The sequence below is a fragment of the Nonomuraea sp. NPDC050022 genome (assembly GCF_044460705.1).
GTDB lineage: Bacteria > Actinomycetota > Actinomycetes > Streptosporangiales > Streptosporangiaceae > Nonomuraea.
In genome coordinates, this window is record NZ_JBITKE010000002.1 from 57,672 (window position 1) to 115,342 (window position 57,671).

The 57,671-nt window shown below is 70.5% G+C and carries 49 protein-coding genes (1 of these 49 only partly in view); 11 read left to right on the top strand and 38 right to left on the bottom strand.

What is annotated here, in order from left to right:
- The 5 genes from pyk to gltB form a co-directional block, all read right to left on the bottom strand.
- On the bottom strand, nt 1–1,315 hold the 5' portion of the coding sequence (gene pyk, locus ACIBO2_RS06800) for a pyruvate kinase (protein WP_225291721.1). It extends 113 nt beyond the left edge of the window; the window shows 1,315 of its 1,428 coding nt (coding positions 1–1,315); it begins with the start codon at nt 1,313–1,315; the stop codon falls past the left edge of the window.
- 35 nt (nt 1,316–1,350) lie between these two features.
- Nucleotides 1,351–1,701: a DUF2784 domain-containing protein gene (locus ACIBO2_RS06805; RefSeq protein ID WP_358538094.1), complete on the bottom strand. Its 351-nt coding sequence runs from the start codon at nt 1,699–1,701 to the stop codon at nt 1,351–1,353.
- Nucleotides 1,702–1,837: 136 nt separating this feature from the next.
- On the bottom strand, nt 1,838–3,472 hold the full coding sequence (locus ACIBO2_RS06810) for a S8 family serine peptidase (protein ID WP_358538097.1): 1,635 nt from the start codon (nt 3,470–3,472) through the stop codon (nt 1,838–1,840).
- Nucleotides 3,473–3,925: 453 nt separating this feature from the next.
- Nucleotides 3,926–5,404: a glutamate synthase subunit beta gene (locus tag ACIBO2_RS06815; RefSeq protein ID WP_358538100.1), complete on the bottom strand. Its 1,479-nt coding sequence runs from the start codon at nt 5,402–5,404 to the stop codon at nt 3,926–3,928.
- A gap of 14 nt (nt 5,405–5,418) precedes the next feature.
- Nucleotides 5,419–9,927 carry a glutamate synthase large subunit gene (gltB, locus tag ACIBO2_RS06820; protein WP_397295766.1) on the bottom strand — a complete coding sequence of 1,503 codons (4,509 nt, stop codon included), beginning with the start codon at nt 9,925–9,927 and terminating at the stop codon, nt 5,419–5,421.
- Between the two features lie 211 nt (nt 9,928–10,138).
- Here gltB and ACIBO2_RS06825 point away from each other — a divergent pair, with 211 nt between their 5' ends.
- Nucleotides 10,139–11,674 (top strand): bis-aminopropyl spermidine synthase family protein, encoded by a 1,536-nt coding sequence (locus ACIBO2_RS06825; RefSeq protein ID WP_358538105.1) that lies wholly within the window; start codon nt 10,139–10,141, stop codon nt 11,672–11,674.
- Nucleotides 11,675–11,792: 118 nt separating this feature from the next.
- Here the strand turns inward: ACIBO2_RS06825 and ACIBO2_RS06830 are convergent, their stop codons facing one another.
- The 16 genes from ACIBO2_RS06830 to ACIBO2_RS06905 all read right to left on the bottom strand — a co-directional run bounded on the left by ACIBO2_RS06830 (nt 11,793) and on the right by ACIBO2_RS06905 (nt 27,936).
- Entirely contained in the window at nt 11,793–12,389 is a 597-nt protein-coding gene (locus ACIBO2_RS06830) for a hypothetical protein (protein ID WP_358538107.1), read from the bottom strand.
- The gene (locus ACIBO2_RS06835) at nt 12,386–13,201 is read right to left on the bottom strand and encodes a hypothetical protein (RefSeq protein ID WP_358538109.1); all 816 of its coding nucleotides are present in this window, start codon (nt 13,199–13,201) and stop codon (nt 12,386–12,388) included. Before ACIBO2_RS06835 ends, ACIBO2_RS06830 begins: the two co-directional genes overlap by 4 nt.
- Nucleotides 13,201–13,905, bottom strand: coding sequence for a VIT1/CCC1 transporter family protein (locus ACIBO2_RS06840; protein WP_358538111.1), 705 nt, complete (start codon nt 13,903–13,905; stop codon nt 13,201–13,203). Before ACIBO2_RS06840 ends, ACIBO2_RS06835 begins: the two co-directional genes overlap by 1 nt.
- Nucleotides 13,902–15,107, bottom strand: a complete 1,206-nt coding sequence (lgt, locus tag ACIBO2_RS06845) for a prolipoprotein diacylglyceryl transferase (protein WP_397295769.1) — start codon at nt 15,105–15,107, stop codon at nt 13,902–13,904. Before lgt ends, ACIBO2_RS06840 begins: the two co-directional genes overlap by 4 nt.
- Nucleotides 15,108–15,133: 26 nt before the next feature.
- Entirely contained in the window at nt 15,134–15,886 is a 753-nt protein-coding gene (locus ACIBO2_RS06850) for a thioredoxin domain-containing protein (RefSeq protein ID WP_358538115.1), read from the bottom strand.
- Nucleotides 15,883–16,368, bottom strand: a complete 486-nt coding sequence (locus ACIBO2_RS06855; RefSeq protein ID WP_358538117.1) for a MauE/DoxX family redox-associated membrane protein — start codon at nt 16,366–16,368, stop codon at nt 15,883–15,885. The genes ACIBO2_RS06850 and ACIBO2_RS06855 overlap by 4 nt, the downstream gene beginning before the upstream one ends.
- Nucleotides 16,369–16,706: 338 nt before the next feature.
- A complete protein-coding gene (locus ACIBO2_RS06860; protein ID WP_397295772.1) occupies nt 16,707–20,681 on the bottom strand; it encodes an endo-alpha-N-acetylgalactosaminidase family protein in 3,975 nt (1,324 codons plus the stop codon).
- A 139-nt stretch (nt 20,682–20,820) separates the two neighbouring features.
- Nucleotides 20,821–21,621: a tryptophan synthase subunit alpha gene (gene trpA, locus ACIBO2_RS06865; RefSeq protein ID WP_357945518.1), complete on the bottom strand. Its 801-nt coding sequence runs from the start codon at nt 21,619–21,621 to the stop codon at nt 20,821–20,823.
- A 112-nt stretch (nt 21,622–21,733) separates the two neighbouring features.
- Nucleotides 21,734–22,939: a tryptophan synthase subunit beta gene (gene trpB / locus ACIBO2_RS06870; RefSeq protein WP_358538839.1), complete on the bottom strand. Its 1,206-nt coding sequence runs from the start codon at nt 22,937–22,939 to the stop codon at nt 21,734–21,736.
- Between the two features lie 38 nt (nt 22,940–22,977).
- Entirely contained in the window at nt 22,978–23,817 is an 840-nt protein-coding gene (trpC, locus tag ACIBO2_RS06875; RefSeq protein ID WP_225291735.1) for an indole-3-glycerol phosphate synthase TrpC, read from the bottom strand.
- 119 nt (nt 23,818–23,936) lie between these two features.
- Nucleotides 23,937–24,368, bottom strand: a complete 432-nt coding sequence (locus ACIBO2_RS06880) for a DUF2752 domain-containing protein (RefSeq protein ID WP_357945515.1) — start codon at nt 24,366–24,368, stop codon at nt 23,937–23,939.
- Nucleotides 24,368–24,991, bottom strand: coding sequence for a CD225/dispanin family protein (locus tag ACIBO2_RS06885; RefSeq protein ID WP_397295775.1), 624 nt, complete (start codon nt 24,989–24,991; stop codon nt 24,368–24,370). The genes ACIBO2_RS06880 and ACIBO2_RS06885 overlap by 1 nt, the downstream gene beginning before the upstream one ends.
- A gap of 117 nt (nt 24,992–25,108) precedes the next feature.
- Nucleotides 25,109–25,699: a DUF4190 domain-containing protein gene (locus ACIBO2_RS06890; RefSeq protein WP_397295777.1), complete on the bottom strand. Its 591-nt coding sequence runs from the start codon at nt 25,697–25,699 to the stop codon at nt 25,109–25,111.
- A gap of 130 nt (nt 25,700–25,829) precedes the next feature.
- Nucleotides 25,830–26,693 (bottom strand): Trp biosynthesis-associated membrane protein, encoded by an 864-nt coding sequence (locus ACIBO2_RS06895; RefSeq protein WP_397295779.1) that lies wholly within the window; start codon nt 26,691–26,693, stop codon nt 25,830–25,832.
- 161 nt (nt 26,694–26,854) lie between these two features.
- Nucleotides 26,855–27,205, bottom strand: coding sequence for a phosphoribosyl-AMP cyclohydrolase (gene hisI, locus ACIBO2_RS06900; protein ID WP_358538129.1), 351 nt, complete (start codon nt 27,203–27,205; stop codon nt 26,855–26,857).
- 395 nt (nt 27,206–27,600) lie between these two features.
- Nucleotides 27,601–27,936, bottom strand: coding sequence for an STAS domain-containing protein (locus ACIBO2_RS06905; protein ID WP_358538132.1), 336 nt, complete (start codon nt 27,934–27,936; stop codon nt 27,601–27,603).
- Between the two features lie 164 nt (nt 27,937–28,100).
- Between ACIBO2_RS06905 and ACIBO2_RS06910 the strand changes: the two genes are divergently transcribed.
- Together ACIBO2_RS06910 and ACIBO2_RS06915 are read left to right on the top strand one after the other, a co-directional pair.
- Nucleotides 28,101–28,928 (top strand): MEDS domain-containing protein, encoded by an 828-nt coding sequence (locus ACIBO2_RS06910; protein WP_358538134.1) that lies wholly within the window; start codon nt 28,101–28,103, stop codon nt 28,926–28,928.
- Nucleotides 28,921–29,310 carry an ATP-binding protein gene (locus ACIBO2_RS06915; RefSeq protein ID WP_358538136.1) on the top strand — a complete coding sequence of 130 codons (390 nt, stop codon included), beginning with the start codon at nt 28,921–28,923 and terminating at the stop codon, nt 29,308–29,310. The genes ACIBO2_RS06910 and ACIBO2_RS06915 overlap by 8 nt, the downstream gene beginning before the upstream one ends.
- A 73-nt stretch (nt 29,311–29,383) precedes the next feature.
- Here ACIBO2_RS06915 and ACIBO2_RS06920 read toward each other — a convergent pair whose 3' ends face one another.
- Together ACIBO2_RS06920 and ACIBO2_RS06925 are read right to left on the bottom strand one after the other, a co-directional pair.
- Nucleotides 29,384–31,168, bottom strand: coding sequence for an ABC transporter ATP-binding protein (locus ACIBO2_RS06920; RefSeq protein ID WP_358538138.1), 1,785 nt, complete (start codon nt 31,166–31,168; stop codon nt 29,384–29,386).
- 46 nt (nt 31,169–31,214) lie between these two features.
- Complete coding sequence (locus ACIBO2_RS06925) at nt 31,215–33,038, bottom strand: ABC transporter ATP-binding protein (RefSeq protein ID WP_397295783.1); 1,824 nt, start codon at nt 33,036–33,038, stop codon at nt 31,215–31,217.
- Between the two features lie 87 nt (nt 33,039–33,125).
- Between ACIBO2_RS06925 and ACIBO2_RS06930 the strand changes: the two genes are divergently transcribed.
- The 3 genes from ACIBO2_RS06930 (at nt 33,126) to ACIBO2_RS06940 (ending at nt 35,510) form a co-directional block, all read left to right on the top strand.
- On the top strand, nt 33,126–33,755 hold the full coding sequence (locus tag ACIBO2_RS06930) for a TIGR03085 family metal-binding protein (protein WP_358538140.1): 630 nt from the start codon (nt 33,126–33,128) through the stop codon (nt 33,753–33,755).
- Nucleotides 33,756–33,925: 170 nt separating this feature from the next.
- The gene (locus ACIBO2_RS06935; RefSeq protein WP_214637633.1) at nt 33,926–34,087 is read left to right on the top strand and encodes a hypothetical protein; all 162 of its coding nucleotides are present in this window, start codon (nt 33,926–33,928) and stop codon (nt 34,085–34,087) included.
- A gap of 61 nt (nt 34,088–34,148) precedes the next feature.
- Complete coding sequence (locus ACIBO2_RS06940; RefSeq protein ID WP_397295785.1) at nt 34,149–35,510, top strand: glutamine synthetase family protein; 1,362 nt, start codon at nt 34,149–34,151, stop codon at nt 35,508–35,510.
- A gap of 93 nt (nt 35,511–35,603) precedes the next feature.
- Here the strand turns inward: ACIBO2_RS06940 and hisF are convergent, their stop codons facing one another.
- Genes hisF through hisD form a run of 9 tightly spaced genes read right to left on the bottom strand, consistent with a single transcriptional unit; the run spans nt 35,604 to nt 41,680 of the window.
- A complete protein-coding gene (hisF, locus tag ACIBO2_RS06945) occupies nt 35,604–36,365 on the bottom strand; it encodes an imidazole glycerol phosphate synthase subunit HisF (RefSeq protein WP_357945485.1) in 762 nt (253 codons plus the stop codon).
- Nucleotides 36,362–36,757: a Rid family hydrolase gene (locus ACIBO2_RS06950; protein WP_358438859.1), complete on the bottom strand. Its 396-nt coding sequence runs from the start codon at nt 36,755–36,757 to the stop codon at nt 36,362–36,364. Before ACIBO2_RS06950 ends, hisF begins: the two co-directional genes overlap by 4 nt.
- A gap of 28 nt (nt 36,758–36,785) precedes the next feature.
- Nucleotides 36,786–37,508: a bifunctional 1-(5-phosphoribosyl)-5-((5-phosphoribosylamino)methylideneamino)imidazole-4-carboxamide isomerase/phosphoribosylanthranilate isomerase PriA gene (gene priA / locus ACIBO2_RS06955; RefSeq protein WP_358538145.1), complete on the bottom strand. Its 723-nt coding sequence runs from the start codon at nt 37,506–37,508 to the stop codon at nt 36,786–36,788.
- The gene (locus ACIBO2_RS06960) at nt 37,508–37,837 is read right to left on the bottom strand and encodes a hypothetical protein (RefSeq protein WP_225291749.1); all 330 of its coding nucleotides are present in this window, start codon (nt 37,835–37,837) and stop codon (nt 37,508–37,510) included. The genes priA and ACIBO2_RS06960 overlap by 1 nt, the downstream gene beginning before the upstream one ends.
- Complete coding sequence (hisH, locus tag ACIBO2_RS06965; RefSeq protein WP_357945479.1) at nt 37,830–38,465, bottom strand: imidazole glycerol phosphate synthase subunit HisH; 636 nt, start codon at nt 38,463–38,465, stop codon at nt 37,830–37,832. The genes ACIBO2_RS06960 and hisH overlap by 8 nt, the downstream gene beginning before the upstream one ends.
- Nucleotides 38,459–38,614, bottom strand: a complete 156-nt coding sequence (locus ACIBO2_RS06970) for a hypothetical protein (protein WP_357945477.1) — start codon at nt 38,612–38,614, stop codon at nt 38,459–38,461. The genes hisH and ACIBO2_RS06970 overlap by 7 nt, the downstream gene beginning before the upstream one ends.
- Nucleotides 38,611–39,204, bottom strand: a complete 594-nt coding sequence (hisB, locus tag ACIBO2_RS06975) for an imidazoleglycerol-phosphate dehydratase HisB (RefSeq protein WP_358538150.1) — start codon at nt 39,202–39,204, stop codon at nt 38,611–38,613. The genes ACIBO2_RS06970 and hisB overlap by 4 nt, the downstream gene beginning before the upstream one ends.
- Before the next feature lie 59 nt (nt 39,205–39,263).
- Nucleotides 39,264–40,349 (bottom strand): histidinol-phosphate transaminase, encoded by a 1,086-nt coding sequence (locus ACIBO2_RS06980; RefSeq protein ID WP_397295789.1) that lies wholly within the window; start codon nt 40,347–40,349, stop codon nt 39,264–39,266.
- An 8-nt stretch (nt 40,350–40,357) separates the two neighbouring features.
- A complete protein-coding gene (gene hisD / locus ACIBO2_RS06985) occupies nt 40,358–41,680 on the bottom strand; it encodes a histidinol dehydrogenase (RefSeq protein ID WP_397295791.1) in 1,323 nt (440 codons plus the stop codon).
- A 251-nt stretch (nt 41,681–41,931) separates the two neighbouring features.
- Here hisD and ligD point away from each other — a divergent pair, with 251 nt between their 5' ends.
- Nucleotides 41,932–42,921, top strand: a complete 990-nt coding sequence (gene ligD / locus ACIBO2_RS06990; protein ID WP_358538157.1) for a non-homologous end-joining DNA ligase — start codon at nt 41,932–41,934, stop codon at nt 42,919–42,921.
- Nucleotides 42,922–42,932: 11 nt separating this feature from the next.
- Here the strand turns inward: ligD and ACIBO2_RS06995 are convergent, their stop codons facing one another.
- Nucleotides 42,933–44,084 (bottom strand): MFS transporter, encoded by a 1,152-nt coding sequence (locus ACIBO2_RS06995; protein ID WP_397295794.1) that lies wholly within the window; start codon nt 44,082–44,084, stop codon nt 42,933–42,935.
- Between the two features lie 54 nt (nt 44,085–44,138).
- On the opposite strand from ACIBO2_RS06995, the gene ACIBO2_RS07000 reads away from it, so the two are divergent.
- A complete protein-coding gene (locus ACIBO2_RS07000; protein WP_397295796.1) occupies nt 44,139–44,897 on the top strand; it encodes a helix-turn-helix domain-containing protein in 759 nt (252 codons plus the stop codon).
- Nucleotides 44,898–44,917: 20 nt separating this feature from the next.
- The gene (gene ybaK / locus ACIBO2_RS07005; RefSeq protein WP_358538161.1) at nt 44,918–45,412 is read left to right on the top strand and encodes a Cys-tRNA(Pro) deacylase; all 495 of its coding nucleotides are present in this window, start codon (nt 44,918–44,920) and stop codon (nt 45,410–45,412) included.
- Here the strand turns inward: ybaK and ACIBO2_RS07010 are convergent.
- Nucleotides 45,393–47,792, bottom strand: a complete 2,400-nt coding sequence (locus ACIBO2_RS07010; protein WP_397295798.1) for a transglycosylase domain-containing protein — start codon at nt 47,790–47,792, stop codon at nt 45,393–45,395. The two genes, ybaK and ACIBO2_RS07010, sit on opposite strands and share 20 nt — an antisense overlap.
- 58 nt (nt 47,793–47,850) lie before the next feature.
- A complete protein-coding gene (murA, locus tag ACIBO2_RS07015) occupies nt 47,851–49,161 on the bottom strand; it encodes a UDP-N-acetylglucosamine 1-carboxyvinyltransferase (RefSeq protein WP_357945456.1) in 1,311 nt (436 codons plus the stop codon).
- A 63-nt stretch (nt 49,162–49,224) separates the two neighbouring features.
- Here murA and ACIBO2_RS07020 point away from each other — a divergent pair, with 63 nt between their 5' ends.
- Nucleotides 49,225–49,734, top strand: coding sequence for a hypothetical protein (locus ACIBO2_RS07020; protein WP_358538166.1), 510 nt, complete (start codon nt 49,225–49,227; stop codon nt 49,732–49,734).
- A 134-nt stretch (nt 49,735–49,868) separates the two neighbouring features.
- Here ACIBO2_RS07020 and ACIBO2_RS07025 read toward each other — a convergent pair whose 3' ends face one another.
- Together ACIBO2_RS07025 and dnaE are read right to left on the bottom strand one after the other, a co-directional pair.
- Nucleotides 49,869–51,236, bottom strand: a complete 1,368-nt coding sequence (locus ACIBO2_RS07025; RefSeq protein ID WP_397295801.1) for an amidase — start codon at nt 51,234–51,236, stop codon at nt 49,869–49,871.
- Nucleotides 51,237–51,394: 158 nt separating this feature from the next.
- Complete coding sequence (gene dnaE, locus ACIBO2_RS07030; RefSeq protein WP_358538171.1) at nt 51,395–54,931, bottom strand: DNA polymerase III subunit alpha; 3,537 nt, start codon at nt 54,929–54,931, stop codon at nt 51,395–51,397.
- 154 nt (nt 54,932–55,085) lie between these two features.
- On the opposite strand from dnaE, the gene ACIBO2_RS07035 reads away from it, so the two are divergent.
- Nucleotides 55,086–56,162 carry an SGNH/GDSL hydrolase family protein gene (locus tag ACIBO2_RS07035; RefSeq protein WP_358538173.1) on the top strand — a complete coding sequence of 359 codons (1,077 nt, stop codon included), beginning with the start codon at nt 55,086–55,088 and terminating at the stop codon, nt 56,160–56,162.
- A 402-nt stretch (nt 56,163–56,564) separates the two neighbouring features.
- On the opposite strand, the gene ACIBO2_RS07040 is transcribed toward ACIBO2_RS07035, so the two are convergent.
- A complete protein-coding gene (locus ACIBO2_RS07040) occupies nt 56,565–57,563 on the bottom strand; it encodes a chorismate mutase (protein ID WP_397295804.1) in 999 nt (332 codons plus the stop codon).
- Nucleotides 57,564–57,671 lie beyond the last annotated feature (108 nt).

Consider the following 57,671-nt stretch of genomic DNA (forward strand, 5'->3'; position numbering starts at 1 on the left):
GGCCCAGCGTCAGCAGTGACGCCTCCACCTGGCGCACCATGTCGTCCGTGTGGTGGACGAACGGCACGTGGAACGTCTCCACGCCCCACGTCAGCGACAGCTGCCCCCGCACGTGCGGGGCCGAGGTGAAGGCCAGCAGCGGGATCGGCGAGCGGTAGCGGGCCAGGCGGCGGGCCGTCTCGCCCGACATGGTGAACGCGATCAGCGCCTTCGCGCCGACGATCGCGCCGACCTCGGCGGCGGCGCGGGCGATGGCGCCGCCCGTCGTCTCCGGCAGGCGCTCCAGGGAGTGGGTGGCGTGCAGCGAGTGCTCCTCCGCGGCGCGCGCGATGCGGTCCATGGTGGAGACCGACTCGATGGGATAGTTGCCCACCGAGGTCTCGCCCGAGAGCATGACCGCGTCGGCGCCGTCCATGACCGCGTAGGCGACGTCGGACGCCTCGGCGCGGGTGGGGCGGGGCGCGCTCATCATCGAGTCGAGCATCTGGGTGGCGACGATGACCGGGCGGGCCTTCTCGCGGCAGAGCTCGATGATGCGCCGCTGAACGATCGGCACCTGCTCCAGGGGCAGCTCGACGCCGAGGTCACCACGGGCGACCATGATGCCGTCGAACGCCTCGACGATCTCGGGCAGGCGGTCGACCGCCTGCGGCTTCTCGATCTTGGCGAGCAGCGGGAGGCGGACGGCCTCCTGCTCCATGATGTTGCGCACCACGTCGGCGTCGGACGGGCGGCGGACGAAGGACAGGGCGATCATGTCGAAGCCGGTGCGCAGCGCCCAGCGCAGGTCGGCCTCGTCCTTGTCGGTGAGCGCGGGCGCGCTGACGTTGATGCCCGGCAGGTTGAGGCCCTTGTTGTCGGAGATCATGCCGCCGATGACGACGCGCGTGATGACGCGGTCGCCCTCGACGCTGGTCGCCTCCAGGACGAGGCGGCCGTCGTCGACCAGGATGGTGTCACCGGGGCGTACGTCGCCCGGCAGGCCCTTGTAGGTGGTGGAGACCTGCTCCCGGTCGCCCGGCACGTCCTCGGTGGTGATCGTGAAGACGTCGCCGAAGCCGAGCCGGACCGGGCCTTCCTCGAACCTGCCGACGCGGATCTTGGGGCCCTGCAGGTCGGCGAGCACGCCTACACCGCGGCCGAGGTCGGCCGCCACCTCTCTGACCCGGTCGTATACCTCACGGTGCATGTCATGGTCACCATGGCTGAGGTTGAACCTGGCCACGTCCATGCCGGCGGCGATCAGCTCGCGCAGGCGTTCAGGAGAGGACGTGGCGGGACCTAGAGTGCAGACTATTTTCGCGCGACGAGTCACGAGTCCTACCTTAATTGGTACAGACCACTTGGCTGTCATTGACGACGCAGAACGTACCCGGCGTAGGAGAACAACACGAGAATGGCGACCCCCAGACGGGCCAAGTTCGCGTATTCCTCGGGGTAGATCACGCCTTCGATGTAGTGGTCGATGAAGCCGGTGGGCGGGAGGCCCTGGAGTCCGGCGTTGCGGCGCCCCCAATCCTCCACCACCGTGAGCGGGCATTCGACGCCGGTGGCCAGCGAGATCAGGCCCCAGGTCGTGACCGCGAGATGGACCCAGATCGTGCGCCGCCAGCGCCATGCGACATACCCGCCCACGGCCATGTAGGCCAGGAAGGCGAAGTGCATCACCATCGCGGTGTCCGCGATGAGGCGATACATCATGCTCTGACGGTAGCGCCATTCCAGGACATCATGGTCTGGCGCCGCCGCTCATGCGTGATGGTCGCGGCCTTCCAGGGCGTGATGGTCGCGGCCTTCCAGGGCGTCATGGCCTGACGACTCGGGGCCTTCCGGGAGATCATCGTGCGATGGTCGCGGCCTTCCAGGCGTCGACGATGCCGCGGCCGTAGAAGCCGTTCTTGGACCTGCCGCCCTCGCAGGTCTGCTTGTCGCTCTCGTAGCTGTACGTCCGGGGCGACGGGCACGCCTTGCGATCGGCGGTCTTGTACAGGAGCTCCTCGACGGTGGCGGGAGACAGCGCCACCCCGCCCTTGCCGGGCTTGCCGAAGCGGCTGATCAGGATCGCGGCGACGCCGGTCGCGTGCGGGGCCGCCATCGAGGTGCCGTCCAGATACTGGTAGTAGGAGCAAGGGCTGCTGCTGCAGTCACGGACGACCGCGGAGGTCTTCGGCTTGCCCGACTTGTCCAGCAGGCCGGTACGACGGAGCACAGCCTCGGGGGCGGCCGCCAGGATCGACCTGGTGGTCGAGGCGCCCTTGCCCTCCGTCACGTCGCCGCCGGGCGCGGCCAGGTCGGCCTGCTCGATCCCGTAGTCGCTGTAGCCGGCCTTGCGGCCGGAGGGGCCCACCGAGGCGACCGAGATGACGCCCTTGGATTCGGCGGGCACGTTGATGCAGGAGTTGTCGACCTTGCGGGTCTTCTCGCTGCCGCGCGGGTAGCCGGGACTGGACGTGTCGACCTTGGGCTTGCCGAGGTCGCTGGAGCCGTTGCCGAGCGCGGAGATGAGCGTGACGCCCTTCTTGCGCGCGTAGTCGAGCGCCCGCTGCATACCGGTGATGATCGCGCGCTGCTGCAGCTGCTGCTTCTTGCTGTCGGCCTTGTTGTGGGCACAGTTGAACAGCCACGGGTCGACGTAGTAGCTCATGTTCACCACGTCCACGCCGATGTCGGCGGCGTAGGTGAGCGCGTCGAGGCTGGGCTTGAGGAAGAAGAACCCGGAGTCCTGCCCCGCCCTGATGTTGACGAGCTGCACGCCCGGCGCCACGCCCGCGATGCCGATGTGGTTCAGCGGCGAGCCGATCGTGCTGGCCACGTGGGTGCCGTGGCCCTCGTCGTCCTGGTCGACCGGGTCCTTGCAGCTCGACACCTCACAGGGGCCGTCGAGCGTGTCGCCGTTCTCGTCGTTCGGCTTGTCGGTGACGAAATTGCGGCTGAGGGCGCGGTTGAAGTTCGGGGCGATGTCGGGGTGCTTGCCGTCGATGCCGGTGTCGATGACGCCGACGAGCACCTTCTTGCTGCCGGGCACCTTCTTGTTGGCGCGGTCGGCGCCGATCATCCTCATGTCCCACTGACGGGGGGCGAGGGGCTCGCCCGCCCTGGTCGTGAGGGCCGACGCGTCAGGGAATGCCCGCGCCTCCAGCGCGGCCGTCGTGCCTTGGGCGAGAGGTGTGAGCCCGGCCGCGAAGCCGATTTCGCGGTCGGTCGTGACGCCGACGACGGCCTGGTCCGCGCCGAGGGTGTCGACGAACGCGTCACCGCCGCCCTTGGCCACGACGTAGCCGAGCTTGGTGTCGGTGCTGACGAGGCGGCCACCGGCGCGCTCGACGGCGGAGAGCGCCGCTCCTGCCCGGCCGTCGGCATAGAAGACGAGGTACTCCTGGTCCGGCCCCGCTTTGGGCGCCGCAGGGGTCGCGCAGGCCGCCAGCGAACCGGCCACAGCCAAGGCCATCAGGCCGGCGGCGAATCGCCTCATACTTCCCCCATCCACGGCGTCACACCAGAAACTGCATCTTCCCGACCCCAGTCTCTCGATGCAACTTTGTCGTAAAATTTCGGACTCTAGAGGGCAAAACGGGATCAGATTGCCGGCCCTGGTCAGGCGAAAGGGCAGCCCTGGCCAAGAGTACGCACGTCACGGCGGCCAGCCGGGGAACCGGAGGAGCGTGCCCCTGGACAGAGCCCAGCCCCGTACAGAGGGTGGGGCCGGCCACTGCCGGCCGTAAAGAAAAAACAAAACGCCCGCCCGGGGGACCGGGCGGGCGTTTCGAAACAGCAAGACCGTCAGACGAGTGAACCGTCAGACACACAGACGGTCAGCGCGTCTGACGAGCAGACGCGTCGCTGGCCTCAGACGAGCGGACACGTCGCAGGCGCCAAGCCAGCGAACACATCACGGACGTCAGACCAGCGAACACGTCGCAGACCGTCAGACCAGCGGACGTGCGGTGGGCAGGATCGGGTACGGCAGCGAGGTGTCGCCGGACAGGAACCGGTCCACGCCCGAGGCGGCCGCGCGGCCCTCGGCGATCGCCCAGACGATGAGCGACTGCCCGCGACCCATGTCGCCCGCCACGAAGACCCCGTCGACCTTGGACATGTACGACTTGTCGCGGGAGACGTTCCCACGCGCGTCGTAGAACCCGTCTCCACCGACATCAGCGAGGTCCTGAAGCAGGGCGCCCTTCTCCGGGCCGAGGAAGCCCATCGAGAGCGTGACCAGCTCGGCCGGGATCTCCCGCTCCGTGCCGGGGATCGCCTTGAAGCCATGCTGCGGGCCCTCGACCTCGACCAGCCGCAACGCGCGGATGTTTCCGGCGTCGTCGCCGACGAACTCCGTCGTCGAGACCGCGTACACCCGCTCGCCCCCGCCCTCCGCGAGCTCCTCGTGCGCGCTCTCCATCTTGAACAGGATGGGGAACGTCGGCCACGGCTGGCTGCCGGGCCGGGTGGCGGGTGGCTGCGGCATGATCTCCAGCTGGGTGACCGACTTGGCCCCCTGCCTGATCGCCGTGCCGATGCAGTCGGCCCCGGTGTCGCCGCCGCCGATGACCACGACGTGCTTGTCCTTGGCCGAGATGGGGGGCTCACTGAGGTCGCCCTCCTGCACCTTGTTCGACAGGGGCAGGTATTCCATCGCCTGGTGGACACCACCGAGCTCACGCCCGGTCACCGGCAGGTCGCGCCACAGGGTGGCACCGCCCGCCAGCACCACCGCGTCGAACTCCGCGCGCAGCTGGGCCGCCGTGACGTCGACACCGACGTTCACGCCGGTGCGGAACTCGGTGCCCTCGGCCCGCATCTGGTCCAGACGCCGCTCGATGTGGCGCTTTTCCATCTTGAACTCGGGGATGCCGTAACGCAGCAGGCCGCCGATACGGTCCGCGCGCTCGAACACCACCACATCGTGGCCCGCCCGGGTGAGCTGCTGGGCCGCGGCCAGCCCGGCGGGACCCGAGCCGACGACCGCGACCTTCTTGCCCGTCTTCACCGGCGAGGGCTGCGGGGTCACCCAGCCCTCGGCGAACGCGCGGTCGATGATCTCGACCTCGACCCGCTTGATCGCCACCGGGTCGGAGTTGATGCCGAGCACGCACGCCGCCTCGCACGGAGCCGGGCAGAGCCTGCCGGTGAACTCCGGGAAGTTGTTCGTGGCGTGCAGCCGCTCGATCGCCTCCCGCCAGTCGGTGCGGTGGACCAGGTCGTTCCACTCGGGGATGAGGTTGCCGAGCGGGCAGCCGTTGTGGCAGAACGGGATGCCGCAGTCCATGCAGCGTGATGCCTGCTTGGTCAGCTTGTCCTGGGAGAAGTCCTGGTAGACCTCCCGCCAGTCGCCGATGCGGACGTCGATGGGGCGGCGCGCGGGCAGCTCCCGGTCGTGCGTGAGAAAACCCTTGGGGTCAGCCATCGGTTACGCCTCCCTTAACCCTTGACCGCGGCGGCCATGACCGCCTCGTCGATGTCCCTGCCTTCGATGCGGGCCGCCTCGGCCGCCTCCATGACCCGCTTGTAGTCGGTCGGCATGATCTTGCCGAACCGGGCGAGCGCCGCGTGCCAGTCGGCCAGCAGCTCCTTGGCGACCGGGGAGCCGGTCTCCGCGAAGTGCTTCTCGACCGTCTCGCGCAGGAACTCGCCGTCCTCCTCGGTGAGCTCCTCGATGGCGACCATCTCGCGGTTGACCCGCCCGAGGTTGAGGTCGAGCAGGTAGGCGACGCCGCCGGACATGCCGGCCGCGAAGTTGCGCCCGGTCGGGCCGAGGACGACCGCCTTGCCGCCGGTCATGTACTCGCAGCCGTGGTCGCCGACGCCTTCGACGACCGCGGTGGCGCCGGAGTTGCGGACGCAGAAGCGCTCGCCGACGACGCCGCGGATGAACGCCTCCCCGGACGTGGCGCCATAGAGGGCGACGTTGCCGGAGATGATGTGACCGTCGAGCGGTGCCTCCTCGTGCGGCCGCAGCGTGATGCGCCCGCCCGACAGGCCCTTGCCCAGGTAGTCGTTGGCGTCACCGGTCAGCCGCAGCGTGATGCCGCGCGGCAGGAACGCGCCGAAGGAGTTGCCCGCCGAGCCGGTGAAACTGATGTCGATCGTGTTCTCTGGCAGGCCGGCGCCACCGTAACGCTTGGTGACCTGGTAGCCGAGCATGGTGCCGACGGTCCTGTTCACGTTGCGGATCGGCAGCTCCAGCGTGACCGGGGTGCCGTTGTTCAGGGCGCCTTCGGCCAGCTGGATCAGTGTGTTGTCGAGCGCGTGCTGCAGCCCGTGGTCCTGCTCGACCGTGCGGCGCAGCGGGGTCCCCGCGGGCAGCTCCGGCTGGTGCAGGATCGGCGACAGGTCGAGGCCGTTGGCCTTCCAGTGGTTCTGGGCGGCCGTCATGTCGAGCAGCTCGACGTGCCCGATCGCCTCTTCGAGCGAGCGGAAGCCCAGCTCGGCGAGGTATTCGCGGATCTCCTCGGCGATGAACTCGAAGAAGTTCACCACGAACTCGGGCTTGCCGGTGAAGCGCTTGCGCAGCTCGGGGTTCTGCGTGGCCACGCCCACCGGGCAGGTGTCGAGGTGGCAGACCCGCATCATCACGCAGCCGGACACGACCAGCGGAGCGGTGGCGAAGCCGTACTCCTCCGCGCCGAGCAGCGCGGCGATGACCACGTCGCGGCCGGTCTTGAGCTGGCCGTCCACCTGCACCACGATGCGGTCGCGCAGCCCGTTGAGCAGCAGCGTCTGCTGCGTCTCGGCCAGGCCGAGCTCCCACGGCGCGCCCGCGTGCTTGAGCGAGGTGAGCGGTGAGGCGCCGGTGCCGCCGTCGTGCCCGGAGATGAGCACCACGTCGGCGTGCGCCTTGGACACGCCCGCCGCGACCGTGCCGACCCCGACCTCGGCCACGAGCTTGACGTGCACGCGCGACTCGGGGTTGGAGTTCTTCAGGTCGTGGATGAGCTGGGCGAGGTCCTCGATCGAGTAGATGTCGTGGTGCGGCGGCGGCGAGATGAGGCCGACGCCGGGCGTGGAGTGCCGGGTCTTGGCGATCCACGGGTAGACCTTGTGGCCGGGCAGCTGGCCGCCCTCACCGGGCTTGGCGCCCTGGGCCATCTTGATCTGCAGGTCCGCCGCGTTGACCAGGTATTCGCTCGTCACGCCGAACCGGCCCGACGCCACCTGCTTGATGGCGCTGCGCCGCGTCGCGTCGTACAGGCGCTCCGGGTCCTCGCCGCCCTCGCCGGTGTTGGACTTGCCGCCCAGCTGGTTCATCGCGATGGCGAGCGTCTCGTGCGCCTCCATCGAGATCGAGCCGTACGACATCGCGCCGGTGGAGAACCGCTTGACGATCTCGGAGACCGGCTCCACCTCGTCGATCGAGATCGGGGTCCGGCCCGCCTTCAGCTTGAACAGCCCGCGCAGCGTCATGAGCCGCTCGGCCTGGGAGTCCACCATGCCGGTGTACTCCTTGAAGATCTCGTAGCGGCGCGTGCGGGTGGCATGCTGCAGCTTGAAGACCGTCTCGGGGTTGAACAGGTGCGGCTCGCCCTCGCGCCGCCACTGGTACTCGCCGCCGATCTGGAGCCCGCGGTGCGCGTTCGCGACCCTCGGGTAGGCGTGCGCGTGCCTGCGGGCGGCCTCTTCGGCCAGCACGTCGAAGCCGACGCCGCCGAGCCGCGAGGTGGTGCCGGTGAAGCAAGCGTCGATGACCTCCTGGCTCAGGCCGAGCGCCTCGAAGATCTGCGCGCCGGTGTAGGAGGCGACGGTGGAGACGCCCATCTTCGACATCACCTTGATGACGCCCTTGCCGTAGGCCTTGATCAGGTTCCGTACGGCCTTGTGCTTGTCGATCTGGAGCGCACCGGTGTCGACCAGGTCCTCGACGGTCTCGATGGCCAGGTACGGGTTGACCGCGCCCGCGCCGTAGCCGATGAGCAGCGCCATGTGGTGGCACTCCCGCGCCTCACCGGTCTCGACGACGAGGCCGATCTTGGTGCGGGTCTTCTCCTGGATCAGGTGGTGGTGGACCGCCCCGGTCAGCAGGAGCGCCGGGATCGGCGCCAGCGTGTCGGACGAGCCGCGGTCCGACAGCACGATGATGCGCGCGCCGTTGGCGATCGCCTGCGACGCCTCGGCGCGGATCTCCTCCAGGCGGTGCAGCAGCGCCGCGCCACCGCCCGACACCTCGTAGAGGCCGGAGATCACGTGCGGGTGGAAGCCGGGCAGGTCGTGCTCGTCGTTGATGTGGATGATCTTGGCGATCTCGTCGTTGTCGATCACCGGGTACGGCAGGACCAGCTGGCGGCACGACGAGGGCCCGGGGTCGAGCAGGTTGCCCTCCGGTCCGAGCACGCTGGCCAGCGAGGTCACCAGCTCCTCGCGGATGGCGTCCAGCGGCGGGTTCGTGACCTGCGCGAACAGCTGGGTGAAGTAGTCGAACAGCAGCCTGGGCTTCTCGCTGAGCACCGCGACAGGCGTGTCGGTGCCCATGGAGCCGATCGGCTCGGCACCGTTCTTGGCCATCGGCGACAGGATGATCCGCAGCTCTTCCCCGGTGTAACCGAAGGTCTGCTGCCGCTTGACGAGCGCCTCGTGCGTGGGGATCTCCCGCTGCCGGGCCGGCAGCTCCTCGAAGCGGACCAGTCCGGCGTGCAGCCAGTCCTCGTACGGCAGCGCGGCCGCGAGCTCGGCCTTGATCTCGTCGTCCTCGATGATCTTGCCGCGGGCGGTGTCGATGAGGAACATCCGGCCGGGCTGCAGGCGGCCCTTGCGCACCACGTCTTCGGGCTTGAAGTCGAGCACGCCCGCCTCGGAGGCCAGCACGACCAGCCCGTCGGCGGTCACCCAGAACCGGCCCGGGCGCAGGCCGTTGCGGTCGAGCACGGCTCCGGCCAGCGTGCCGTCGGTGAAGGTGATCGACGCGGGGCCGTCCCACGCCTCCATCATCGAGGAGTGGAACTCGTAGAAGGCCCGCCGCGCGGGGTCCATCTCGGTGTGGTTCTCCCACGCCTCGGGGATCATCATCAGGACGGCGTGGGGCAGGCTCCGACCGCCGATGTGGAGCAGCTCCAGAGCCTCGTCGAAGGATGCGGTGTCGCTGCCATCTGGATCGCAGATCGGGAAAAGTCGCGACATGTCGCCCGGGATCTGGGCGGATTCGAGCATCGCCTCGCGGGCCCGCATCCAGTTGCGGTTGCCCTTGACCGTGTTGATCTCGCCGTTGTGGGCGATGTAACGGTAGGGGTGGGCCAGCGGCCAGCTCGGGAAGGTGTTGGTGGAGAAGCGCGAGTGCACCAGCGCGATCGCGCTCTCGTAGCGCTCGTCCGACAGGTCGGGGAAGAACGGCTCGACCTGGTCGGGGGTGAGCATGCCCTTGTACACGATCGTACGGGCGCTCAGCGAGGGGAAGTAGACATCCACCTCGTGCTCGGCCCGCTTGCGCAGGCAGAACGCCAGCCGGTCCAGCTCCAGCCCCGACTCTCCGTTGGGGCTGGCCACGAACAGCTGCGTGAAGTGCGGCATGACGGCTCTGGCGCTCGGTCCGGGCAGCGCCCGGTCGACCGGCACCTCGCGCCAGCCCAGGACGTTCAGGCCTTCCTCGGCGGCGATCTCCTCGATCATGCGGAAGGCGATGTCGCGCGCCTCACCGTCGAACGGCAGGAAGGCCATGCCGACGGCGTAGTGGCCGGGCTCGGGCAGCGCGAAACTCACGTTCGTACGGAAGAAAGTGTCCGGGATCTGGGTGAGGATCCCGGCTCCGTCGCCTGTGTCAGGCTCGCTACCCTTGGCCCCCCGGTGATCGAGATTGCACAGCGCCGTCAGCGCCTTCACCACGATCCCGTGCCCGCGGCGCCCGGCGACGTCGGCCACCATGGCGACTCCGCAGGCATCATGCTCGTTGGCGGGGTGGTAGAGGCCCTGGGGCTCGGGGAACCCGAGGTGGGCAGCAGGCATTGAATCCCTCCCGTCGTCATCGTCTGTCAAGAACTGCTCTACAGGCGGGGACGACGTTGGCCCTGCTGCGTGTGCGTAGAGGTTACAACACCCTGCCGGAATAGTTCCCGCCTGGTCCACATCGCGAACATTGGCGACAATCCCGACATACGAGCTGCTATGTCCCAAACACCGGACTGGAGGCCCGGAATTCCCTCGATAGGGTTGGACCATGGACCGTGACGGGGTGGAACGCCTGCTCGACGAGGCCGGAGTCGACGGCAGAAGGCTCAGGCACGCCCTGACCCTCCTCTGCGACGGCCAGTGGTGGACCCTGTCCGACCTGGTCAGGGAGGCGGCAACGGCCCGCCGGACGATCGAGGCGCTGCTGCGCGAGGTCCCGCTGGAGCACTCCGGCGACAGGTTCCGGGTGCCTCTCACGCATTCGCCCGATTTCCAGGACCTGCTGGCCGTGGCCCCGCCCCCGGCCGACCCGGTCGCCTATCTGCTCCCCCACTACACACATGTGCTCGACCGCCTGCGCCGCCTCATCGACGAGGCGCCGCGCTCCCGCCACGCGCTGGACCACGTGGCCGCCACCCCCGACACCGTGCTGCGCAGAGCGCTGCTGCTCGGCGCCCGGTTCTGGCTGCGGGGCGCGAAGCTGCTGTTCGTGGGCGACCACGACCTCACCTCGCTGGCCGTCAAACTGGTCCACCCCGAGGCCGAGGTCACGGTGGTCGACGTGGACGAGCGCATTCTGGCCTATCTGGACGCCCAGGATCTCGGCGTACGGACCCGGTGGGCCGATCTGCGGCTGTCGCTGCCGCCGTCGGCCCGTGACCACGACCTGGCCGTCACCGACCCGCCGTACACACCGGAGGGCGTCGGGCTGTTCGTGGCGCGCGCGATCGAGGGGCTCAAGGACGATGGGCGGGTGCTGCTGGCGTACGGGGCGAGCGAGCGTACTCCGATGCTCGCCCTGAAGGTGCAGAACTCCCTCTCCGCCCTCAACCTCGCATATGACGCTATTTACCCAGATTTCAACAGATATTTCGGGGCGGAAGCCATCGGCTCCGCCGCCGACCTCTACGTCCTGCGGCCCACCACCAAGACCCGTCCCGCCGTCACCGCCCGCCTCGACCGCCTGACCACCGCCATCTACACCCAGGGCCCCCAGTCGATCGAGTCCACCGGCTCCTCGGCGGCCGACAGCTCCTCGGCGGCCGACGCTGACCTGCTGGTGGGTGAGTGGCCGAAGGAGCTGTCGCAGCCCCGGGTGAAACTGTCCACATGGCTGGCCAAGCCCTACGCCGCCGCCGTGGAGCGGGTGGCGATCGCACTGCCCGCCGGCCTGGAGGCCGCGCTCCCGCGCCTCCTGCTGGCCACGCGAGCCGCCCACGTGCGGGTCCTGCTGTCCGCGCCGGCCCCTCTCCCGGACGTCCTTGGGTCCGTCTACGAGCTGACGTCCGACGGCGGCGTCCTGGACGCCGTACGACTCCCGCAGCCGATCGGCGACGAGGCCGGGGTGCTGCGGCGGATCCTCGACAACGGGCACGGCAAACTGGCCAACACCTGGCGCGAGGGGCTCATCGCGGTGGCCCGCTCACAGGGCAGCACCCTCACCAAGAACGACGCCCGCGCCCTCATCCGGCAGGCGGCGCCCTGGGCCGAGGCCGTCACCCCGCTGGAGACGCCCCTCCACCGCCTCGCCGACCTCCCCACCACGGTCTCCGCCACGGTCACGGCCTTGTCCAAAACCACCTGACCACGGCCGCGGACGCCGGCCCCACCGACGCTGGAGCCCGTGAACGCCGGGCCTACGTGCGCTGGGCCCGCGAGCGCATGAGGCCATCGGCCCCGTCGATGCCGGGCCCATGGGCGCGTCAGGTCGCGTCGACCACGCGCTTCTGGATGATGTGCCCGAGCCCGTCGAGGGCCACGAGCTGCGACACCAGGTCCCCCGTTTCCCCTGGCCGCACCGGCCCCACCCACGCGACGGTGACGTAATGGCCGAGCGCCCTGGCCTGCGCGCGGCTGCGTACGGCGTCGAAGGGGACCATCTGCCGGACGAACCCGTCCTTGGCCAGCGCCTTCACCAGCGCGTCGGCCGCCCGCCCGTCGGTGAGGTTGAAGATGACGAACTGCCCCGCCCCCAAGTCGCCCGTGTACGTGGCCCGCAGCGCCTGCGTGCAGCCCGCCGCCGAGACGCCCCAAAGGGCGTCGTCGCAGTCCGCGAGCTGCTCGGCCGAGACGCGACGCAACCCGCCGAGCGTCGCCGTGGCGGGGGCGAACACCTCGTCCACGGTCAGCGGAGCCGCGTCGCGCTGCCGGGAGTCGATGAGGGAGTAGAGCGCCGAGGTCGGCTCGCCCCGGAAGGCGGACGGCCGGGCCTCGGGCCGAAGGAACAACAGCCAGCCCGCGACGGCGAGCACCGCCACCAGGGCGATGCCCAGCGGGATCATGACGCGGGCGCGCATCATGACGCCGGCCCGGTGACCGAGACGACCCGGCGGTAGACGGACTTCTCGGCCCCTCGGAGCGTCAGCGAGAGCGAGACGAAGTCGTCCTTGGGCGTCGGGGCGGCGCCGTCGGCCCGGCCGATCCAGACCAGCCCGACGTAGTGGCCCAAGGCGTAGCCCCCTCCCTCGGTGTGAGCTCCCGGCGGGAAGGCGGTCTTGCCGGAGCCGACCGGGCTCGTCCAGCCGCCCCGGTAGAGCGTCTTGAGCGATTCGACCAGCTCACTGGCGGCCTTGCCGTCGCGCAGGTTGAGCAGGGTGTACTGGCCCACGTAGCGGCCGTCCGGGGTGGTGTAGACACCACGGGCCGCCTGGCTGCACTCGGCGCCGGCGACCAGGTCGAGGAGTTCGGGGCCCCAGACGGCGGCCGAGCAGTCGGTGTCGAGCTTGCTGCCGGCCAGCTTGAGAGTGAGTTTCTTCTCACCGGTGAGCGTCTTCTGCCCGAAGACCTCCTTCTCGGTGAGCGGCGTACGGTCCTTGGCCCGGTCGGCGATCGGATCGAACAGCTTGGGCGAGGCCCAGCTGTGGTAGGTCTCCGGCAGCGCCGCGTCGGCCTGCACGATGGCGGCGCCGCGGCGCTGTTCGGGGGTGTACTGGCCCAGCGAGTTGACGAAGGCGACCAGGGCGAACGCCGCGGCCAGCACCCCCACCGCCGACACGATGATCACCAGGAGCTTCTGCTTCTTGGGGTCCATCCCCAGGTCGGTGAGCAGGGGGAACTGCCAGTCGGAGCGCGCGGGGCGCCGCCGCTTGCGGGTCGCCGTTCTGGAGGCCATCACAGCCCACCCGCCCCGATCAGGTTGCCCAGCCCGAATGTGAGCCCGGCCGCCACCACGCCGACGATCAGCTGCCGCAGCCCGGAGTACAGCCAGGAACGCGCGGTCACCGTGGAGACCAGCGCCCCCGCCCCGAACAGCGCCAGGCACGAGATGACCGCCGACACCCACAGGCTCGTCACGCCGATCAGGTACGGCAGGAGCGGCAGGAGCGCGCCCACGCTGAAGGACAGGAACGACGAGCCCGCGGCCACCTTGGGCGAGGGCAGGTCGTGCAGGTCGACGCCGAGCTCGCTCTGGGTGTGGACCTCCAGGGCCTCGGCGGGGTTCTCGGAGATCTGCCTGGCCACCTCGGCGGCCAGGTCCGGCGCCACGCCTCTGGCGATGAATACCTGGGCGAGCTCTTCCTGCTCGGCCTCGGGGTGGCGTTCGAGCTCACGGCGCTCGACGGCGATCTCGGCCAGGGCCAGCTCGCGCTGGCTGGCCACCGAGACGTATTCGCCACCGGCCATCGAGAAGGCACCCGCCGCCAGGCCCGCGATGCCCGCCAGGGCGATGACCTTGGTGTCGCCGGTGCCGCCCGCGACACCGGCGATGAGCGCGAAGTTGGACACCAGGCCGTCCATCGCGCCGAACACCGACGGCCGCAGCCAGCCGCCGGTGACGTCACGGTGCTGGTGGTGCTGCTCCGCGCCCCCGCTCATCTGGAGTTCTTCTCCTGCTGAACGACCTCGGGGGTCTCTCCCTGCTTCGCGGTCGCGTCGCCCTCGCTGGCGTCGCCCTCGCTGGCGTCGCCCTCGCTGGCGGACTCCTCAGGTACGGACTCCTCGCGTACCGACTCCTCGCGTACGGGCTCCTCCTTCGGCGCGACGTCCTCAGCGACCGCCGCGGGGTCCGGAGCATCCGCACGTACGACCTCAGGATCCGGGGTGTCATCCGGCGCCTTGTCCGCTTCCCCGGCCTCTGAAGCGGCCTCTGAAGCGGCCTCTGAATCAGCAGCGGCGTCGCCCGCCGAGTCGGCCTGGTCGACCCCGTGAGCCGGATCCGGGCCGCTCGCAGCGGCCGCCCGCACGTCGGCCGGGAGGATGAACTCCTCGCTGTCCTTGTTGCGGGTCAGCCAGAAGTAGGCCAGCGCCCCGATGAACACCACGATCGACGTCCACTGGTTCAGCCGAAGTCCCAGGAGCGTCACCGCGTGGTCCACCCCGCCGACGGGGTCGATCCGCAGCCCCTCGATCCAGAACCGCCCCAGCGTGTAGCCGGCGACATAGAGGGCGAACAGCCGCCCATGGTGCAGCGCGAACCGCTTGCCCGCCCAGAGCAGGGCGAAGCCCAGCAGGACATCCCAGATCGACTCGTACAGGAACGTCGGGTGGTAGAGCACCCCCGGCTCGCCCCCGTGCAGCTGGTCGATCTCCAGCCCCCACGGCAGCGTGGTCGGCCCGCCGTACAGCTCCTGGTTGAACCAGTTGCCCCAGCGGCCGATCGCCTGAGCGAAGATGATGCCGGGCGCCACCGTGTCGGCCACCGCGCTGAGGGACAGGCCGCGCCTCCGGCAGGCCAGCCAGACGCCGACGCCGCCGAGCGCGACCGCGCCCCAGATGCCCAGCCCGCCTTCCCAGATGAACAGGGCCTGGTAGGGCTTCTTGATCGCGCGGTCGCCGAAGTAGGTCTGCCAGTCGGTGATGACGTGGTAGAGGCGTCCGCCGATGAGGCCGAAGATCACCGCGGGGACGGAGATGTCGATGATCGTGCCCGCCTGGCCGCCGCGGGCGCGCCAGCGGCGCTCGCTCAGCCAGACGGCGAAGATGACGCCGAGCACGATGCACAGGGCATAGGCCCGGATCGGCACGAATCCGAGATACCAGACCCCTTGAGAAGGGCTGGGAATCGAGGCAAGGGGCATGTCAGGTGAGGGTAGCGGAAGCGGGACTACTTGGCCGCCTTCGTGACCGCATCGCGAAGATCCTTTGGCGCGAAGACGACCTTGTTGTCCAGGGCCGTACCGTTGAGCTTGACGGTCGGCGTGCCGCCCAGCTTCTGCTCCTTCATGACCTTGGCGCTGTAGTCGAGCTGGGCCTGCACGTTCTTCTGGCCGGTGATGCAGGTGTCGATGCCCGCCCCCGTGGCCCCGGCCTGCTTGGCCCAGTCCACCATCTGGTCGGTCTTGAAGCCCTCGACCGTCTCACTGGGCTGGTTCTTGTAGAGCAGGTCGTGGAAGGCGATCCATTGCTTGCCGTCGCTCAGGCAGCGGGCGGCGGCACCGGCCCGCAGGGAGTTGGACTTCGTCGGATCGGTACTGAAGATCGTGATGGGGTGGTAGACGACCTTGGCCTTGCCCTCGGCCGCGAGGTTCCTGAACGTGCTGCCGCTCACCTCTTCCATCTGCTTGCAGGCGGGACACTGGAAGTCCTCGAAGATGTCGACGACGGGCTTGGTGACACCGCTCTGGGCCATGGTGACCGAACCGTCGGGGTTCACCGTGGTCGGCGGAAGCTGGCCGCCGGCCTGCTCCGCCTGCGAGGTGCTGGCGGCGTACCAGACGCCGAGCCCGACCGCCGCCACCGCGACCACGCTCACGGTCACGTAGGTGACGGCTTTTCTGCGCCGCTCCCGCACGCGGTCGGCGGCCTGCTGCGCCTTGATCTTCTCCCGCGCGGACTTCGCACGGTCCCCCTTGCTCATTGGTCGATCCCCTCTTGTTCATCGTGTACGCGCTCGCCGCCCGCCAACCCGAGCGCCGAGTCGAGCGCGAAACGTCCCGGTGGGAAGCGCACGATCCAGGCGCCGAGCACCACGAGACCGAAGTCGCGCAGAATGTCGAGCAGGTAGGCCGGCTGCTCCCCCGCCCCGAGCTGTCCGCCGCCCCCGAAGCAGCCGCAGTCGATCCGCAGGCCGTGCGCCCACGCCCAGGCGATGCCGAAGACGAAGGCGAACATGAGCAGCCCACCGATCACCCCGGCCACCCTGGTCAGCAGCCCGACGACCAGCAGCACCCCGACCACGATCTCCAGGATCGGCAGGCCGTAGCCCACGGTCGTGGCGAGCGAGTCGGGCAGCAGCTCGTAAGCCTTGACCGCCACGACGGAGTCGGACGGGTTGCCGATCTTCAGCCACCCGGCCACGATCAGCACCCCGCCCAGGACCAGCCGGGCAACGGTCGTCACCCAGAGTACCGCCGTCCGAGCGTTAAGTGACTGTTTCGACGCGACCACGGATAGGGCTCCTCTTTCTCTGCGCTGGAAAGCGCACAGTATCGGGAACCCATCTGACCACGCCCGGGATAAGACTCGGTTAAGAGGGTTTTCCCGCGCACGGGCCGTACGCGCTGCTCACGGCGTCGCGGCGAGCGACCACGACTCACCGCCCGCCAACCGCGAACGAACCCGACCGACCGCTAACGGCAAAAGCCGCAGAGGCCCCAGACGAACCTGACCGACCCCTACCCGCCGACGAACCCGACACGCCGCTGACCGCAGAGACCGCCGACGAACTCGTCAGACCGCTAGCCGCAGGCGAACTTGGCGGCGCCCCAGTCCGCGTGGTCGTTGCCGTTGCCGTCGCCGCCGTCGCCCGCCACGAGGTCCACGTACCGGGCCCCGGTGAGGTCGGCGGTCAGCTCGTAGGCCGGATCGGCGGCCCGCAGCACCGGGCTGTGTGCCTTGACCGCCCCGTCGACGACCACGCTGTACTCCACGGACCCCCTGGTGGCCTGGACGTCGTCCACGCCGACGGAGGCTGTGAAGGCCGTACACCGGCCGCCGAGGTAGAAACGGACGTCGGCGGGCGCGTGCGTGCCCAGCCCCTTGGTGAACGTCTGGCCGCCGATCACGATCGGCGTGCCGTCGGCCGCGCCGAGATCGCCGTTGGACCGGTCACGCTCGACCGGCCCCCAGCCGTTGGCCGCGCTGACCCACTCCAGGTCGCTCGCCCAAGCCTCCGCCGTGGGTGGCGGCGGCAGCGTCCGTACGGTCGTCACCGCGCCGATCGACTTGGCGGCTCCCGCCGCGGTGTAGGCGGCGTCGGCCTTCAGCTCGTAGGTGTCATAGGGCGCGTCCGCAGGAGGTGTCACCTTCCAGGTGGTCACCAGCTTGCCGCCAGGCTCCACGGTGCGGGACTCCACAGTGCCGGTCTCCACTGAGCCGGACTTCACAGCGCCGGACTTCACAGCGCCGGCCCCGGTGGCGGTCCAGCCCTCGGGTACGGTCAGCGTCACCTTGACGTCCTGGGCCGCCACGTCCTCCAGGTTGACGAACGTGGTGGTGACCTCGGAGGCCGCGCCCTGCTCGAACGCGGGCGTCGCGGGCACCACGTCCAGCGACGCGCACGCCTGGGCCTCGGGGTCCTCCCCCAGGTCCTTGACGGCGAAGTCGTCGAGGACGAAATCGGCCCCGGCCTGCTCGGGCAGCAGCGAGCGGAGCCCGACCCAGACGTCGCCGCAGCCCGCGACCACCCGCTCGGCGAACCTGCCCGTGCTCCGCCGCTCCGGCACCGGCGTCCGCCGGGTCTCCACGCTGGAGGTGCCCTTGTCGTAGCCGGTCACCCAGGCGTAGGCGTCCGCCAGGGCGCTCTGGTAGCCGAAGGACACCTCGTAGGCGTGTCCCGGCTCGAACCGCACGGTCTGCGGCACGGTCCGGTAGACCAGCCCCTGCCGCTCCTCGTGCGCCTTGAGCGACCAGTCGCCGCTGATCACGTCGTCTACGGTCTTGCCGTTCCAGCCGGCCTGCGTGTACGGCTCGTGCCGCTCCGACAGATGCGTACGCGCGTCGAACGCGCCACCGGCGTCACCCTTGACGAACGGGCCCCACCCCGGCTCGGCGGACTCGAACGTCTCGGTCCCACCCGCCGGATCGCTCCGGATGAGCCGTACATCGTCCACCCGCACCGTCGCCGCGCCGGCGGCGGCCGTGATCCGCAGCGTGACGGAGTCGCGCGGCGCGGTGAAGGCGACCTTGACGCGCTGGAAGTAGGTGTCGTGCTTCTCGTCGGAGGCGATGTAGTTCTTGGCGGTCGAGCGCTGGATCGTCGCCTTCCGGCCACCGGCCTCCAGCGTGGTCTGCCTGGCCTGTCCGGGTTCGACCTCGACGAACGCCGAGGCGGTGTAGGTGCGGCCGGGCTGGAGGCCGGTCAGCCGCTGCTCCAGCCGGGCCTGCGGACCGCCGCCGAGCAGGGCCACGCGCTGGCCGCGCTCGTTCTTCTGGACGCTCACCGGGCCGGTGACCCGCCAGTCGCGCAGTCCGTCGCCGTTGAAGCCGGGATCGCGGACGCCGCTCCCCTCGCCCCAGCGGGGCTCTGCCTGGGCGGGCGCCCGGCCGGGGTAGAGCACGTACGGCACACCCGCCTCGGCCCGCAGGGTGATCTTGCCATCGGCCGGAGTGGCGACGCCCACCCGGACCCGGCCCTGGTTGGTGAGCTTGTAGACGGTCATCGGCCGGGCGGCGTCCCAGGTGGTGGTGCCGCCGGCCGGGTTGTAGTGGTAGAACTTGCCCGCCCACGGCAGCAGGTACGTCGTGCCGTCGAGCACCTTGTGACCGCCTGCGAACAGCTGGCGCCGGCCGTCCACCACCTTGCCGCGTACGCCTCCGGTGAAGGCGATTTCGTCGGGGTTCCAGTCGGTGATCTGGTAGTGCTGCAGGAACTTGGCCGGCAGGTTGTGTTCCCAGATGTTGCGGTAGAAGGCGGTGAAGTCGTTCTGCGCGGTCCAGCCCTCGAACTCGACGATGCGGGCGTTGCCCAGGATGGGGTGGGCGTTCCAGACGTCCTTCTCGCCGTTGCGGATGAACCGGATGATCTGCGAGTTCAGGCCCTTGTTGGTGGCTCCGCCGTAGTTGAGGTCGTTGGCCCAGTGCGACCACAGCGACGAGCGCTCCAGCTTGTCGGACCATTCGGTGGCCACCTGCCAGCCCTGCCCGCGCAGCTCGGTGAGCAGGCGGTCGGCCACCCAGCCGTGCGGGCGGTAGACGTCCACGTACAGGAGGGCCAGGTTCCTGTCGGTCTCGGCGCGCAGGCGCTGGAGCCGCTTGGCGAGGGTTCCTCTGGTCAGGTCGCCGCGCTGGTCGATCAGGTACGACTGGTCGAGCCAGTTCCAGCCCTTGGTGTCCTTGTTGACGAGCTGCTCGCTGAAGCTCTTCGCCTCGGGGTAGGACTCGGTGGCGTTGACGTGCACGCCGAACGTCGCGTTCCAGTCCTTGCCGGTTTTGAGCAGCGTGTTGAGGTCGGCCAGGCCGCCGGCGCGCTTGTTGTAGTCGCCGCCGTAGTCGGGGTGGGCCGAGTCGTGGCCCTCCGACTGGTACCCCTTGAGCAGGGCCAGCTGGCCCAGGCCGTCGGTGGCCAGCGAGATCCGCTTGACGTCGTCGAGGGTGCGCAGGAACGGGTGGGTGGCCTGGCTGGAGAAGTTGAACGGGATGTGCGCGATCACCCGGTCCTTGGTCCGGTCCGCGCCGGGCGCCTTGACGCCGATGCTCCTGAACGCGACGGCGCCGTCCTGCCAGTCGAGGCCGCCGTCGCCGTTGGCGTCGGGGGTGACCACGACCTTGGCCCACGGCAGGTCCTCGGTGAAGGGCGCTCCGGTGCCCCGGTAGGTCCACTGACCGCTCCACACGCCGACCCTGATCCGGCCGCCGTCCTCCTGCCTGGCCTGGTGCCAGAAGCGGGCCGCGTCCTTGTCGGTGACGCCTGAGGGGCGGTCGTAGGTGGAGTTCGACTCGACCGCGGCGGCCAGGGCGCCGGTGTTGACGATGGCGTACGAGGCGCCGATCGGGGCGGCGTCGGGCGCCGTCCCCGGAGTGACGGCGGAGAAGACGTCGGCCGTACGGGTGGAGTTGGGGTCGAGCCTGGTGAACGCGGTCGCGGCGCCCGGCTGGTCACTGCTCACCGACACCAGATCGTGTCCTGGCAGGTCGATGGTGTTGACCCGGAACGCCTCGGTGTCGGAGACCGCGTCGATCGCGAAGGTCGTCACCCGGTCCTTGACGCGGATGCTGGCGTCCAGCGTGACGCCCGCCTCGAAGGTCAGCCGGTAGCGGGCGGACGCGCCGTCGGTGCCGCGCAGCGCGACCGTGGCCTCGTACGGTGTGCCGTTCAGCACCACGCCGGGCACGGCGGTGCTGCCGTCGAGTACGGCGCCGCTCGCCTTGTCGGTGTAGCGCAGGATCCTCGGGAAGGCCGGGTCGAGGTCGACGGTCAGCTGCCCGGAGGAGATCCTGACGGGCTCGGCCACAGTGGTGGGCTCGGGGGCCAGGTTCTGCTGCGTGGGGGTCGGGGGCGTGGGGCCGGTGGTCGGCTGGTCGGGCGAGGACAGCTCGTAGGTGGGCGTCGGCTCCGGGTCGGGTTCCGGGGTGGGCTCCACACCTCGCGCGGAAGCCGCGGTGCCTTGTGCGGGAGTCTCCGGTACGCGCGTGGCCTGTGCGGGGGCGGCCAGGGCGACGCCCGATAAGACCAGGAGGGCGGCGGCTACGAGGGTAACGGGACTCCGACGCATATATGTCCTTTCACAGGCATGCGTCGTACTGCGTGGGGCCCCGATACCAACAACCCGCCACCGCAACACGCGCCATGGACCGACGCCAGAAATACTGACACTTGTCCAGTTGCGAGTCGCGGTATTTGACAGAAAACGGTTAGGCGCGGGAGCGGACGCCCGCCGCCATCTCCCGGGCCAGCACGCCGATCGACTCACGGCCGGCCGCCTCGTCGGGCGCGTCGAGCATCCGGCGGATGAACGCCGAGCCCACGATGACGCCGTCGGCGTAGCCGGCCACCTCGGCCGCCTGCTTGCCGGTGCCGACGCCCAGTCCCACGCACACGGGCAGCGCGGTGTGCGCGCGGGTGCGCTTGACCAGGTCCTCGGCCGCCACGTTGACGGTCTCCCTGGCGCCCGTGACGCCCATCAGCGAGGCCGCGTAGACGAACCCGGTGCAGCAGTCGACCACGGCCTTGATGCGCGCCTCGGTGGAACTGGGCGCCACCAGGAACACCGTGTCGATGCCCGCCGCGGCCGAGGCCGCCCGCCACGGCTCCGACTCCTCCGGCGTCAGGTCGGGCGTGATCGTGCCGACGCCGCCCGCGGCGGCCAGGTCACGTGCGAACCGCTCGGCGCCGTAGCGGTCGATCGGGTTCCAGTACGTCATGACCAGCGTCGCCGCGCCGGTGGCGGCGACTCCCTCGACCGTGCGCAGGACGTCGGCGATCCGGGTGCCGTTGACCAGCGACCGGTGCACGGCGTCCTGGATGGTCGGCCCGTCCATCAGCGGGTCGGAGTAGGGCAGCCCGATCTCGATCACGTCGCAGCCGGCCTCGACCAGGGCGGCGGCCGCGGTGATGGCGCCTTCCTTGGACGGGAAGCCCGCGGGCAGGTAGCCGACCAGTGCGGCCCGGTTCTCCGCCTTCGCCGTGGCGAAAACCGTCTGAAGAGTAGTCATGATCGTCCGTTCTCAGTGGTCAGGGGCCGCATCGCCGCCGTCCTTGCCATGGTGCCATCGGCCGCGGTGCTCGGGCATCTTCCAGAGCCGGTGCGGCGCGAACCCCGGGCCGTCAGAGGTTGAAGTACTTCATCGCCGTGCCCATGTCCTTGTCGCCGCGCCCCGAGAGGTTGACCAGGATGGTCGACTCGGGACCCAGCTCACGACCGAGCTCCAGCGCGCCCGCCAGGGCGTGTGACGACTCGATGGCCGGGATGATGCCCTCGGTCCTGGCCAGCAGCGAGAACGCGGCCATCGCCGCGTCGTCGGTCACACCGTGGTAGACCGCCCGCCCGGTGTCCTTGAGCCAGGCGTGCTCGGGCCCGACGCCCGGGTAGTCGAGACCGGCCGAGATCGAGTGCGACTCGATCGTCTGGCCCTCCTCGTCCTGCAGGACGTAGGTGCGCGAGCCGTGCAGCACGCCGACGGAGCCGGCGGTGAGCGTGAGCGCGTGCTCGCCGCTCTCCAGCCCGTGGCCGGCGGCCTCGTAGCCGTGCAGCTGGACGCCCTCGTCACCGATGAAGGCGTGGAAGATGCCGATCGCGTTGCTGCCGCCGCCGACGCAGGCGGCGACCGCGTCGGGCAGCCGGCCGGTCAGCTCCAGCATCTGGCGGCGGGCCTCGACGCCGATGATGCGCGCGAAGTCGCGCACGATCTCGGGGAACGGGTGGGGGCCGGCGATGGTGCCGAACAGATAGTGGGTCGTGTCGACGTTGGTGACCCAGTCGCGGAACGCCTCGTTGATGGCGTCCTTCAGCGTCTGGGAGCCGTTGGTCACCGGCACCACCGTGGCGCCGAGCAGCTTCATCCTGGCCACGTTGAGCGCCTGGCGCTCGCAGTCGACCTGGCCCATGTAGATGACGCACTCCAGGCCGAGCAGGGCCGCCGCGGTGGCGGTGGCCACGCCGTGCTGGCCCGCGCCGGTCTCGGCGATCACTCGCTTCTTGCCGAGCCGCTTGGTCAGCAGCGCCTGGCCGAGCACGTTGTTGATCTTGTGAGCGCCGGTGTGCGTGAGGTCCTCGCGCTTGAGGATGATCCGCGCGCCGCCGGCGTGCTCGGCGAAGCGCGGCACCTCGGTCAGCGTGGTCGGCCTGCCCGCGTACGTGCGCAGCAGGTGATCGAACTCGCGCAGGAACTCGGCGTCGTTCTTGGCCTTCTCGTAGACCGCGGCGACCTCGTCGAGGGCCGGGATGAGCGCCTCGGGAACGTAGCGCCCACCGAAGATGCCGAACTTGCCGTGCACGTCGGGGTCGTTGCCGTAGGCGCCGTTACCTGCCAGGTCGGCGGCGGTGAGAATGGTGCCGTCGTTTGCCACTGCTATCCCTCTGCTCCGTGGTCGGGGCGCGTCGCGGGGTGGGCGCCGGCGGTCACCAGCGCCTCCACGGCCTTGCGTGGATCCTTGCCGGTGACCAGGCTCTCGCCCACCAGGACGGCGTCGGCGCCGACCCGTGCGTAGGCGAGCAGGTCATGCGGACCCCGCACGCCCGACTCCGCGATCTTGATCACATTATCGGGGACCTTCGGCGCCAGCTTGGCGAACACGTCGCGGTCGACCTCGAGTGTCTTCAGATTGCGGGCGTTGATCCCGATGATCCGGGCGCCGGCCGCTACCGCCCGCTCCAGCTCCTCCTCGGTGTGCACCTCGACCAGCGGGGTGAGCCCGATGGACTCGGCCCGCTCGATCAGCGACACCAGGGCCTCCTGCTCCAGGCAGACCACCATCAGCAGCGCCAGGTCGGCGCCGTGGGCCCTGGCCTCCCACAGCTGGTAGGAGGTGAGGATGAAGTCCTTGCGCAGGATCGGGATGTCGACGCGGGCACGGACAGCGGCCAGGTCTTCGAGGCTGCCGCCGAACTTGCGCCGTTCGGTCAGCACACTGATGACGTGGGCGCCGCCCGCCTCGTAGTCGGCGGCCAGCGCGGCCGGGTCGGCGATGGCGGCCAGCGCGCCCTTGGACGGGCTGGAGCGCTTCACCTCGGCGATCACCGAGATCCGGTCGCCGCCGAGCGCGGCGAGCGCGTCTTTGGGCCCCGAAGCCCGCTCGGCCCGCTGCTTGAGCTCGTCAAGCGACACGGCCTGCTGACGGGTGGCGAGGTCGGCGCGCACCCCGTCGAGGATGTCGTCGAGGACGCTCGGCCCTTCGGTCCGCTCACTCACGCGCTTGGGATCCCTCCGGTCGGCAGTTGGGGGCGGCAGAGAGTTCGCATCGCGTCCGCTCCCGGCCTGTCTTGCGATGGTATCGGCCCCGACGTGGTCACCTCACCACAGGCCCCCGACTACGGCGCGAGAAACGCCCCGAATGGCAGGTTTCGGACCACCCAGTACACCAGCACTATGCCGAGAAACGCCCAAAGCCAAGCTGGATGCGCGAGTGTCGTCCGCCGGGGCTTGCCCTGCCAGGCGCGGACCAGCCAGCGCCCCCACCAGAACAGCAGAAACGGGATCATCGCCATGGCGAGCGGGTTGAGGCCGAGCGCGGTCACCGGGTCGAGGTGGGCCAGCGCGTGGATGGTGCGCAACGTACCGCAGCCCGGACAGTAGAGGCCGGTGGCCCACAGGAACGGGCAGGTCGGATAGTGGCCCGGCTGGTTGGGGTCGATCGTGCCGACGACCGCGAACACCGCCCCCGCCGCGGCGGCGACGCCGAGCGGCGCGAGCACGGACCGGAGCCGGTCGGTGCCGCGCCGCTCGAAGTTCGCGATGTCCATCAGTAACCGGACGGGGCGTTCGCGGCGACGATCACGAAGAGCAGGATGTAGCCGATGACGATGAGGATGTTGATGATCGCGCCGAAGATCAGCGCGCGCTTCCACCACGTCTTGGCTTCTTCCGAGGACTGCATCGCGCCCTGGTAGTCACCGGCCTGCCACTTCGAGTTCACCTGCGACGACTTGACAATCGACACGATCCCGAAGGGAAGGCAGCAGAACAGCGTCGTGAGGATGGCCGCGACCAGGTGGTTGTCCGGCGGGCTCTGCGGCGCGCCGTAACCGCCGGGCTGACCGTAACCGCCACCGGGGGGCGGGCCATAGCCGGGAGGCTGGGCGCCGTAGCCGCCACCGCTCGGGGGCTGCTGACCATAGCCACCCCCGCTGGGCGGTTGCTGACCGTAACCGCCACCACCACTCGGGGGCTGCTGACCGTAGCCACCGCCGCCGCTGGGCGGCTGCTGACCATAGCCACCGCCACTGGGCGGCTGCTGACCGTAACCGCCACCTCCGCTGGGCGGCTGCTGACCGTAACCGCCACCTCCGCTGGGCGGCTGCTGACCGTAGCCGCCGCCGGGCGGCTGGGCGCCGTAACCGCCGTCGCCCTGGTTTCCGTAGCTCATGCTGATGACTCCTCAATCTGTGGCGCGTTGCGCGCGGCAGCCTAGCGACAAACCACTATCGACGTGGAATAACGTCCACGTTGCGGACAATTTGTAACCGACTGGATGCCCTGCGGGTCAGTAGCTTCCAGTCGTGGTGGCGGTCGCGAGCCCCACGAAGGTCAGCCAAATACCGCCGAACACGAGCCAGAGAATCGCCCAGAGCACGATCGTGATGTACGAGGTGATCAGGCCGCCCATGGCCATGCCCTGGCCCTCTTCGCCGGTGCGCTTGATGCGGTTGAGGGCGATGTGACCGACGATGGCACCGGGGATGCTGGTCAGGCCGCAGAACAGCAGCCCGACGATGCCCAGGACGAGCGAGGCGACGGCTAGGCCGCTGGTGTTCCTCTGCGGGGCCCCGTACGCGCCGTAGCCAGGTTGCCCGTAGGCGCCCGGCGGCTGCTGACCGTACGCATATTCGCCGGACGGCTGCTGGCCGTAGCCGTAGTCGCCGGACGGCTGCTGGCCGTAATAGCCGCTCGGGGGCTGCTGACCGTAACCCGGAGACTGACCGTAGCCCGGGGATTGGCCGTAGCCCGGAGACTGCCCGTAGGCCGGAGGCTGCCCGTAGGCCGGAGGCTGACTCTGGCCCGGAGGCTGTCCGTAGCCTCCGCCGGGCGGCTGTGCGCCGTAACCCCCGCTGTTGCCCTGATCCCCGTAGCTCATGCCACTGGCACCTCATCCCCTCTTGGCCCGTTGCAGAGGCAGCTTATTGACGAAACGCGCGCCGGTCCGGCAACGGTTCAGACCGTGGACTTTTTGTGATGAGCCCGCGACGGGGAGGGGTCGCGCGCGGCTAGGTCGGGTCGTCGCCGCGGTCCAGGGCGTCCCACATGGAGCGGTCGCCGGTGGTCTCGGGACGCTCGCGGGTGTACTTGGCGGACATACCGGCCCAAGCGCCACCTCGTACGACGGCCACGACGCCACCCGCGACCATCAGCACCGCCCCGAGGCCGCACACCACGGGCCAGAGCGGCACCACGTCCCACTGGATCGCGCCTGTCGCGCGCATGACGTTCCGCTCGCGCAGCCAGCTCAGCACGCCGCTCCCGCCGGCCGCCTGCCACGCGCCGAGCCCGGCGCCCACGCCGCACAGGGCCAGTAGCACTCCGATCACCCGGCGACCGGCTCCCTTGGTGGCCAGCACGGCCACCACCCCGGCCAGCCCGGCCAGGGCCAGGGGCGTCAGAACCGGACTGAGGTCACCGCCGCTCGGCACGGCCAAAGCCCCTGTGCCGGCGCCGCGCACGTTCGTCACCCACGCCCGACCCGCGGCGACCAGCACCAGCACACAGCCGAGCGCCGTCACCACCAGCCAAGCGGTCAACTCCCGCCGCCCCCGCCGAGCCGCTACCTCAGCCGGAGACCCGCCCTGCTCCCCCGCTCCGCCCTGCTCCCCGGCTTCGGACACGTCACCCGTCTGAGACACGTCCGCCGCCCCGCCTGTCCCGGCCACGACCTCCGCCTGGATCTCGGGCTCCCGGCCACCCGACTCGGACCCGGCACCCGACCGCGACTTGGACATGGCCTCCGGCTGAGACGCGCTCTCCCGGCCACCTGTGCCGGACAGGTCACCCGCCCGAGCCCCGGACTCCCGACCGCCCAACTCTGGCATGGCCTCCGGCTGGGACACGGACTCCCGGCCATCCGACCGGGACATGGCACCCGACCGAGACCCGGACTCCGGGCCGCCTGATCGGGGCGCGGCGTCTGGCTCGGGCCGGGCACCTGACTCGGGCCGAGCGACCGACCCGGCTCCAGCGCTCGGCTCAGGTCCGGTGGCCGACCCGGATCCGGTGTCCGGGTCAGGTCCGGTGGCCGTCATGGTGTGATCGTCACCTCAAGCGTGTCGGCGTCGAAGCAGGTGTGGTCGCCCGTGTGGCAGGCCGCCCCCACCTGGTTCACCTTGAGCAGCACCGTGTCACCGTCGCAGTCGAGCGACACCCCCTTGACGTGCTGCACGTGCCCCGATGTATCCCCCTTCACCCAGTACGCCCCCCGGCTGCGCGACCAGTAGGTGGCCCGGCCCGTGGTGAGGGTGCGATGCAGCGCCTCATCGTCCATCCAGGCGAGCATCAGCACTTCGCCTGAGTCGTACTGCTGGACGATCGCGGGCACCAGCCCGTCGCCGTTGCGCTTGAGCCGCGCGGCGATCTTGGGGTCAAGGGACATGTCGTCATTCAACCAGCCGGAGCGGCCGCTCCCCGAATCGACGGTGGCACAGCCGCAGTTCCGGCCTGCCGTCGCCGGCGTGGGGAGGCGGCCGGTCACTGGTCACAGGACCGTCTTGATCCCTGTGACGGTCCGTCGTGGCTGGCGTCCCTTTGGAGGAACACCCCCTCCGAGGGAGTGAAAGAAGCTGCCCGTCCTGGCAGAGGCCCCTAAGGATGGACGTCCCGCCCCTGGGACAGCAGAAGAAGACCGTCCGTCGTGACAGAGGCCACCGACGCCCCTCCAGGAGATCCGACGAAGAAGCCCACCCGCCGTGACGGAAACCCCCACGAAGGACACCCCTCCAGGAGAGCGGAAGAACGGATACCCGGTGAACGGGCACCGCCCCCGAGGATCTAGTCGAGTGCCTGCGACAGCGTCTCGTAGATCGGGAACAGCGGTGCGATGTTGGTCCGGCGCAGGCGCCTCAGGACTTGGCCGTCCGTGGCGACCAGCGCCATGGTGCCGTCGCGATCCCGCAAAGCGGCAAGCTGGCGAACCAGCACCCCCAACCCCGATGTGTCGATGAAGGTCAGGTTGCTCAGGTCGACGACCAGGCGCGGCCCGTGTGTCGCGACCGCCTCGTCGAAACATTTGCGGACCTTTGACACGTTGTCCGCGTCGACCTCGCCCGCGAGGCTGACGACCACGAGCTCGCCATGTCGGCGCCGCGTCATCTCCAGCACATCCACGCCCATGCTCCTCATGACTCCGCCACTAGCGGCCCCCGCGGAAAAGGTACACCGGGACGCGCCGCGTTACCGAGGGTTTTGCGAAGAACGCATTACGTAATGATGCGCGGCGGAGTATTTTCTGTGCGACGCCCGGCAGACGCACGGCAGGGGGAGGGACGATCGTGGTGGACGTCGCGGGTTCCGTCCTCGATCCCGACCTGGGCGATCATGTCTGCCTGCCGTTCCAGGGCGATCGTGAGCGGATGGCCGCGACCAGGGCGTTCACGGCGAACGGGCTGCGCCGCCGGGCCAAAGTGGTGATCATCACCCACACCGACACGCCGGAGCGGACGCGGGAGTGGCTGGCGCCGCTCGTGCCGGGGCTGGCTGTGGCGGAGGCCGCGGGGCGGGTCGAGATCACGGCGTGCGCTGGCGCGGACGGGGCCACGTGGCTGCTGGGCGTGCTGGTCGCGGCCGGCGAGCAGGCCAGGGAGCAGGGGCATCGCGGCGTCTACGCGCTGGTCGACGCGGCTTGGGGGGTGCGGGACCCAGAGGGGCGGGAGGGGTTCGAGGCGGCGGTCAACGCGCTGTTCGGCGAGCGGTGGCTGGCGGCCGTGTGCCAGTACGATCGCGGGCTCTACTCGGCCGCGGCCGTCAACCGGGCGGCGGCCATCCACCCGATCGCGCCGGGGCAGGCGCTGCTGCGGTTCGTCAACATGCGCCCGCAGCCGGGACTGCTGCTGTCGGGTGACATCGACATCACCAACCGGCTGGCGTTCGCCTCGGTGCTGACCCAGCTGGAGGCGGTGGCGGCCGAGGTGGTCATCGACGCGACGGGGCTCGACTTCATCGACGCCGGCTCGGCCCAGTTGCTCGCGCTGACAGCGCTGGCACGCGCCGCCGCCCACCACCATCGCACGGTGGTGGTGTGCCGTGGGACGGTCGCACGCGTGCTGCGGCTGATCAGGGCCGACGAGGTCATCGCCGTCCGCCGGGCCGTCGATGGGTAGACAGGTCCTCTGTACGGGGTTCGCGCAGGGGCGGATCACTGCCCTGCGCAGATTGGTCACCGAGCGCGCGGCCGGGGAGGGTCTGGCGGGCAAGCGGCTGGAGGATTTCGTGCTGGCCGTCAACGAGATCACCACGAACGCCGTGCTGCACGGCGGCGGCAGCGGACGGCTACGGCTGTGGTGGCACGACGACCGGCTCTGGTGCGAGGTGACCGATGAGGGGCCGGGCCTGCCGCCCGGTTGGACCGGCGCCTCTCACACTCCGCCGGGGGACGAGCCGCGCGGGCGCGGGTTGTGGCTGACCAGGCTGCTGTGCGACCAGGTCACGGTCGTCTCCGGCCCGGGCGGCACCAGCGTACGCTTCGCCGCCGCCCAGGAATGAGCCCCGCAATGAGCCCGACCGCCCAGCAATGAGCCCGATCGCACCAAAAGAAGCGCACCAAAAGAGCAACACACTACGAGTGGGCGGCCGACACCCAGGAGGCGTGCAGGTCGGCGTACACGCCCGGCTCCGTCACCAGCTCGGCGTGCGGCCCCCGCTGCACCAGCCGCCCCGCGTCGAAGACGAGCACCTCGTTCGCGTTCTCGGCCGTCGACAGCCGGTGCGCGATCGAGATCGCCGTCCGCCCTCTGGTGACGCCTTCGAGCGCCCGCGCGAGTCGTACCTCCGTCGCCGGGTCGACCGCCGAGGTGGCCTCGTCGAGCAGCAGCAGGTCGGGGTCGGCCAGGTAGGCGCGGGCGAGCGCGACGAGCTGGCGTTCGCCCGCCGAGAGCGACTCGCCGCGCTGGCCCACCGGGGTGTCGAGGCCGGCGGGCAGGCCCTCCAGCCAGTCGGCCAGGCCGAGCTCGGTCATGGCCAGCAGGATCTCCTCGCGCGTGGCGGCGGGCCGGCCGTATCGGACGTTCTGCTCCAGGGTGCCGTCGAACAGGAAGCCGTCCTGCGGCACCATCACGATGCGCTCACGCAGCGAGGAGAAGCGCACGTCGCGCAGGTCGTGGCCGTCGACGGTGACGCGGCCCGCGACCGGGTCCATGAGGCGGGTGAGCAGTTTGGCGAACGTGGTCTTGCCGGAGCCGGTCTCGCCTACGATCGCGATGCGCGAGCGCGGCGGGATGGACAGCGTGACCTCGCGCAGTACGGGGACGCCGCCGGGGTAGCTGAAGTGCACGTCCTCGAAGGCGACGGAGATCGGGCCGCGCGGCAGGTCCACGCCGGAGCCGCCGGGGTCGGCCACGTCGGGCGGGGTGTCGAGGACGCCGAGGATGCGCCGCCAGCCGGCGACCGCGTTCTGGGCCTCGTTCAGCACCTCGGTGGCGGTCTGCAGGGGCGAGACGAACAACGTCACGAGGAACAGGAACGCCACCAGCCGCCCGGCCGTGATCTCGCCCGACAGCCCGAGCCGGACCCCGAGCAGGACGATCCCGGAGATGGCCACGGCGGCCACGATCTCGGTCAGCGGGAAGACGAACCCGACGATCGTCTGCGCCTTGATCTGGGCGGACCTGTTGGCATCGACGGCGGTGTCGATGCGGTCGGAGGTGCGCCGCTCGGAGGCGTACGCCCTGATGGTGGCGGCGCCGACGACGGACTCGCTGACGGCGGCGAGCATGTCGCCGGTCCGCTCGCGGACGGTGGTGTAGGCGCCGGACAGCCAGCGCTGGAAGCGCGGCAGCGCGATCACCAGCGGGATGAAGCAGGCCCAGACCAGCAGGGTGAGCTGCCAGGAATAGATGAACATCAGCACGCTGGCCACGAGCACCTGGCCGAACGCCACGATGATCATCAGCCCGCCCCATTGCATGAACGTGCTGATCTGGTCGATGTCGTTGGTGACGCGGGAGACGAGGGCGCCGCGGCGCTCGGTGTTCTGGGTGAGGACGGACAGGTCGTGCACGTGGCGGAAGCCGCGGACCCGCAGGGTGGCCAGTGAGGACTCGGTCGCCTTGTAGAGGCGAACGTTCATGACATATCCGGCGAGGGCGGTCAGGATCACGGCGGCGGCGCACAGGGCGACGGCCCGCCAGATGTACGGCAGGTCGGGGGTGCCGCCCTTGAGGCCGGTGTCGATGGTCTGCTGCACCGCGATCGGCACGATGATCTTGCCACCAGTGGCGATGACGGCCAGCGCCAGCGTCCCGGCCAGGCCGTTGCGGAACTCCGGCGTGAGCGAGAACCCCTGGCGGATCGTGGCCATCGCCGACCGCTCGGCGTTGCCGCGGATGCCTGTCTCCACGCTCATGCGCTGACTTCCCGCCCGGCGTTGCCGGGGATCCCCTGCCCGACGCTCATGCGCTGACCTCTTCTTCCTCGCTCGATGCTGCCTCGATCGGATCAATCTCTATGGCGGCCCTCTCGGCCTCCTCCCGCTCGTAGGCGGTCACCAGGTTCCGGTAGCCCTCGCAGCGCTCCAGCAGTTCCTCGTGGCCGCCCCGGTCGACGACCCGCCCCCGGTCCAGGTAGACGATCTCGTCGGCCAGCGCGATCGTGGCCATCCGGTAGGCGACGACCACGACGCTCGACGCCGCGTCGCGCAGGCCGTATAGGATCTTGGCCTCGACCTGCGGATCGACGCTGGAGGTGGCGTCGTCGAGAATGAGCAGGCGCGGGCGGCGGACGACCGCGCGAGCCAGCGCGAGGCGCTGACGCTGGCCGCCGGACAGTGACGTGCCGCGTTCGCCGACGCGGGTGTCGAGTCCCGAGGCGAGCTTGGCGACGAACCCGTCGGCCTGGGCCACGCGCAGCGCCGCCCACACGTCCGCGTCGTCGGTGTCCAGCCCGAGCGCGATGTTGCCGCGCACGGTGTCGTCGAACAGGAACGTCTGCTGCGGCACCAGCGCGACGGACTCGGCCAGCCCGCCGTAGGCGAGCCGGCGCACGTCGACGCCGTCGAGCAGCACCTGTCCGGAAGCCGGGTCGACCAGCCTTACGAGCAACTGCACCAGCGTCGACTTGCCGGACCCGGTCGGCCCCACCAGCGCGACGGTGCCGCCGGCCGGTACGTCGAAGGTGACGTCGTGCAGCACCTCGTCGGCGCCGTAGGCGTAGGAGACGTCCGAGACCTCCAGCTTGGCGGGCCGGGCCTCGCTGAGCGCGACCTCGCCGTACTCCATGGAACCCTCGGCCTCCAGTACGGCCTGCACCCGCTGCCAGCCGACGACGCTGCGCGGCAGTTCGGCCAGCACCCAGCCGAGCGCCCGGATGGGGAAGGACAGCAGCGTGAACAGGTAGGCGACCTGCACCAGCTCGCCGGAGTCGATCGAGCTGGTGGACAGCCGCAGCGCGCCGACGCCGAGCACCGCGAGCACGCCGAGCGTGGGCAGGGCCTCCAGCAGGGGGTCGAACAGGCCGCGCACCCGCCCGACGGCGATGTTCGCGTCACGCAGCTCGTGCGCGCGCCGCTGGAAGCGCTCGGTCTCCATCGCCTCCCTGCCGAGCGTCTTGACGACCAGCGCGCCGTCGAAGCTCTCGTGCGCGATCTCGCTGACCTCCGCGCGCAGCTGCTGCGCGCGGGTGGCGAGCGGGCTCAGGCGGCGCTGGTAGATCAGGTTCAGCACGGCGATGGCCGGGAAGATCAGGAAGCCCACCAGGGCGAGCATGGGATCGGTGAGCAGCATCCCGATCGCCGCGGTGAACAGCATGACGATCACGCCGACCGCCATGGGCAGCGGCGCGAGCGGCGCCCAGGCCGCCTCGGCGTCGGCGCTGGCGTTGGACAGCAGCTGCCCGGTCGGGTGCTGGTGGTGCCACGACAGGGGCAGCCGCAGGTACTGCCTGGTGACCGCGCGCCGCGAGCGGGCCTGCATGCGGTACTGCATCAGCCCGGCCAGGATGCGACGGCCCGCCACACCGATGGATTTGAGCAGCGCCGCGCCCATGATGAGCAGCACGCCGATCCAGAGCGCCCCCGCGGCGGTGTCGCCGTGATCGAAGGCGGGGAGCACGACGTTCTGGGTGGCCCAGCCGAGAGCCCACGCGGACGCCACGGTCATGCCACCGTAGAGCGCGCTGGCCAGGACGGCCGCGGCGAACACCGCCTTCTCCGTACGGACGGCCACCCCAAGGACGCGCAGCCCTTGACGCATGACAGCCGAGGTGACCTTGGTCGCCACTCGCAAATTTTCCTTTCCCCGCCCATTTCTACATATGTCACTATCACTGGCGATCAACACGTTATTCCCGCGGGTAGGGTTGGCCGCGTGACTCACGCTCGTAGCGAACGCGCCGCGCTGTGCGACCTGCTCGACCAGCTCGGCCCGGACGCGCCGACGCTCTGCACAGGCTGGAACACCGCTGACCTGGCAGCCCACCTGGTCCTGCGCGAGCGCCGGCCCGACGCCATGGGCGGCATCGCCCTCAAGCCGCTGGCCGGCTACACGGCCTCGGTGCAGGAGGGGCTGAAGGCCAAGCACTCCTACCCCGAGCTGGTCGACCTGGTCCGCAAGCCGGGCGGCGTGTACGGCGTGCTCCCCTTCCTCGACGACGCCGTCAACACCCTGGAGTTCTTCGTCCACCACGAGGACGTGCGCCGCGCGCAGCCGGAGTGGGAGCCGCGCGAGCTGCCCGCCGATCTGGAGCAGATCATGTGGAAGCGGGTGGCCGGCGGCGGACGGATAATGCTGCGCCGATCACCCGTGGGCGTGGTGCTGCACCGCCTGGGCGGCGGCGTGACGCTGGGCGGCGCGCAGCAGGGCCCGAAGGTGGAGGTGACGGGCCGGGCGGGCGAGCTGCTGCTGTTCTGCTTCGGGCGTCAGGAGCACGCCAGGGTCGAACTGGCGGGCGATGCCGACGCCGTCGCCCGGCTCAAGAACGCCAAGCTGGGCATGTGATGGCACACCAACTTCCGGGGCTCCATAGGGGCCTCGGCGATACCTCTTGGCCTTACCATGGCGTGAGAAACAAGCCCCCCGGTTAGGATCAAGGAACGTCTTCACAGAAGATGCCAAGGATCGCCCAGATCCGGGTATATACGGCTGGGAATGGACTGCAGGAGGCCCCCATGCAGGTCAAGAAGGTGGTCACGTACGTTCTAGTGGCGTTCGTGATTTTCTACCTGTTCACCCGGCCGGCCCAGGCCGCATCCGCGGTTAACGGCGTGTTCGACGGGATCGTTCATGGCGCCAACCAGTTGGCTGTCTTCTTTACCAATGTGCTGACCTGACGTGTGGTTCTGTCTGCGCTAGACGCTTCCCCACGATGCCAGATCGTGTTACGCAGGCAGAATGAGAGATCGTCCGAGCGTCACCAAACTCAATCAGCCTGATCCCCACGCCCGGCGCGTCCTCGAACGCGCCGAGATCGAGGGGATCGAGCTGGTCCGCTTCCTGTACGCCGACCACGGAGGCGTCATCCGTGGGAAGGCGGCATCCCGGTCGCGACTCGCCGAGCGGCTCAACACCGGGATCGGGCACACGGTGGCGATGATGGCGATGAACATGCTCGACCAGTTGCAGGAGGTCGAGCACCTGGGTCCGGTGGGCGAGGTGCGCATCGTCCCCGATCCCTCTACCTTCGTCCCGCTCCCCCACGCTCCCGGCGCCGCGGCGATGCTCTCAGATCTCCGCGAGCCGGACGGCTCACCCTGGGCGGCCTGCGCACGCACCTTCCTCAAGGACGCGGTCGGCGCGCTGGCGGACGAGGGCTACACCCTGCTGGCCGCCTTCGAGCCGGAGTTCACGCTCGGCCGGCGTCTGCCCGACCCTACGGGCGGCTTCGACAGACTGGTGCCGCTCGACGACACGCTGTGCTACGCCGCCACCGGCTTCGACACCGCCCACGACTACACGATCAAGCTGATCCGCGCCCTGGAGACGCAGGGCCTGCACGTCGAGCACTACCACCCCGAGCTCGGGCCGGGCCAGCAGGAGCTGTCCGTACGCCACGCGCCCGCGCTACGGGCCGCCGACAACCACGTCCTCTACCGCGAGACCGTGCGCGGGGTCGCGATGCGCATGTCGATGTGGGCGTCACTGGCCCCCAAGCCGCTGGCCGACCAGGCGGGCAACGGGGCCCACCTGCACCTGTCCCTGTGGAACGACACCCAGAACGTCTTCGCCGAGGACGGCGAGCTGCGGGCGGCCTTCATCGGCGGCCTGATCGCCCACCTGCCCGCCCTGACCGCGCTGACCTGCGGCAGCGTCAACGGCTTCCGGCGGCTGGCGCCGCGCACGTGGGCCAGCGCCTACGCCGTCTACGGCCCCGACAACCGGGAGGCCGCGATCCGGGTCTGCTCGCCGCTCGGCGAGAGCGGCGAGCCGAATCTGGAGCTCAAGCCGTCCGACTCCTCGGCCAACCCGTACCTGTCGCTCGGCGCGGTCATCCACGCCGGGCTCGACGGGATCCGGCGCAAGCTGGACCCCGGCGAGGCGGTCGACGTCGACCCCGACACGCGGCCCGGCCGCTACCCGCGCCTGCCCGCCTCACTGGAGGAGGCGCTCGACGCCCTGGAGGCCGACGAGATGCTCATGGAGGCGCTCGGCCCGCTACGGCGTAGCGCGTACCTGGCCGTGAAGCGGTCCGAGGCCGCCGCGTTCGCGGCCAAGGACGCCTCCTATGAGCTGTTCCACCACATGCGGGTGTTCTAGCCGGACCGGGTGGCCGACCGTCCGCTGGTCTGGCAGACCGGATGGCCAACCGTCCGCTGGTCTGGCAGACCAGCTGACCGGCCGTCCGCCGGTCTAGCGGACCGGGTGGCCGGCCATCCGCAGCGTGTCCTTGACCTCGGAGATCTTCAGGGTCCCGAAGTGGAACACACTCGCCGCCAGCACCGCGTCGGCGCCGGCCGCGACCGCCGGAGGGAAGTCCTCCAGCCGCCCGGCGCCACCGCTGGCGATCACCGGCACCCGGACCGCGGCCCTGACCGCGTGCAGCAGCTCGAGGTCGTAACCGTCGAGCGTGCCGTCGCCGTCCATCGAGTTGAGCAGGATCTCGCCGACGCCGAGCTCCTCACCGCGCGCGGCCCACTCGACCGCGTCGATGCCGGTGCCGCGGCGCCCGCCGTGCGTGGTCACCTCGAAGCCGCTCTCGGTGCCCGGCGCCCGCCGCGCGTCGACCGACAGCACCACACACTGCGCGCCGAAGCGCCGCGACGCCTCGGTGAGCAGCTCGGGCCGGGCGATGGCGGCGGTGTTGAACGACACCTTGTCGGCTCCCGCGCGCAGCAGCGTGTTGACGTCGTCGACCGAGCGGATGCCACCGCCCACGGTCAGCGGGATGAACACCTGCTCGGCGGTCCTGCGCACCACGTCGAGCATGGTGTCGCGCTCGCCCGACGAGGCGGTGATGTCGAGGAAGGTCAGCTCGTCGGCCCCCTCGGCGTCGTAGCGCCTGGCCAGTTCGACCGGGTCGCCCGCGTCGCGCAGGTTGGCGAAGTTGACGCCCTTGACCACGCGCCCCGCGTCCACGTCCAGGCACGGGATCACCCGTACGGCTACCGTCATGCCCGAAGCGCCTCTATCTCGATCTCGACCAGCATGTTGGGATCCACCAGCCCGGCGACGCGAACGCCGGTGCAGGCGGGACGCACCCGCCCGAACACCTCGCCGATCGCCCGCCCGACCTGGTCGAAGTGGCCGTGCTCGACCACGTAGTAGCGGACCATGACGACGTCCTCCCTGCTCAGGCCGCCCATCGCGACCGCTTCGAGGGCGATGTCCATGGCCGTCCTGCTCTGCAGGTAGGCGTCACCGTGGTGACGTACCTCGCCGTCGACGGTGGCGGTGCACCCGGACACGATCACCCGGTCACCGACGACCACCGCCCTCGCGTAGCCGTATCTCTCTTCCCAGATGCCTCCGGAGAACACCCTTGGTCCGGTGCTTTCCATACTCATGCTGCCCATCACGCCCCCTCCCGAGGAACTAAGCGCGTACCGCGATCAGCGCGCTCTCCAGCGTGAAAGCTTGAGCGTAAAGGGCCTTGCCCACGATGGCACCCTCCACGCCGTCGGGCACCAGCGAAGCCAGCGCGACCAGGTCGTCAAGAGAGGAGACGCCGCCGCTGGCCACCACCGGCTTGTCGGTGCGCTCGCAGACCGCGCGAAGCAGGTCCAGGTTGGGTCCGCGCAGGGTGCCGTCCTTGGTGACGTCGGTGACCACGTAGCGGGGGCAGCCGTCGGCCTCCAGGCGTTCGAGCACCTCCCACAGGTCGCCGGCCTCCTCGGTCCAGCCGCGGGCGGCCAGCGTCGTGCCGCGTACGTCCAGCCCGACGGCGATCTTGTCACCGTGCTCGGCGATCACCCGGCGGCACCATTCGGGGTTCTCCAGCGCGGCCGTGCCGATGTTGACCCGGCGGCAGCCGGTGGCCAGGGCCGCGGCCAGCGAGGCGTCGTCACGGATGCCGCCCGACAGCTCCACGTTCACGTCGAGCCGGCCGATCAGGTCGGTGAGCAGCTCCCGGTTGGAACCCCGGCCGAAGGCGGCGTCGAGGTCGACCAGGTGGATCCACTCCGCGCCCGCCTCCTGCCAGGCCAGCGCCGCGGCGAGCGGCTCGCCGTAGCCGGTCTCTGTCCCGGCCTCGCCCTGGACGAGGCGTACGGCCTGACCGTCCGCGACGTCCACGGCAGGGAGCAATACGAGCGACATCAGGTCCTCCGGTCGAAAGCGAGAGTCATGACAACAGGTGCCAGCAGCAGGGAAAACACGAACACGGCCAGGCTCAGGAGCGGCGCGCCCCACACCAGCCACGCCACCACCTGGACCAGCACGAACAGCAGCCCCACCACGGCGTTCTGGCCTCGGCGGCGGCGGGCGAGCAGACCGCCCTGGCGGGCGATCCGGACCGGGCGCGGGACCAGCCGGCCGAGTAAGGCGCGGCGGCGCGCGGCTCGCGCCTGCCGTGCCTCGTTGAGCCGGATCGCGCGCGCCCGCTCCGCCTCACGCTCGGCCCGGCGGCGCGCCCGCTCCTTACTCAAGGGTGCCGAGCCAGTTGGACAGCAGCGCTGCCCCGGCGTCGCCGGACTTCTCCGGATGGAACTGGGTGGCCATCAGCGGGCCGTTCTCCACGGCCGCCACGAACGGCACACCGTGCTCCGCCCAGGTGACCAGCGGCTCGGCGAAGCCGTCACCGGGGTGCAGCTCCCACTCGCGCACGCCATAGGAATGCACGAAGTAGAAGCGCGTCGCCTCGTCGATCCCGTCGAACAGCACGCTGCCCGCGGGCGCCTTGACGGTGTTCCAGCCCATGTGCGGCAGGACCGGCGCGTCGAGCCGCTCGACCGTGCCCGGCCACTCGCCGCAGCCCTCGGTCTCGACCCCGTGCTCCACGCCCCTGGCGAACAGGATCTGCATGCCGACGCAGATGCCGAGCACCGGGCGGCCACCGGCCAGGCGCCGGCCGATGATCCGCTCGCCGTACACACTCTTGAGACCGGTCATGCACGCCTCGAACGCGCCGACGCCCGGCACGACCAGGCCGTCGCACTCGAGCGCGGCGGTGAAGTCGGAGGTGACGGTCACGTTGGCGCCCACCCGGGCCAGGGCCCGCTCGGCCGAACGCAGGTTGCCCGACCCGTAGTCGAGCACGACGATGTTCTTCACCACCACATCACCCCCGCGGTGATCGCCAGCGCGGCGCCGACCGCGCAGGCGGCGGCACCGAGCTTGAGCCCCTGCCTGAACAGCGAGAACACGCCGCCGATGAGGAACAGCCCGATGAACACCATGACGATGGCGATCGTGTTGTCGGTCACAGCACGCCCTTGGTGCTCGGCACGCCCGTGGCGCGCGGGTCGAACTCCGACGCCTCGCGCAGCGCCCTGGCCAGCGCCTTGAACTGGGCCTCGACGATGTGATGCGCGTTGCGGCCATAGGGCACGCGTACGTGCAGGCAGATCGCCGCCTGGGCGACGAACGACTCCAGGACGTGGCGCGTCATCGTCGTGTCGTAGTCGGGCCCGATCATCGGCGCCATGCCCTCGGGCTCGGTGTGCACCAGGTAGGGCCGGCCCGACAGGTCGACGGTCACCTCGGCGAGCGACTCGTCCAGCGGGCACGACGCATTACCGAACCGCCTGATGCCCGACTTGTCGCCCAGGGCCTCGCGGAACGCGGCGCCCAGCGCGAGCGCCGTGTCCTCGATCGTGTGGTGCGAGTCGATGTGCAGGTCGCCCTCGGTCTTGACGGTCAGGTCGAACAGCCCGTGCTTGCCGAGCTGCGCCAGCATGTGGTCGAAGAAGCCGACCCCGGTCGAGACGTCGACCCGGCCCGTGCCGTCGAGACCCACCTCGACCAGGACCGAGGTCTCCTTCGTCGCGCGCTCGACGCGACCGACCCGGCCCACCGGCCCACCTTCGTCGGGGCTGTGAGCCGCAGAAGCGCCGTTTCCGTTGGTTGGCTCGCTCACAGCAGGACTCCCTCCAGGGCGGCGCGGAACGCCGCCATCTCCTCATCGGTGCCGATCGACACCCGCAGCCATTCTGGCGGGCCCACCTCGCGGATGAGCACACCGCCCGCCAGCAGGGCCTCCCACACCTTCCGCCGATCGGCGAAACGCCCGAACAGCACGAAGTTGGCGTCTGAGTCGGCGACGGTCAACCCCTTACCGCGCAGCCAGGCCACGATGTCGTCGCGCTCCTGCCTGAGCGCGTCGACCGTGGCGAGCAGCTCGGCGCGGTGCCGCAGCGCCACGCGGGCCGCCGTCTGGGTGAGCGTCGACAGGTGGTAGGGCAGCCGTACCAGCAGCAGCGCGTCGATCACGGCCGGGTGGGCGGCCAGATAGCCCAGACGGGTGCCCGCCATGGCGAACGCCTTGGACATGGTCCGCGTCACGATCAGCCTCGGGTGCGCGGGCAGCAGGGTGAGCGCCGAGGGCGTGCCTTCCCGGGCGAACTCCGCGTAGGCCTCGTCGACCACGACCATGCCCTTGGCCGCGTCGAGCACCCGGCTGATCGTCTCCATCGGCAGTGCGGTGCCGGTCGGGTTGTTGGGCGAGGTCAGGAACACGATGTCGGGCCGGTGCTCCTCGACCGCGGCGACCGCCTTGTCCGCATCGAGCGAGAAGTCGGCCTCACGGGCCCCCGAGATCCACTCCGTGCTGGTGCCGGTGGTGATGATCGGGTGCATCGAGTAGGACGGCTCGAAGCCCAGCGCGGTGCGCCCGTAGGAGCCGAACGCCTGGAGAATCTGCTGAAGGATCTCATTGGAGCCGTTGGCCGCCCACACCTGATCCTTGGTCAGCCCGTGACCCAGATAGGCGGCCAGGTCGGTGCGGAGCGCCTCGGCGTCCCTGTCGGGATAGCGGTTGAGCTCGGCCGCGCTGGCGCGCACCTCCTCCGCCAGGTCGGCGACCAGGGCCGGGGAGGGCGGGTAGGGGTTTTCGTTGGTGTTGAGCCTGACGGGCACGTCGATCTGCGGAGCGCCGTAGGGCGTGCGGCCCCGCAGGTCGTCGCGGATCGGCAGGTCGTCGAGCGTCACGTCAAGATTCACGCGGGGATTCACTGAGCCTCGTTTCGCGATGGGACCTGCCAGTCGAAGCGGGCGCGGATGGCGGCGCCGTGCGCCGGGAGGTCCTCGGCGTCGGCGAGCACCGTCACGTGCCCGGCCGCCTCGGCCAGCGCCTCGCGCGTGTAGTCGACGACGTGGATGCCGCGCAGGAACGACTGCACCGACAGGCCGCTGGAGTGGCAGGCGCAGCCGCCCGTGGGCAGCACGTGGTTGGAGCCGGCCAGGTAGTCGCCGAGCGACACCGGGGCGTAGGGGCCCACGAAGATCGCGCCCGCGTTGCGGACCCGCGCCGCGACGGCCGCCGCGTCGGCGGTCTGGATCTCCAGGTGCTCGGCGGCGTAGGCGTCGACGACCTTGAGGCCGTCATCGATGCTGTCGACCAGCACGATGCCGGACTGCCGGCCACCGAGCGCCTCGGTGATGCGCTGGGCGTGCTTGGTGACGCCGACCTGGCCCGGCAGCTCCTTCTCCACGGCCTCGGCCAGCCGGACGCTGTCGGTGACCAGCACGGCCGCCGCGATCACGTCGTGCTCGGCCTGGCTGATCAGGTCGGAGGCCACGTGCACCGGGTCGGCCGTCTCGTCGGCCAGGATCGCGATCTCCGTCGGCCCCGCCTCGGAGTCGATGCCGATGCGGCCCTTGAGCAGGCGCTTGGCGGCGGCCACCCAGATGTTGCCGGGCCCGGTCACCATGCTCGCGGCCGGGCACTCCTCCGTGCCATAGGCGAACATAGCCACCGCCTGGGCGCCGCCCACGGAGTAGACCTCGTCCACGCCCAGCAGCGCGCAGGCCGCCAGGATCGTGGGGTGCGGCAGCCCGCCGTGCTCGCGCTGAGCCGGGCTCGTCACGGCGAGCGACTCCACGCCCGCCTCCTGGGCCGGGACCACGTTCATGACCACGCTCGACGGATAGACGGCGCGCCCGCCGGGGACGTAGAGGCCCACGCGGTCGACCGGCACCCACCGCTCGGTCACGGTGCCGCCGGGCACGACGCGCGTCGTGACGTCGGCGCGGCGCTGGTCGCGGTGGACAAGCCTGGTGCGCCGGATCGCCTCCTCCAGCGCGGCCACGACCTCCGGCCGCAGCTCCCGCAGCGCCGCCTGGATCGCCTCCTGGGGAACTCGGGCCTGCTGGATCTCGACACCGTCGAACTTGGCGGTCAGCTCCCGTACGGCTGCCGCCCCGCGATGGCGGACCTCGTCGCAGATGGGCCGCACCTTCTCCAGGGCGGCCTCGACGTCGAGCTCGGCGCGGGGCAGCACGTCGCGCAGGTTCGCCGGGAGGGAACCGCGCATGTCAATACGGGAAATCACCCACCCAGTTTACGGAGTCCCCTCCCTGAATCCGGTTCTGTCCAGCATCCGGGACGGGGGCGGGTCGTCCCGAATGCCCCGCTATGGGAGTTCCCGAGCGCCACACCATGCTCGGCTTTAGGTGCATTTGTCCTGATATTACGAATCTAGTACGCCAGCGGCATAAGGCTCGCAGAGCCGTCTCCCGGCTTGACCATCTGCAGACCCCCGCCCTCAGGTGCCGATCTTGCCGCAGGGGTATGCCAGGGGTCATGGCGCGGCTGCCCGTCTATGCGCCGATGCTGGCTCAGCTCGGCTCCCTGCCGTCGGTACGTGGGGACAAGTGGGCCGTCGAGATGAAATGGGACGGCGTACGCGCCCTCGTCTACCTGGAGGACGGCGGCGTCCGGCTGCTGTCGCGCAGCGGCAAGGACGTCACCGCGGCCTACCCCGAGCTGCAGCTGATGGCCGGCGCCACCGGCGGGCGGCCGGCGGTCGTCGACGGGGAGATCGTGGCCTTCGACGACGCCGGACGGCCCAGCTTCGGCGCGCTGCAACCCCGCATGCACCAGCGCCACCCGGCCAAGGTCGCCGAGCTGGCCAGGGCCGTACCGGTGACGCTCATGGCGTTCGACCTGCTGCACCTCGGCTCCGACAGCACCATCGGCCGGCCCTACACCGAACGCCGTGAGCTCCTGGAGCACGTCCTGACGCCCGGCTTCCGCTGGCAGGTGCCGGTGTGGTTCCACGACCACGCGGACGGCGCGCTCGAGTCCTCTCGCCGGCTCGGCCTGGAAGGCGTGGTGTGCAAGCGCCTGTCGTCGCCGTACCGGCCGGGCCGGCGCAGCGCCGAGTGGACGAAGGTCAAGAACCTCACGGCCGTCGAGGTGATCATCGGCGGCTGGAAGGCCGGCGCGGGCCGGCGCGCGGGCACGATCGGCTCCCTGCTGCTCGGCGCGCACGACCGGGACGGGCGGCTGCGTTTCGTCGGCCACGTGGGCACCGGCTTCACCCAGGCGATGCTGGACGACCTGTACGAGCGCCTCACCCCGCTGGAGCGGCCCGACTCACCGTTCGCCACACCGGTGCCCCGCGAGGCCGCCCGCGACGCGCACTGGGTCGAGCCGCGCCTGGTGGGCGAGGTCCGCTACGCCGAGCTGACCGGTGACGGCCGCCTGCGCCACCCCTCCTGGCGCGGCCTGCGCCCCGACCGCGAACCGGCCGAGATACGCCTGGACACCGGCGACTGGGCCGCCGGCTGAGCCCTCGATCGCTACGCGCCGGCAGCGGGCAGCGGCTCCCGTACGGCGGGAGCGGGGTCCTTGAGCGTACGGGCCAGCAGCCAGGCCAGCGCCGGGAAGACGATCAGGCCGGCGAGCGCGACCCGCAGCGAGGTGGCCTCCGCCACCGCCCCGACGAGCGGGCTGGTCAGGCCACCGGCGCTCACCGCCAGACCGAGCGTGACGCCGCTGGCCGTGCCCAGACGGTTGGGCAGGAAGTCCTGGCCCAGCGTCACATGCAGGGAGAAAGGCGCGTACAGGGTGATCGACGAGGCCGCGATGAAGATGTACGCGGAAGGACCCGGCGCCAGCACCACACCGGCGATGGCCGGGACGGCGGCCGCGTACGCCAGGCACATGGTGCGCACCCGGCCCCAGCGCCCCGCCAGCCGGCCACCGAGCAGCGTCCCCACCGCGCCCCCGGCGAACAGCACGAACAACGCCACCGCCCCCGCCGCGCCCCCACCCATGTACAGGGCGACGAACGCGCTCAACCCCACGTACGCGATCGACCGGAAGACGATCACCAGGGTGAGCCGGACGAACGACGGCCAGTCGTCACGCCCGACGGAACGGGCGCTCGCCCGAGCCGCCTCACCGTGACGGGAGAGCGAGCGGATCACCGTGAGCGTGAGCAGCGCGCCCACCACGGCGGGGATGACCAGCAACGGCGAGGCGCCAAGCCCCCACAGCGACAGCAGCGGTGTGACGACGATCGGCGCGGTGGCGAAGCCGAGCGTGCCGCCCAGCGAGAACCAGCTCATCCGCACGTGACTGCCCTCGCTGGCGATCCTGGCCAGGCGAGCCGACTCCGGGTGGTAGGCCGCCACGCCGAGACCCGACAGCGCCACCGCCAGCCAGGTGAGGACGTACGCGTCGGTGACACCGCTGAGCGCGACCCCGAGCCCGGCCGTGAGCATGCTGACCGGGATCAGCCACGGCATCCGCCGGCGGTCGGTGAGCGCGCCGAAGACCGGCTGGACGATCGAGGACAGCAGCGTCGCGGCGAGCACGATGCCCGACGCGGCGACGTACCCGTAGCCGCGCTGCGCCACCAGGAAGGGCACCAACGCCGGCACCGCCCCCTGGTACACGTCCACACCGGCATGGCCGACGGCCAGCATCACGATCTTGTTCGCCTTCACCCTCCGATCGTCGCCCCGGGATGACCTGGCCCGCTTCCGATAAAATGCCAATCCATGATGGAAATCCGCCATCTTTCGGAGGCACCCACCGGGATCCGGCCACTCGCGCCCGGCACGGGGATCGACGCGCACCGCCACGACACCCACCAGATCACCTACGCCTGCCGGGGCGTCCTGTCGGTGACGACGAGCGCGGGCACCTGGGTGGCCCCGGCCAACCGGGCCATCTGGGTGCCGGCCGGCACCGTCCACGAGCACCGCGCGCACGGCGACACCGACCTGCGGCTCGTCGGCCTGCCCATCGCCGACAACCCGCTGCGCCTCGACCGGCCCGCCGTCCTCGCCGTCGGCCCGCTGCTGCGCGAGCTGATCATCGCCTACACCGCCGCCGCTGTGGGACCGGACCCCGACGACGGCGGCGCCGAGCGGCAGCGGCTGCGGGCCGTCCTGCTGGACCAGCTCCGCCGCTCCCCCGAGCAGCCGTTCCACCTGCCCACGGCCCGCGATCCCCGGCTGGCCGCCGTCTGCGCGCTCCTGCACGACGACCCGGCCGACCACCGCACGCTCGCGCAGTTCGGGCGGCTGGCCGGCACCAGCGACCGCACGCTGGCCCGGCTCTGCCGGAGCGAGCTGGGGATGACGTTCCCGCAATGGCGTACGCAGCTGCGCCTGCACCACGCGTTGCTCCTGCTGGCCGACGGGATCGCGGTCACCACGGTCGCGCACCGGTGCGGCTGGGCCACCGCCAGCGCTTTCATCGTCGCCTTCCGGGAAGCTCTTGGGTACACCCCGGGCCGCGCCTTTACAATGTAGATTCGCTACACTGGCATCCTGTGAGCAGATCGAAAGCCCAAGGGGGCACTCCGGCCACGGTGGCGCTGACGAAGGCCAAGGCCGAGTTCACCCTTCATCCCTACGAGCACGACGCCAACGCGCAGGCCTATGGCGAGGAGGCCGCCGACGCGCTCGGCGTGCCGCACGAGCGGATCTTCAAGACGCTGGTGGCCGAGGTGGAGGGCGCGCTCGCGGTGGCGGTCGTGCCGGTCTCGGGCAAGCTCGACCTCAAGGCGCTGGCGGCGGCGCTCGGCGGCAAGAAGGCGGCCATGGCCGACGCGGCGAAGGTCGAGCGCGTCACAGGCTACGTGGTCGGCGGCATCAGTCCACTGGGCCAGCGCAAGCGGCTGCCGACCGTGGTCGACGCGTCGGCGCTGGAGTTCGGGACGATCTACTTCTCCGCCGGAAAGCGGGGGCTGCAGATCGAGACCGCCCCCGCCAACCTGATCTCGCTGACGGGGGCCGTGACCGCCGCTATCGGAAGTGCCGGTTGATCCTGTCACGGCGATGACGCGGCTCCAGGAAATCGCGGGGACGCCGCGGTTCCAGGACATCATCGGGACGCCGAGGTTCCATGACGTCCTCGGGACGCCGAGGGTCTCGGGCGTCCTCGGGACGCCGAGGGTCCAGGGCGGCACCGGGACGCCGTTCCAGGACGTCACGGCGATGCCGTGGCTCCCGGAAGTCCCGGCGGTTCCATCGATCCATGAACGTGAAGCGTCCGCGGTGGTCGAACTTCCGGCGCCTGTCGCGGGCGAACCGCTCGTGCTCGTGACGGGCCTTCGCCTCCGCCTCCAGCGCCTCCTTCAGGCCCGGGGTGAAGCCGCCGCCGAAGCGGGACATGTCGGGGCGGGGAAAGCCCGACGGGGCGGTGTCGCTCAGCGCCTCCTGCATCGAGTCGACCCAGATCGGGCCCGGTAGCGAGGCACCCTGCACGGAGCCGTAGTACTCATCGCCGATCTGGACGTTCTGCAGGGGATAGCGGTAGGCGCCCCTGATGTCCCCGACGCTGACCGCGGCCGCCAGGTCCGGGGTGTAGCCGGCGAACCACGCCGAGGTGTAGCCGTTGTTCGTGCCCGTCTTGCCCGCCGCGGGACGGCCGATGCTCTGGCCGCGCATGGTGCCCTCGGTGAAGACGCCGCCCAGTACCCAGTTGACCGCATCGGCCACCGGCCGGTCGAGGGCCTCCTCGCAGGCGGGCGGCACCTGGGTGCGTTCGCCGGCCCGGCCGGTGATCTCCACGATCGCCAGCGGCCGGCAGTACCTCCCCCTGGCCGCGAACGTCGCGAACGCCGCCGCCACCGTCACCGGGTCCATCTCGTTGGCCCCGAGCGTGAACGTGGGCACCTCGCGCAGCGGCGTCCCGTCGGCGCGGGAGATGCCCAGCGATTTGGCGGTCGTGACCACGTTGCAGAGGCCGACCTTGCGCTCCAGCATCATGTAGAAGATGTTGACCGACTTCCAGGTGCCGGTCTCCAGGCTGTGCGGGCCGCCGGCGCCCTCGCCGGAGGCGTTGTAGATGGTCGTCTTCGGGTCGTTGACGCGCCGGCCCCGGCAGTCGCGATAGCCCTGATCGGGCGTCAGCTCGCCGGGGGTCTGGAAACCGTCCCCGAACCGCCAGCCCTGCTTCAGCGCCGTGGCCAGGGTGAACACCTTGAACGTGGAGCCGGCCTGGAACCCCATCCCGCCGCCGTGCGTCATGTCGGCCGGCAGGTTGAAGGTGGTCCTGGCGCCGTTCTTCTTGTTGCCCGGGTTGCGGCCGAAGCGCTTGCTCGCCGCCATCGCCATGATCCGCCCGGTGCCCGGCTCGACCATGGCCTCGGCGGCCACCTGGGTGTCGTCGGGGTGCACCCGCTGCCGGATGGCGTGCTCGGCGGCCCGCTGGGCCACCGGGTCGAGGCTCGTACGGATCACCAGACCGCCCGTGCTCATCCTCGCCTGCCGTTTGGCCGGAGTGTTGCCGAAGGCGGGGTTGGATAGGAGCTCCCGCTGAACGTAATAGCAATAGAACGGGTAGTTGCTCTGGGCGCACCCGCCGGGCTCCGGATGGAGCTTGAGGTCGAGGCCGGTCCGCTTGGCCGCGGCCGCCTCCTGCGCCGAGATCCCGCCCACCCCGACCATCCGGTCCAGCACGATGTCGCGCCGCTGCCGCAGCCGGACCAGGTGCCGGTCACCCAGCGAGGGATCGGTCGAGTACGGCATGCGCACCGCCCCCGCCAGCGTGGCCGCCTGGGTCAGGGTGAGCCGGGCGGCCGTGGTCGAGAAGAACCGCCTGGCCGCCGCCTCGACGCCATGAGCGCCCGCGCCGAAGTACGCGATGTTCAGATATTTCTCAAGAATCTCGTCCTTGCGGTACTTCTCCTCCATCGCCAGCGCGTACCGCAGCTCGGTGATCTTCCTGGCCAGGTTGGGCGCGCGGGCCCGGTCGCGCTCGGCGTCACTTCGGGCGCCTTCCACCAGGATGTTCTTCACCAGTTGCTGGGTGAGGGACGAGCCGCCCTGCTTGATCCCGCCCGCCTGCGTGTTGGTGAGCAGTGCCCGGATCGTGCCCTTGACGTCCAGACCGCCGTGCTCGTAGAACCGGGCGTCCTCGATGGCCACGATCGCCTTGCGCATCACCGGCGCCACCTGGTCGAGTCGGACCGTCGTCCGGTTGGCCTCGTAGAACTGGGCGAACTGCTTGCCGTTCCGGTCGAGGAGGCGGGTCACCTGGGACAGCGGCTCCTCACGAGGCGCGGGCGGCAGGTCGACGAACGTCGTGGCGACGTTCTTGGCGGACAGGCCCGCCCCGGTCACGACCGGGGCGGCCAGCGCCGCCGCCAGGACCCCGCCGATCGCCCCGGCCACGGCGAGCACGCCGACGGATCTGAGCACAGTCACTCAGTTGATCTGCGGCCGGGAAGCCCTCGGTAAACACCGGCCTCGCGCGTCTTTACTGTTGTCTGCGGATATTCAGACCAAGTGACGCGAACTGCTCGAACGGCTGGTGATAGCCGCGCTCGATGTGGTTGACGCCGCGTAGCGTCGAGGTCCCGTCCGCCACCGCGGCGGCCAGCACGGCCGAGAATCCGGCCCGGATGTCGGGCAGCGTCACGTCCGCGCCCTTGAGCTGTGACACGCCCCGTACGACGGCCGAGTGCCTGGCGTTCGTGTCGTGGTAGCGGCAGGCCGGGCCGCCCAGGCACTGATCGAACACCTCGATCTCGCAGCCCATCTTCTGCAGTGCCGGAACGTAGACCAGGCGGTTCTCGAAGACGGTCTCGTGCAGCACCGACATGCCCTGGCTCTGCGTGAACAGCACCATGAGCGGCGTCTGCCAGTCGGTCATGAACCCGGGATGCGTGTCGGTCTGCACGGCCGCCGCGCGCAACCCCTCGGGCGGCGCGGTGGCGCACAGGTATTCGTCGTTGATGTCGAACTGGGCGCCCATCCTGGCCAGCGTGGTGATCGCGGTGACCAGCCGGTCCTGTGGGCAGCCGTGCACCCGCACCTCGCCGCCGGTGATCAGGCCCGCCGCGAGGTAGGAGAACGCCTCGATGCGGTCGCCCGCGAGCCAGATGGAGGCGCCGTGCAGCCGCTCCACGCCCTCGATGACGATCCTGCGGTCGGGCGAGAGCTCGATCCTGGCGCCCATCCGCTGCAGGAACAGCGCCAGCTCCACGACCTCGGGCTCCATCGCCGCGTTCTTCACCACGGTCTTGCCCTCGGCCAGCACCGCGGACATGAGGATCGTCTCGGTCGCCCCGACACTCGGATACGGAAGTTCCAGCCGGGTTCCGTTCAGCCGCTTGGCCTTGGCGAAGATCCCGGTATCGCCCACCTCGACCTCGGCGCCCATCGCGCGCAGCGCCTCGACGTGGAAGTTCACCGGCCGCCGGCCGATGGGGTCGCCGCCGACCAGCGGCACGAACGCCTCCCCCGCCAGGTGCAGCAACGGGCCCAGCATGAGGATCGGGATGCGGTTGAGCCCGGTGAACGCGTCGGGCACCCGCGGCCTGATCTCCGGCCCCTGACCGATGCGGATCTCCGTCCGGGTGATCTCCACGTTGATGCCCAGCGCGTCGAGCATCGCCGCCGTGATGCCGACCTCGCCGACCTCGGGGACGTTGTGGATGGTGCTCTCCCCGGTGCCCAGCATGGCGGCGACCATGTGCTTGGACACCGCGTTCTTGGAGCCGCGTACTTCGACGTCACCTCTGAGGGGACCGGAGGGTTCGATCAGCCAGACCTTGTCTTCAATCACGAGGCGAGCCTAGCCGGGAGATACGATCGACCTGATTAAGACGTAAATGTGAGGGGGAGCGGCGTGGCGAGGCATGTTCGCGCATTTGCGGTTACTGTCCTCATCCTCGCCACTCTGGCAGTGCTGGCCGGCCTGCTGTGGTCCCACCTGTCCCCCCGCGCGCCGTACCAGGTCACGGCGCAGGGACCGGTGCTGGCGGACCCGACCACGCAGGCGCTGATCGCCGCCGACGGATGGTACGCGGTGATCACCGGCGGGCTTGGGCTGGCCTGCGGGGCGCTCGCGTGGTTCCTCGGCCGGCGGCACCAGCTCGCCGTGCTGCTGGGGCTCGGCCTCGGCGGGGTGCTGGCGGCCTTCCTCACGCTCTGGGTGGGTTCGACGTTCACGTTCGGCGTGGTGGCCGTGGAGGCCGCGGCCGAGCCCGGGGTGAAGGTCGTCCCCGGGTCGCTGGCGCTGACCGCCACGGGCGTGATCGTGTCCTGGCCGCTGGTCGCGGTGGGCTTCTTCGGGCTGCTGGAGGGCATGCACGGGTATCGCGAGTCGCCGCTGCGCAAGCCGTACGGGATCGGCTGACGGCGCCCCTCAAGGGGCCGCTGGTCAGAGGCGTCGGGTCATCGGACGGACAGGTCCTTGGACGGGCTGGCCGTCGTCAGAACTGGCCGTCGGAAGGGCTGGCCGTCGGAAGGGCTGGCCGTCGGAAGGGCTGGTCAGAGGGGTGGGCGGCGCAGGCCGTGCTCGGTGGCCCGCTCGAAGGCGCGGGCCACGCGCAGCACCATGGCGTCGGCGAACGGCCGGCCGATGATCTGCACGCCGACCGGCAGCCCCGACGGCGTGAACCCGGCGGGGACCGACGCGGCGGGCGCGTGCAGGACGCTGATCCAGTACGCCGAGCGCATCCACGCCAGGTAGTCGGGCAGCCGGACCCCGTTGATCTCGCTCACGTAGGGGTGCTCGACGGGGAACGGCGGCACCTGGCTGACCGGGGCGATCAGCACGTCGTAGGTGTCGAAGAAGGCCGCCATGCGGTGGTAGAGGCCGCTGCGCAGGCGTTCGGCCCTGGCCAGGTCGGCGCCGGTGAGCTTGCGGCCCTGCTCGACGTTCCAGGCGGTGTTGGCGCCCAGCCCGTCGAGCTCACCGAAGGCGAGCGTGTAGTACCACGCCCGGTAGATACGGAAGGCGTCATCGGCGTCCGACAGGTCCAGCTCGACCTGCTCGACGCGCGCGCCGAGCCGCTCGAACACGCCGGGCGCCGTCGCGGTGACCGCCGCCGTCTCGGGGTCCACCGGCAGCCCGCCCAGATCGGGGCTCCAGGCCACGCGCAGCCCGGCGACGTCGCGCTCGTCGGAGGTGAAGTCCTCGGTGATCGAGTACGGAGAACGAGCATCGAATCCCGAAATAACCGACATCATCAGGGTCAGGTCGTCGACCGTCCTGGCCATCGGCCCCTGAACGGAGAGCGTGTACCAGGCGGCCTGGTCCGACAGGGCGGGCACCCGGCCCGGCGTCGGCCGTAGCCCCACCACGTTGCAGAACGAGGCCGGGTTGCGCAGCGACCCGCCCATGTCGGAACCGTCGGCGAGCGGCACCATCCCGGACGCCAGCGCCGCCGCCGCCCCGCCGCTACTGCCCCCGGCGGACCTGGACAGGTCGTAGGGGTTGCGGGTGGCCCCGAACACCTCGTTGACCGTGTGGGAGCCGGTGCCGAACTCCGGCGTGTTGGTCTTGCCCACGAGGATCGCCCCGGCCGACCTGAGCCGCTCCACGATCACGTCGTCCTTGTCGGGGACATGATCGGCGTAGATCGGCGATCCGTAGGTGGTGCGGATGCCCTTGGTGTCGACGAGGTCCTTGTGCGCCACCGGCACCCCGTGCAACGGCCCCGTCGCCGCACCGGCGTCGGCGGCCTTGGCTGCGTCGAGCGCCTGCTCGGCGACCAGCGTCACGATGGCGTTGACCTGGGGGTTGACCTGCTCAATGCGGTCGAGATGAGCCTGGAGCAGCTCGACGGCGCTCACCTGGCGGGTCCTGACCAGGTGAGCCATCTCGGTCGCGGTCAGGTAGTGCTGTGCGGTCACGATCCGATTGTCGCTCACACTTCCAGGCGGTCACGATCCGGTTGCCGCTCCCGCCCTCAGGCGGTCACGGTCCGATTGACGCTCACGCCCACGGCGATCACGATCCGTTCGCCCCTAAAGGCGGTCACGGTCCGGTTGCCGCTCAGCCCCTCAGGCGGTCACCGTCCGGTTCCCGCCCACGCTCCCAGACAGGCAGGACCGAGGAGTTGCTTGAGGTCGCCCATCAGCGCCGCAGACGGCGCCACCCGGAGCCCGTCGCCGACCCGCATGACCGTCGCCCTGGACCCGTCGTACACCCGCAGATGCACCTCCGACGCGCCGGGATGCGCGGCCAGGATCTCCTTCAGCCGCCCCACCACCGGCGGCGTGCAGCGGGTCAGCGGCAGGCTCACCAGCAGCGGCCCGCGCGGCTCCCGCGATAAGTCGGGCACCGTGACCTCCATCGCGATGATCTTGGCCACGTCCTCCCGCTTGTCCAGGCGCCCCTTGACGAAGACGAGCGCGTCCTCGGCCAGGATCGTCGAGCTCAGCTGGTAGGCCGACGGGAAGATCAGCACCTCGATCGCGCCTTCGAGGTCTTCCAGCTGGGTGAGCACCCAGGTGTCGCCCTTCTTGGTGCGCTTGCGCTGCAGGCCGCTCAGGATGCCGCCGACCGTGACGATCTGCCCGTCGGCGCGGCTGTCGTCCTGGAGCGCGGCGATGGAGCAGTCGGCCCCCGAGGCGAGGATGTGCTCCAGACCGAACAGCGGGTGGTCGGAGACGTACAGGCCGAGCATTTCCCGCTCGAACTGCAGCAGCGTGCGCTTGTCCCACTCCCCCACCGGGATCCGCACCTCGAACGCCTGGTCCTCGACGGCGCCGAACAGGGAGTCCTGGCCGATGGCCTCGTGCTTCTTGATGTCGACGATCGCCTCGACGGCCTGCTCGTGCACCAGGAGCAGGCCCTTGCGCTCATGACCGAGCGAGTCGAAGGCCCCGGCCTTGATCAGCGACTCGATCACGCGCTTGTTGCGGACGGGTGCCGGGACCTTGCGCAGGAAGTCCGTGAAGTCGGTGAAGCGGCCTTTCTGGCTGCGTGCGGCAATGATGCCGTCGACGACGTTGCCGCCCACGTTGCGGATCGCCGACAGGCCGAAGCGGATGTCGGCGCCGCGCGGGGTGAAGTCGAAGTCGGAGTCGTTGACGTCGGGCGGGAGCACCTTGATGCCCATGCGGCGGCACTCGTGGAGGTAGAGGGCTGACTTGTCCTTGTCGTCCTTGACGCTCGACAGCAGCGCGGCCATGTAGGCGGCCGGGTGGTTGGCCTTGAGGTAGGCGGTCCAGTAGGCGATGAGGCCGTAGGCGGCGGAGTGGGCCTTGTTGAAGGCGTAGTCGGAGAAAGGCAGCAGGATGTCCCACAGCGTCGTGATCGCCGCGGCGGAGTAGCCGTTGGCCCGCATGCCGCTCTCGAAGGAGGCGAACTGCTCGGCCAGCTCGGACTTCTTCTTCTTGCTCATCGCCCGCCGCAGCAGGTCGGCCTTGCCGAGCGAGAACCCGGCGACCCGCTGCGCGATGGCCATGACCTGCTCCTGATAGATGATCAGGCCGTAGGTCGTGTCGAGGATGTCGGCCAGCGACTCCTCGAACTCGGCGTGGATCGGCGCGATCTCCTGCTGGCCGGTCTTGCGCAGCGCGTAGTTGGTGTGCGAGTCGGCGCCCATCGGGCCAGGGCGGTAGAGCGCGATGAGAGCCGAGCAGTCGTCGAAGCCGTCGGGCTTCATCAGCCGCAACAGCGAGCGCATGCCGCCGCCGTCGAGCTGGAACACGCCCAGCGTGTCGCCCCTGCCGAGCAGGTCGTAGGTCTTGCGGTCGTCGAGCGGCAGCCTCAGCGGATCGATCCGCTCACCGGATGTCGCCTCGATCATCTTGAGGCAGTCGTCCATGATCGTGAGGTTGCGCAGGCCCAGGAAGTCCATCTTCAGCAGGCCGAGCGCCTCGCAGGCCGGGTAGTCGAACTGCGTGATGATCGCGCCGTCGGACTCGCGGCGCATGACCGGGAGGTGGTCGGTGATCACCTCGGCCGACATGATGACGCCCGCGGCGTGCACGCCGGTCTGCCTGATCAGGCCCTCCAGGCCCCTGCCGAGGTCCATCGCCGCCTTGACGTCGACCTCTTCGGCGTAGAGCCGGCGCAACTCGCCCGCCTCGGCGAAGCGGGGGTGGGCCTCGTCGAAGATGCCCGCCAGCGGGATGTCCTTGCCCATCACCGCGGGCGGGAACGCCTTGGACACCCGGTCGCCGAGCGCGTAGGGGAAGCCGAGCACGCGACCCGCGTCCTTGATGGCGGCCTTGGCCTTGATGGTGCCGAACGTGACGATCATGGCGACCTTGTCGGCGCCCCACCTCTCCGTCACGTAGCGGATCACCTCGGCCCGCCTCCGCTCGTCGAAGTCGATGTCGACGTCGGGCATGGAGACCCGGTCGGGGTTGAGGAACCGCTCGAAGATCAGGCCGTGCGGCAGCGGGTCGAGGTCGGTGATGCCCATCGCGTAGGCCACCAGCGAGCCCGCCGCCGATCCTCGGCCCGGACCGACCCGGATGCCGTTTTCCTTGGCCCACATGATGAAGTCGGCGACCACGAGGAAGTAGCTCGGGAAGCCCATCTGCTCGATGACGCCCATCTCGTACGCGGCCCGACGGCGATGCTCTTCGTCAAAGCCTTCCGGCCAGCGCCGGTCCATGCCCTCCCAGACCGTCTTGCGGAAGAACTCCCGCTCGGTCATCCCCTCCGGGACCGGATAGGCCGGCATCAGGTTCTTGAACGCGAAGAACCCGGTCGGATCGACCCTCTCGGCCACCAGCAGCGTGTTGCGGCAGCCCTCGGCCCACAGGTCGGAGGAGTCGACCGCGCGCATCTCCTCGGCGCTCTTGAGGTAATAGCCGCTGCCGTCGAAGCGCAACCGGTCAGGGTCGGACAGCTGCCTGCCGGTCTGGACGCACAGCAGGGCGTCGTGGGAGGCGGCGTCGGAGGCGTAGGTGTAGTGCGAGTCGTTGGTGACCAGCGGCGGCAGGCCGAGGTCGCGACCGATCGCGCTCAGCCCGTCGCGGACCCGGCGCTCGATGTCGAGGCCATGGTCCATGATCTCCAGGAAGAAGTCGTCCCTGCCGAAGATCTCCTGATATCTCGCGGCGGCGGCCCGCGCCTCGTCGTACTGGCCGAGCCGCAGCCTGGTCTGCACCTCGCCCGACGGGCAGCCGGTGGTGGCCATCAGCCCATCGGCGTGCTCGGCGAGGATCTCGGCGTCCATCCTTGGCCATTTGCGGACGAAACCCTCGGTGTAGGCGCGCGAGGACAGCCGCATCAGGTTGTGCAGGCCGACCTTGTCGCGCGCCCAGATCGTCAGGTGGGTGTAGTGGCCACCCGCAGAGACGTCGTCGCGTCTCTGGTGCGGCTCGCCCCACAGCACCGGTTGCTTGGTGTGGCGCGACTCCGGTGCCAGGTATGCCTCGGTCCCGATCACCGGCTTGATGCCCGCGGCGGTGGCTCGCCGGTAGAAGTCGTAGGCGCCGTGCAGGTTGCCGTGATCGGTGATCGCGATCGCCGGCATCCCCAGCTCGCCGGCCCGGCCGACCAACTGCTCCAGGCGCGCGGCCCCGTCGAGCATCGAATATTCGGTATGGACATGCAGATGCACGAACGAGTCGCTGGACGACATGGAGCGGCGCCTCCCATCTGCATCGTGGCGTGCGCTCCGCACTTTAGTAGCCGCCACCGACAGTCCTGGCGTCGTACGGAACGGGCGTCCTCACCGTGAAGTCAGGTCGCGACGATCACCGGTCGATTAGGCTTCCTGGCGGATTTGTCACCACTTGGGGGAGGCCGCGCTGAACGGGACGAAAGGGAAGATCGTCCAGATCGCCGCGGCCGCTCTGCTCGGCGCCGCGCTCGCTCTCGCGGGCGCTCCCCTGGGCCTGTACACCTCACTGGCCTGCGCCACCATCGGCGCGGGCTGTCCCGCCGGGGGGCCGCCGCCCGGCCGGCTCCCGGTCCTGACCCGCCTGTCGCCGGTGCAGGCCGCGCAGAGCGGCACGTACGTGGCGCTCGGCGACTCCTACTCCTCCGGCGAGGGCGTCTATGACCGCGCCGCGCGGCCGATCAACAGCGGCGCCGACCGGTGCCACCGCTCCCCGGGCTCCTACGTCCCGCTCGTCGCGGGCGCCCACCGGTTCGGCGGCGGCAGCGCCTTCTGGGCCTGCAGCGGCGCCACCACGCGCCAGCTCTTCTCCGGCCAGTACGGCCAGCAGCCGCAGATCGAGCGCGTGGACGCGGCCGCCAGTCTGGTGACGCTCAGCATCGGCGGCAACGACGCCGGGTTCACCAGCGTGCTCACCGGCTGCATCGTCAAGCTGCCCTGGTCCTCGGCGTGCGTCGACCAGCAGTCGGAGGTGGCCAAGCGGATCGCGGGGCTGCGGCCCAGCATGACGAAGGTGCTGCGGGAGCTCAGGAGCCGGGCGCCGAACGCGCGCATCATCGTGCTCGGCTATCCCCGGCCGTTCCCCGCCGCGCCCCCGGACGGGGTCGACAACCTGACCGTCGAGGACCAGCGGTGGCTCAACGGCATGACGCGGCAGCTGAACGACGTCGTGGCGCGGGTGGCCGGGGAGTTCGACCGGGAGATCGTGGCGTTCGGGGGGACGGGGAGCGTCGAGTACGTGGACGCCTATGACGCGTTCGCCGGGCACGAGGTGGGACGGCCTGACCCGTACGTGAACGGGCTGGCGCTGAACCTGGACGAGTTCGTGGTCAACAGCCGCAGCTTCCATCCGACGGGCGCGGGCTACCGGCGGTTCGCCGAGCTGATCAACGCCCGGATCGCCGCCGGGCCGGGGCGCCCGATGAACAACTTCCACCTCACGACCCCGAGCACCGGCGACAGCCGCTTCTAGCCCGCCGCTCCGGGTGCGGCGACCGCGATGGCCCCAGCCACGCCTCCCCCGCAGGGGGTATCCCCAAAGGGACACCAGCCACAACGAACGGACCGTCCTTCTTCCCCTCCCCCGCAGGGGTCCCCAACAGGACACCAGCCACAACCAACCGCTCTCTTCCCGTCCGCGCAGGGGGAATCCCTCAAAAGGACACCAGCCGCAAAGGACCGCCTTCGTCCCCTCCCCCGCAGGGGGGATCCCTCAGAGGGACGCCGGCCACGACGGACTGGCCCAGGGATCGAGGCGGTCATGTGACGAAACACCGGAGCCCCTTCGGACGGACACCCCCTCCAAGCGAGCGCAAGCGAACGGCCCGACGTGGCAGAGGCCCCATGGAGGGAGCGGAAGCACGGACACCCGGCCCTACGCCGTCGTTTCCGGTCGGTGGCTCCGGCCGTTGCCCGATCGTTCCTCGGCCAGGCTCAGGCCCGCCTCTATGACCGCGTTCATGATGGGAACCAGCCGGGCCTCGCCCAGCTCTGGGGCGTGCTCGGCCATCCGGGCGACGAGCGCGCGCTCGCGCGCCATGTCGCGGCCCGCGAAGCCGCCCACCGGCTTGAGGGTCTGCACGATCCCGGCGAGCGCGGCGCGGCGCTCCAGGAGCGTGGCCAGCGCCGCGTCCACCCGGTCGATCGCCTGCCTGCACTCGGGCAGCGTGGCGGGCGCCTCGGGACGGACCAGCGCTCCGACGAGCGCCACCGCCTCCTCGGCCAGCCCTACATCGGCCTCCCCGTGCTCTTCTGTCTGAAGGGCGTCACCCCCAACAGGGCCGCCCACGATCAGGCCGTCCGCGCCCGCCGCCACCGCCGCCGCCGACAGCCCGAGGTCCGCGCTCACGTCGGCGAGCACCGGCCGCCCCGACGCCGACCGCGCGGCCCGCAGCAGCCCCAGGTCCAGCCGTCCCGTCTCGCACAGGATCACCCGGTCGTCGCACTCCAGGGCGCAGTAGTCGGCCAGCCCCAGCCACTCCTCCAGCGTCGCCGACGCCCGGCGTTCGACCACCACCGGCAGGCCCAGCCCGGCCACGGCCCGCACCAGCGGGATGTCGCGCGTCCACGCCGCCCCGACGATCACGCCGTCGGCCGCCCCGGCGATCGCCGGCAGGTCGGCCGCCGAACCCGGCTCGACCAACGTCACCCTGTCACGCCGGGCTTCCACCCGGTCCCACCCGTTCGCCCCACCTGGCCCGGTCGCCCCGCCTGGCCCGGTCGCCCCGCCTGGCCCGACCGGCCCGGTCGTGCCCAGCCCGGTCGCGCCGCCCGGTCCGCGCAGGCTGATCCGGCGGTCGATCACCACCGCCGGGCCGTCGCCCACCCGCAGGCCACCCACGGTCACCACGTGCCGTTCCAAGGTCGATGACATCTCGGCTCCCCACATCGGCCGGCTCCCCTGGAACCGGCAGGAAATCAAAAAGGCAGAGACGATGGCGTCTCTGCCTGTTGCCGACTCCGGGTGGTCGCTAGCCGACGA

What these genes read in the sequence shown, in the direction of transcription:
- ACIBO2_RS06805 (WP_358538094.1), bottom strand. Translation starts at nt 1,701, where the DNA reads ATGATGTATCGCCTCATCGCGGACACCGCGATGGTGATGCACTTCGCC.
- ACIBO2_RS06810 (WP_358538097.1), bottom strand. Translation starts at nt 3,472, where the DNA reads ATGAGGCGATTCGCCGCCGGCCTGATGGCCTTGGCTGTGGCCGGTTCG.
- ACIBO2_RS06815 (WP_358538100.1), bottom strand. Translation starts at nt 5,404, where the DNA reads ATGGCTGACCCCAAGGGTTTTCTCACGCACGACCGGGAGCTGCCCGCG.
- gltB (WP_397295766.1), bottom strand. Translation starts at nt 9,927, where the DNA reads ATGCCTGCTGCCCACCTCGGGTTCCCCGAGCCCCAGGGCCTCTACCAC.
- ACIBO2_RS06825 (WP_358538105.1), top strand. Translation starts at nt 10,139, where the DNA reads ATGGACCGTGACGGGGTGGAACGCCTGCTCGACGAGGCCGGAGTCGAC.
- ACIBO2_RS06830 (WP_358538107.1), bottom strand. Translation starts at nt 12,389, where the DNA reads ATGATGCGCGCCCGCGTCATGATCCCGCTGGGCATCGCCCTGGTGGCG.
- ACIBO2_RS06835 (WP_358538109.1), bottom strand. Translation starts at nt 13,201, where the DNA reads ATGGCCTCCAGAACGGCGACCCGCAAGCGGCGGCGCCCCGCGCGCTCC.
- ACIBO2_RS06840 (WP_358538111.1), bottom strand. Translation starts at nt 13,905, where the DNA reads ATGAGCGGGGGCGCGGAGCAGCACCACCAGCACCGTGACGTCACCGGC.
- lgt (WP_397295769.1), bottom strand. Translation starts at nt 15,107, where the DNA reads ATGCCCCTTGCCTCGATTCCCAGCCCTTCTCAAGGGGTCTGGTATCTC.
- ACIBO2_RS06850 (WP_358538115.1), bottom strand. Translation starts at nt 15,886, where the DNA reads ATGAGCAAGGGGGACCGTGCGAAGTCCGCGCGGGAGAAGATCAAGGCG.
- ACIBO2_RS06860 (WP_397295772.1), bottom strand. Translation starts at nt 20,681, where the DNA reads ATGCGTCGGAGTCCCGTTACCCTCGTAGCCGCCGCCCTCCTGGTCTTA.
- trpA (WP_357945518.1), bottom strand. Translation starts at nt 21,621, where the DNA reads ATGACTACTCTTCAGACGGTTTTCGCCACGGCGAAGGCGGAGAACCGG.
- ACIBO2_RS06880 (WP_357945515.1), bottom strand. Translation starts at nt 24,368, where the DNA reads ATGGACATCGCGAACTTCGAGCGGCGCGGCACCGACCGGCTCCGGTCC.
- ACIBO2_RS06885 (WP_397295775.1), bottom strand. Translation starts at nt 24,991, where the DNA reads ATGAGCTACGGAAACCAGGGCGACGGCGGTTACGGCGCCCAGCCGCCC.
- ACIBO2_RS06890 (WP_397295777.1), bottom strand. Translation starts at nt 25,699, where the DNA reads ATGAGCTACGGGGATCAGGGCAACAGCGGGGGTTACGGCGCACAGCCG.
- ACIBO2_RS06895 (WP_397295779.1), bottom strand. Translation starts at nt 26,693, where the DNA reads ATGTCCCGGTCGGATGGCCGGGAGTCCGTGTCCCAGCCGGAGGCCATG.
- hisI (WP_358538129.1), bottom strand. Translation starts at nt 27,205, where the DNA reads ATGTCCCTTGACCCCAAGATCGCCGCGCGGCTCAAGCGCAACGGCGAC.
- ACIBO2_RS06915 (WP_358538136.1), top strand. Translation starts at nt 28,921, where the DNA reads ATGGGTAGACAGGTCCTCTGTACGGGGTTCGCGCAGGGGCGGATCACT.
- ACIBO2_RS06920 (WP_358538138.1), bottom strand. Translation starts at nt 31,168, where the DNA reads ATGAGCGTGGAGACAGGCATCCGCGGCAACGCCGAGCGGTCGGCGATG.
- ACIBO2_RS06935 (WP_214637633.1), top strand. Translation starts at nt 33,926, where the DNA reads ATGCAGGTCAAGAAGGTGGTCACGTACGTTCTAGTGGCGTTCGTGATT.
- ACIBO2_RS06940 (WP_397295785.1), top strand. Translation starts at nt 34,149, where the DNA reads ATGAGAGATCGTCCGAGCGTCACCAAACTCAATCAGCCTGATCCCCAC.
- hisF (WP_357945485.1), bottom strand. Translation starts at nt 36,365, where the DNA reads ATGACGGTAGCCGTACGGGTGATCCCGTGCCTGGACGTGGACGCGGGG.
- ACIBO2_RS06950 (WP_358438859.1), bottom strand. Translation starts at nt 36,757, where the DNA reads ATGAGTATGGAAAGCACCGGACCAAGGGTGTTCTCCGGAGGCATCTGG.
- priA (WP_358538145.1), bottom strand. Translation starts at nt 37,508, where the DNA reads ATGTCGCTCGTATTGCTCCCTGCCGTGGACGTCGCGGACGGTCAGGCC.
- ligD (WP_358538157.1), top strand. Translation starts at nt 41,932, where the DNA reads ATGGCGCGGCTGCCCGTCTATGCGCCGATGCTGGCTCAGCTCGGCTCC.
- ACIBO2_RS07000 (WP_397295796.1), top strand. Translation starts at nt 44,139, where the DNA reads ATGATGGAAATCCGCCATCTTTCGGAGGCACCCACCGGGATCCGGCCA.
- dnaE (WP_358538171.1), bottom strand. Translation starts at nt 54,931, where the DNA reads ATGTCGTCCAGCGACTCGTTCGTGCATCTGCATGTCCATACCGAATAT.
- ACIBO2_RS07040 (WP_397295804.1), bottom strand. Translation starts at nt 57,563, where the DNA reads ATGTCATCGACCTTGGAACGGCACGTGGTGACCGTGGGTGGCCTGCGG.